General features: G+C 74.5%; 36 protein-coding genes (2 of these 36 cut by a window edge). 15 read left to right on the forward strand and 21 right to left on the reverse strand.

Annotation, left to right across the window (positions count from 1 at the left end):
- A protein-coding gene (locus ACIRRS_RS00520) for a response regulator (protein WP_402962646.1) crosses the window boundary here: on the reverse strand, positions 1 to 98 show its 5' end (the start). The gene continues 562 nt to the left of window position 1, outside the view; 98 of the gene's 660 nt are visible here — the first part of the coding sequence; it begins with the start codon at positions 96 to 98; its stop codon lies beyond the left edge, outside the window.
- A complete protein-coding gene (locus ACIRRS_RS00525) occupies positions 95 to 1,267 on the reverse strand; it encodes a sensor histidine kinase (protein ID WP_402962648.1) in 1,173 nt (390 codons plus the stop codon). Before ACIRRS_RS00525 ends, ACIRRS_RS00520 begins: the two co-directional genes overlap by 4 nt.
- Before the next feature lie 133 nt (positions 1,268 to 1,400).
- On the opposite strand from ACIRRS_RS00525, the gene ACIRRS_RS00530 reads away from it, so the two are divergent.
- The 3 genes from ACIRRS_RS00530 to ACIRRS_RS00540 all read left to right on the forward strand — a co-directional run bounded on the left by ACIRRS_RS00530 (position 1,401) and on the right by ACIRRS_RS00540 (position 3,987).
- Positions 1,401 to 2,333, forward strand: a complete 933-nt coding sequence (locus ACIRRS_RS00530) for an ATP-binding cassette domain-containing protein (RefSeq protein WP_402962651.1) — start codon at positions 1,401 to 1,403, stop codon at positions 2,331 to 2,333.
- Positions 2,330 to 3,196 (forward strand): hypothetical protein, encoded by an 867-nt coding sequence (locus tag ACIRRS_RS00535; RefSeq protein ID WP_402962652.1) that lies wholly within the window; start codon positions 2,330 to 2,332, stop codon positions 3,194 to 3,196. Before ACIRRS_RS00530 ends, ACIRRS_RS00535 begins: the two co-directional genes overlap by 4 nt.
- Positions 3,197 to 3,318: 122 nt before the next feature.
- Complete coding sequence (locus tag ACIRRS_RS00540; RefSeq protein WP_402962655.1) at positions 3,319 to 3,987, forward strand: LuxR C-terminal-related transcriptional regulator; 669 nt, start codon at positions 3,319 to 3,321, stop codon at positions 3,985 to 3,987.
- 12 nt (positions 3,988 to 3,999) lie between these two features.
- Here ACIRRS_RS00540 and ACIRRS_RS00545 read toward each other — a convergent pair whose 3' ends face one another.
- The 6 genes from ACIRRS_RS00545 to ACIRRS_RS00570 form a co-directional block, all read right to left on the reverse strand.
- Complete coding sequence (locus ACIRRS_RS00545; protein WP_402962657.1) at positions 4,000 to 5,235, reverse strand: sensor domain-containing protein; 1,236 nt, start codon at positions 5,233 to 5,235, stop codon at positions 4,000 to 4,002.
- A gap of 1 nt (position 5,236) precedes the next feature.
- Complete coding sequence (locus ACIRRS_RS00550; protein WP_402962659.1) at positions 5,237 to 6,637, reverse strand: FtsX-like permease family protein; 1,401 nt, start codon at positions 6,635 to 6,637, stop codon at positions 5,237 to 5,239.
- 5 nt (positions 6,638 to 6,642) lie between these two features.
- Positions 6,643 to 7,413 (reverse strand): ABC transporter ATP-binding protein, encoded by a 771-nt coding sequence (locus ACIRRS_RS00555; protein ID WP_402962662.1) that lies wholly within the window; start codon positions 7,411 to 7,413, stop codon positions 6,643 to 6,645.
- A gap of 163 nt (positions 7,414 to 7,576) precedes the next feature.
- On the reverse strand, positions 7,577 to 9,217 hold the full coding sequence (locus ACIRRS_RS00560; protein ID WP_402962665.1) for a carbohydrate binding domain-containing protein: 1,641 nt from the start codon (positions 9,215 to 9,217) through the stop codon (positions 7,577 to 7,579).
- Between the two features lie 229 nt (positions 9,218 to 9,446).
- Positions 9,447 to 10,154 carry a hypothetical protein gene (locus ACIRRS_RS00565; protein WP_402962667.1) on the reverse strand — a complete coding sequence of 236 codons (708 nt, stop codon included), beginning with the start codon at positions 10,152 to 10,154 and terminating at the stop codon, positions 9,447 to 9,449.
- An 11-nt stretch (positions 10,155 to 10,165) separates the two neighbouring features.
- Positions 10,166 to 10,705 carry a SigE family RNA polymerase sigma factor gene (locus tag ACIRRS_RS00570; RefSeq protein WP_402963536.1) on the reverse strand — a complete coding sequence of 180 codons (540 nt, stop codon included), beginning with the start codon at positions 10,703 to 10,705 and terminating at the stop codon, positions 10,166 to 10,168.
- A 352-nt stretch (positions 10,706 to 11,057) separates the two neighbouring features.
- On the opposite strand from ACIRRS_RS00570, the gene ACIRRS_RS00575 reads away from it, so the two are divergent.
- The 3 genes from ACIRRS_RS00575 (at position 11,058) to ACIRRS_RS00585 (ending at position 15,052) form a co-directional block, all read left to right on the forward strand.
- On the forward strand, positions 11,058 to 11,288 hold the full coding sequence (locus ACIRRS_RS00575; protein ID WP_402962670.1) for a hypothetical protein: 231 nt from the start codon (positions 11,058 to 11,060) through the stop codon (positions 11,286 to 11,288).
- 101 nt (positions 11,289 to 11,389) lie between these two features.
- Positions 11,390 to 11,854 carry a GNAT family N-acetyltransferase gene (locus ACIRRS_RS00580; RefSeq protein ID WP_402962672.1) on the forward strand — a complete coding sequence of 155 codons (465 nt, stop codon included), beginning with the start codon at positions 11,390 to 11,392 and terminating at the stop codon, positions 11,852 to 11,854.
- Between the two features lie 15 nt (positions 11,855 to 11,869).
- Positions 11,870 to 15,052: an AMP-binding protein gene (locus ACIRRS_RS00585; protein ID WP_402962675.1), complete on the forward strand. Its 3,183-nt coding sequence runs from the start codon at positions 11,870 to 11,872 to the stop codon at positions 15,050 to 15,052.
- 69 nt (positions 15,053 to 15,121) lie between these two features.
- Here ACIRRS_RS00585 and ACIRRS_RS00590 read toward each other — a convergent pair whose 3' ends face one another.
- From ACIRRS_RS00590 to ACIRRS_RS00605, 4 genes are all read right to left on the reverse strand, one after another.
- Positions 15,122 to 18,244 carry an amino acid adenylation domain-containing protein gene (locus ACIRRS_RS00590; RefSeq protein WP_402962678.1) on the reverse strand — a complete coding sequence of 1,041 codons (3,123 nt, stop codon included), beginning with the start codon at positions 18,242 to 18,244 and terminating at the stop codon, positions 15,122 to 15,124.
- On the reverse strand, positions 18,241 to 23,820 hold the full coding sequence (locus ACIRRS_RS00595; protein WP_402962681.1) for an amino acid adenylation domain-containing protein: 5,580 nt from the start codon (positions 23,818 to 23,820) through the stop codon (positions 18,241 to 18,243). The genes ACIRRS_RS00590 and ACIRRS_RS00595 overlap by 4 nt, the downstream gene beginning before the upstream one ends.
- Entirely contained in the window at positions 23,817 to 26,876 is a 3,060-nt protein-coding gene (locus ACIRRS_RS00600; protein WP_402962683.1) for an amino acid adenylation domain-containing protein, read from the reverse strand. Before ACIRRS_RS00600 ends, ACIRRS_RS00595 begins: the two co-directional genes overlap by 4 nt.
- Positions 26,877 to 27,325: 449 nt before the next feature.
- Entirely contained in the window at positions 27,326 to 28,084 is a 759-nt protein-coding gene (locus ACIRRS_RS00605) for an SDR family NAD(P)-dependent oxidoreductase (protein ID WP_402962686.1), read from the reverse strand.
- Between the two features lie 258 nt (positions 28,085 to 28,342).
- Here ACIRRS_RS00605 and ACIRRS_RS00610 point away from each other — a divergent pair, with 258 nt between their 5' ends.
- The 5 genes from ACIRRS_RS00610 to ACIRRS_RS00630 all read left to right on the forward strand — a co-directional run bounded on the left by ACIRRS_RS00610 (position 28,343) and on the right by ACIRRS_RS00630 (position 33,812).
- On the forward strand, positions 28,343 to 30,052 hold the full coding sequence (locus ACIRRS_RS00610; protein ID WP_402962689.1) for a putative Ig domain-containing protein: 1,710 nt from the start codon (positions 28,343 to 28,345) through the stop codon (positions 30,050 to 30,052).
- 191 nt (positions 30,053 to 30,243) lie between these two features.
- The gene (locus ACIRRS_RS00615; protein WP_402962691.1) at positions 30,244 to 31,167 is read left to right on the forward strand and encodes an alpha/beta fold hydrolase; all 924 of its coding nucleotides are present in this window, start codon (positions 30,244 to 30,246) and stop codon (positions 31,165 to 31,167) included.
- A 337-nt stretch (positions 31,168 to 31,504) separates the two neighbouring features.
- Positions 31,505 to 31,996 (forward strand): fascin domain-containing protein, encoded by a 492-nt coding sequence (locus ACIRRS_RS00620; RefSeq protein WP_402962694.1) that lies wholly within the window; start codon positions 31,505 to 31,507, stop codon positions 31,994 to 31,996.
- A gap of 199 nt (positions 31,997 to 32,195) precedes the next feature.
- Positions 32,196 to 32,831, forward strand: coding sequence for a DUF4232 domain-containing protein (locus tag ACIRRS_RS00625; protein WP_402962697.1), 636 nt, complete (start codon positions 32,196 to 32,198; stop codon positions 32,829 to 32,831).
- Positions 32,832 to 32,909: 78 nt separating this feature from the next.
- The gene (locus ACIRRS_RS00630; RefSeq protein WP_402962700.1) at positions 32,910 to 33,812 is read left to right on the forward strand and encodes a LysR substrate-binding domain-containing protein; all 903 of its coding nucleotides are present in this window, start codon (positions 32,910 to 32,912) and stop codon (positions 33,810 to 33,812) included.
- Here the strand turns inward: ACIRRS_RS00630 and ACIRRS_RS00635 are convergent.
- The 4 genes from ACIRRS_RS00635 to ACIRRS_RS00650 form a co-directional block, all read right to left on the reverse strand.
- Positions 33,803 to 34,339, reverse strand: a complete 537-nt coding sequence (locus tag ACIRRS_RS00635) for a helix-turn-helix domain-containing protein (protein ID WP_402962702.1) — start codon at positions 34,337 to 34,339, stop codon at positions 33,803 to 33,805. The two genes, ACIRRS_RS00630 and ACIRRS_RS00635, sit on opposite strands and share 10 nt — an antisense overlap.
- A 43-nt stretch (positions 34,340 to 34,382) precedes the next feature.
- Positions 34,383 to 35,444, reverse strand: coding sequence for a LacI family DNA-binding transcriptional regulator (locus ACIRRS_RS00640; protein WP_402962705.1), 1,062 nt, complete (start codon positions 35,442 to 35,444; stop codon positions 34,383 to 34,385).
- A 135-nt stretch (positions 35,445 to 35,579) separates the two neighbouring features.
- Positions 35,580 to 37,532 (reverse strand): PIG-L family deacetylase, encoded by a 1,953-nt coding sequence (locus tag ACIRRS_RS00645; RefSeq protein WP_402962707.1) that lies wholly within the window; start codon positions 37,530 to 37,532, stop codon positions 35,580 to 35,582.
- 377 nt (positions 37,533 to 37,909) lie between these two features.
- Positions 37,910 to 39,157: an MFS transporter gene (locus ACIRRS_RS00650; RefSeq protein WP_402962710.1), complete on the reverse strand. Its 1,248-nt coding sequence runs from the start codon at positions 39,155 to 39,157 to the stop codon at positions 37,910 to 37,912.
- Positions 39,158 to 39,506: 349 nt separating this feature from the next.
- On the opposite strand from ACIRRS_RS00650, the gene ACIRRS_RS00655 reads away from it, so the two are divergent.
- Together ACIRRS_RS00655 and ACIRRS_RS00660 are read left to right on the forward strand one after the other, a co-directional pair.
- Positions 39,507 to 46,892 (forward strand): LamG-like jellyroll fold domain-containing protein, encoded by a 7,386-nt coding sequence (locus ACIRRS_RS00655; RefSeq protein WP_402962712.1) that lies wholly within the window; start codon positions 39,507 to 39,509, stop codon positions 46,890 to 46,892.
- A gap of 87 nt (positions 46,893 to 46,979) precedes the next feature.
- The gene (locus tag ACIRRS_RS00660; protein ID WP_402962721.1) at positions 46,980 to 47,582 is read left to right on the forward strand and encodes an LURP-one-related/scramblase family protein; all 603 of its coding nucleotides are present in this window, start codon (positions 46,980 to 46,982) and stop codon (positions 47,580 to 47,582) included.
- A 7-nt stretch (positions 47,583 to 47,589) separates the two neighbouring features.
- On the opposite strand, the gene ACIRRS_RS00665 is transcribed toward ACIRRS_RS00660, so the two are convergent.
- The gene (locus ACIRRS_RS00665) at positions 47,590 to 49,245 is read right to left on the reverse strand and encodes a histidine decarboxylase (RefSeq protein ID WP_402962734.1); all 1,656 of its coding nucleotides are present in this window, start codon (positions 49,243 to 49,245) and stop codon (positions 47,590 to 47,592) included.
- Positions 49,246 to 49,391: 146 nt separating this feature from the next.
- Here ACIRRS_RS00665 and ACIRRS_RS00670 point away from each other — a divergent pair, with 146 nt between their 5' ends.
- Positions 49,392 to 49,883, forward strand: a complete 492-nt coding sequence (locus ACIRRS_RS00670) for an Lrp/AsnC family transcriptional regulator (protein ID WP_402962737.1) — start codon at positions 49,392 to 49,394, stop codon at positions 49,881 to 49,883.
- Between the two features lie 18 nt (positions 49,884 to 49,901).
- On the opposite strand, the gene ACIRRS_RS00675 is transcribed toward ACIRRS_RS00670, so the two are convergent.
- Genes ACIRRS_RS00675 through ACIRRS_RS00685 form a run of 3 tightly spaced genes read right to left on the reverse strand, consistent with a single transcriptional unit; the run spans position 49,902 to position 53,708 of the window.
- Entirely contained in the window at positions 49,902 to 51,614 is a 1,713-nt protein-coding gene (locus tag ACIRRS_RS00675) for a DUF885 domain-containing protein (protein ID WP_402962740.1), read from the reverse strand.
- 55 nt (positions 51,615 to 51,669) lie between these two features.
- Positions 51,670 to 53,265 (reverse strand): multicopper oxidase family protein, encoded by a 1,596-nt coding sequence (locus ACIRRS_RS00680; RefSeq protein WP_402962743.1) that lies wholly within the window; start codon positions 53,263 to 53,265, stop codon positions 51,670 to 51,672.
- Positions 53,262 to 53,708, reverse strand: a complete 447-nt coding sequence (locus ACIRRS_RS00685; RefSeq protein WP_402962746.1) for a hypothetical protein — start codon at positions 53,706 to 53,708, stop codon at positions 53,262 to 53,264. The genes ACIRRS_RS00680 and ACIRRS_RS00685 overlap by 4 nt, the downstream gene beginning before the upstream one ends.
- 167 nt (positions 53,709 to 53,875) lie before the next feature.
- Between ACIRRS_RS00685 and ACIRRS_RS00690 the strand changes: the two genes are divergently transcribed.
- The gene (locus ACIRRS_RS00690; protein WP_402962748.1) at positions 53,876 to 57,049 is read left to right on the forward strand and encodes a BTAD domain-containing putative transcriptional regulator; all 3,174 of its coding nucleotides are present in this window, start codon (positions 53,876 to 53,878) and stop codon (positions 57,047 to 57,049) included.
- Between the two features lie 284 nt (positions 57,050 to 57,333).
- On the opposite strand, the gene ACIRRS_RS00695 is transcribed toward ACIRRS_RS00690, so the two are convergent.
- Positions 57,334 to 57,671, reverse strand: the 3' portion of a protein-coding gene (locus ACIRRS_RS00695) for a methyltransferase (protein WP_402962751.1). The gene runs 1,354 nt beyond the window's last position; 338 of the gene's 1,692 nt are visible here — the last part of the coding sequence; the start codon falls outside the window, past its right edge — the gene reads right to left on this strand; the stop codon is at positions 57,334 to 57,336.

Here is a 57,671-nt window from a genome sequence, read left to right on the forward strand (position 1 = left end):
TCGCCGACGATCTCGATGTCCGGGGCGTCGGAGATGACCATGCGCAGGCCGGCGCGCACCAGCGGCTGGTCGTCGGCAAGTACGACACTGATCGTCATACCGGCAGCCTAGCCGCCACCCGGAAGCCGCCCTCCGGCCCCGGTCCGGCGCTGAACTGGCCGTGGAGCAGCCCGACGCGCTCGCGCATCCCGACGATCCCGTAGCCGCTCCCCGCGCCGGTGCCCGCGCCGCCGCGCCCGTCGTCGAGGACCTCGATGGCGAGCCCGTCCTCCACGTAGTCGACGTCGATGCGGCAGGTGGTGGCGCCCGCGTGCCGCAGCACGTTGGTCAGGGACTCCTGGATGATGCGGTACGCGGACAGGTCGATCTCGGCCGGCAGCGGGCGCTGCTCGCCGCGCCACCGGATGTCGACGTGGACCCCCGCGTCCCCCGCCACCGCGAGCAGCTTCTCGATGTCCGCCAGACCCGCCGCCGGAGCCGTCCGCCCCCCGTCCCCGTCCGCCTCGCGCAGCGCGACCAGCATGCGCCGCAGCCCGGCGAGGGTGTCGCGGCCGGTGAACTCGATGGCCTTCAACGCCTCGCGGGCGCCCGCCGGTTGGGTCTCGATGACCCGCGCCGCCGCACCGGCCTGGATCGCGATGACGCCGACGCTGTGCGCGACCATGTCGTGCAGCTCGCGGGCGATCCGCAGCCGCTCGGCCTGGACCGCCTGGATCACGACCTGGGCGCGCAGGGTCTCCGCGTGGTGCTGCCGCAGCCGGATCCAGCTGCCGAGGATCCAGGCGATGAAGGTGATCACCACCCAGTGGGCCGACGGGACCTTGAAGGCGTTCAGCAGATCCGCGCCGGGCGTGTCGGCCAGGTCCGTGACGCCCCAGGTGATCAGCACACTGCCCGCGGCGACGGCCCCGGTCCGCTGCGACCGGGTGACGGTGATGTAGAAGACCAGGACGACCGCCGCCAGCAGGGGCGGCCAGGTCCTCTCCCCGTAGGCCTGCAGGCCGACCGCCTCGGCGAGCAGCACGCCCAGCACCTGCACCGGTCGCCGGCCGGCCCAGCCGACCGGCAGGGCCAGGAGGACGGCCGCCGCCACCATGCCCAGGGGCGCGGCGAGGCCCTCGTCACGCCCCAGGTGGAGCGAGCGCCCGTCCCCGGCGATCGTGCCGAGCAGCACGATCGCCAACGCGGGGACGCCGCACCAGCTCAGGACCGTCAGGGCGTCGGGCAGCCGCCGGGGCGGTGCGGGGGACTTCGGGGCTCGGGTCACGCTGCGATGCTAACGACGCGACGGGCCGGGGGAATCGGCCCCGAGGATTCATCCCCGGGGCTGAGGACGCCGGGGCGCCGTACGGTCCCCGGACCGATGTGCGGCGGCCCCGGCCTGCGGCACCGTCCTCCCTGTGATCGAAATCCACGAACTGACCAAGCGCTACGGCGACGTCCTGGCGGTGGACGGCCTGAGCTTCACCGTGCCGCCCGGCCGGGTGACGGGGTTCCTCGGCCCCAACGGCTCGGGCAAGAGCACGACGCTGCGCATGCTGCTGGGGCTGAACACCCCCACCAGCGGCACCGCGACCATCGACGGCCGCCGGTACCGCGACTTCGGCACCGGCATGCGCCACGTCGGCGCGCTGCTGGACGCCAACGACCTCCACAAGGGGCGCACCGCCCGAGCCCATCTCGCGGCGCTGGCCCGCAGCAACGACCTGCCGGGGCGCCGGGTCCAGGAGGCCCTGGAGACGGTCGGCCTCGGTGGGGCGGGCCGACGGCGGATCGGCGGGTTCTCGCTCGGGATGCGCCAGCGCCTCGGCATCGCCTCCGCGCTGCTGGGCGACCCGCCGGTCCTCGTCTTCGACGAGCCGGTCAACGGCCTCGACCCGGAGGGCATCCGGTGGGCGCGCGAGCTGTTCCGGAGCCTGGCCGCCGAGGGGCGCACCGTCTTCGTGTCCAGTCACATGATGAGCGAGATGGCGAACACCGCCGACCACCTCGTCGTGATCGGCGGCGGCCGGCTGATCGCCGACGAGCCCGTCGCGGAGTTCGCCGCCCGCGCCACCACCGCCGGTGTCACCGTGCGCACGCCGGACCCGGCCGCCCTGACCGGGGTGCTGCAGCACGCGGGCGGCTCGGTGCTCCCCGAGGGCCCCGGAGTCCTGAGCGTCACCGGGCTCACCGCGGCCCGCGTCAACGAGCTCGCCTTCACCCACCACGTCATGGTCCACGAAGTCACCGCCCACGGCGGCACGTTGGAGGACGCGTTCATGCAGCTGACCTCCGACAGCGTCCAGTACCGCGCCACCGCCGTGTCCCCCGAGAGGAGTGAGGGCCGATGACCACCCTCGCGACGACGCCCGCCGCCAGGACCCGGCCTCCCGTCGGGTCGCCGCCCCGCTGGCGCGACCTGTGGGGCGCGGAGTGGATCAAGTTCTGGTCGTTGCGCTCGAACCTCGTCGTACTCACCGCCGTGCCCGTGCTGGTCTGCCTCATCGCCTACAAGACGGCCGGCCGCACGTACGAGGCCTGGCCGGGCTACCCCGACTCGTTCAGGCGGATCTACGAGGCCGGGCACGACGCCCTCTTCCCTCCCCTCTTCACCCTGCTCATGGCCCTCGCCGGCACGATCGGCGCCCAGACCGTGCTCGGCGAACTGACCAGCGGTCTGATCCGCACCACCTTCATCGCCGTACCGCACCGGAGCCGGGTCCTGATCGCCAAGGCCGGCGTCGTGACCGCCGTACTGACCGGTCTCGGTGTTCTCGTCGCCGTGCCGAGCTGGGCCGTCACCCTGGCCGCCTACTCCGGCCGGGTCACCGGGTTCTCCTGGACCAGCCCCGGCGTCGGCCGGTTCCTGTTGGCCTCCGTGGTCGTGTTCCCGGTGTCCGGCCTGATCGGCATGGCCGTCGCCGCGCTCGTGCGCCACACCGCGGCCACCGTGTTCGCCCTGTTCATCACCTTCGTGGGCCTCTCGCTGGCGCCGCTCTCCTCCTTCGACACGGCCCTCCACACCGGCCGGCTGTTCACCTTCGTGGGCAACAGCCTGCCCTTCGCCGGGTGGATCTTCCTGACCACGCTGGGGAACACCGGCAACATCGTCGGCCACCACCCGTCCGCCGTCCACGCGTGGATCGCGTACGGCGCGTGGGCGGTCGGCTCGGTCGCCGTGGTGGTGGCGGCCTTCCGCTCCCGCGACGTCTGACGGCGGGTCGGAGCGAACGGCGGCCCGGAGCGAACGGCGGCCCGGAGCGAACAGCGGTGTCTCAGGGTCGTCGGCATCGAGGGTCGACATCAAGGGCGGACGGCGGGCCGGATAATGGCCGCATGATCGACAAGCAGCTCCGCGTCGTCCTGGCCGAGGATTCGGTGATCCTCCGGGACGGCATGGTCGAACTCCTCACCGCGCGCGGGTGCCTGGTGGTCGCGACGGCCGGTACGGGGCCGGAGCTGGTCGCCGCCGTGACCGAGCACCGGCCGGACGTGGCCGTGGTGGACATCCGGATGCCGCCCACGCACACGGACGAGGGCATCCGGGCGGCCGTGCAGCTGCGGGGCAGCTTTCCGGAGGTGGGCATCCTGGTCTTCTCCCAGCACGTGGAACGGGCCTGGGCCGCACGCCTGTTGGCGGACGGCGCGGCCGGGATCGGGTACCTGCTCAAGGAGCGGGTGGCCCGGACCTCGGAGTTCGTGGAGGCGTTGCACCGGGTGGCCGAGGGCGGGACGGCGCTGGACCCGGAAATCGTCAACGGGCTGCTGCACGGCGGACGGCGCGGGCCGGTGGACACGCTCACGGCGCGCGAGCGGGAGGTGCTGGAGCTGATGGCGCAGGGCCGCTCCAACCGGTCGATCGCCGCCCAGCTGACGGTGTCGGAGCGGGCGGTGGAGAAGCACGTGGCCGCCGTGTTCACCAAGTTCGGCCTGCCCGCGACGGAGGCCGACAACCGGCGGGTGAAGGCCGTCCTCGCCTATCTCTCGGAGAGCACCGGGATCTGAGCCCGAAGAGCGTCAGAGCTGCTCGGGCAGGTCGGCGGTCACCGTCGTCGGGCCGCCCGGCGGGCTCTGCACCGACAGGGCCCCGTCGACCGCCGCCAGCCGCTCGGCCAGGCCCGCCAGGCCCGAGCCCGCACCCACGACCGCGCCGCCACACCCGTCGTCACGCACCGTCAGCCGGACGCGCCCGCCCGCCGAGAGCACACCGAGCTCGGCGGTGCGGGCGCCGCTGTGCTTGGCGACGTTGGTCAGCAGCTCGGCCGCGCAGAAGTACACCGCCCGTTCGATCGGCTCGGCCGGGCGCCTCGGCAGCTCCACCCGGACGGTGACGGGCACCGGCGCGGTGGCGGCCAGGCCGGGCAGGGCCTCGGCCAGCCCGGCGTCCAGGGCCACCGGGTTGATGCCCCGGGTGAGGCGGCGCAGCCCGGTGATGGTGTCGTCCGTCTGGCCGCGCGCCCGGTCGAGCAGGGTGCGCAGCCGGGCGGGGTCGGGGCCGGCGCCGGGGCCGGCCCCGAGCGCGTCGTCGGCCAGGGAGAGGGTGATGGCGAGGGCCACCAGCTGGGCCTGGGTGCCGTCGTGCAGGTCCCGTTCCAGGCCGCGCAGCCGCTCGGTGGACTCGGCGAGCAGGGTGGTGCGGGCGTTCTCCAGCTCGCGCACCCGCTGCTGCGAGCGGGCCGGGCCGAGCAGCGCCCGGGCGAGGGCCCGGTTGACGGCGCTCAGCGCGCGGACGGCGGCCGGGACGGCCAGCAGGACGGCGAGCCCGGCCGGGACGGCGCCCGCGTCCAGCCCGCCGACCGGGTGCGGGCCGGGCTCCATCAGCCGTACCCAGAGCGGGAAGCCGGTCAGCCACAGGCTCGCGGCCGGCAGGCCGACCGCCGCGAGGAAGCCGAGCGCGCCCAGCGGGAGGCGCAGCAGCAGGTAGAGCAGGGCCCGCCAGGCCACCGGGTCGGTGAGCACCGTCCGGCCCCGGGCGAGCGCCCCGGACGGGCGGGGCGGCGGCGGGGGCGCGGGCACCGGCGCGGCCAGCAGCCGGGCGACCAGCCGGCGGTGCAGCCCGCCGAGCGCCCGGGCCCCGGCCAGGGCGGCCACCACGAAGGGCAGGCCCAGGACGGTGAGCGACAGCAGCGCCCCCGCGTAGAGGACGGCGACGGCGTAGAGCCCGCCGAGCACCCCGAGCGGCAGCCCGAGCAGGGCGAAGGCCACCTCGCCTCCGGGCAGCGCCAGGTGCCGCCTCACCGCTGCACCGTTCACGTCACCGCTCCCCCGCCACGGCGGCGACCTCGCGCCCGCCGACCGCCCACAGCCCCGTCCCGACGATCCCCGGCATCGTCAGCGCCGCCGCGCCCGCCGCCAGCCAGGCCGTCGAGGCGCCCGGCACGGTGGGCAGCGCCGAGCCGGTGACGGCGAGGCTGAACGCGCCCGCCGCCCCGAGGGCCACCGCCGCGCCGAGCAGCACGCCGACCACGGTGGTGGCCGCCGCCTCGAGGGTGAGCATCCGCAGCAGCTGGCGCCGCGTCGCCCCGACCAGCCGCAGCAGGGCGAGTTCGCGCCGACGGTCGGCGGTGAGCGCCACCAGGGTGTTGACCGTGGAGACCGCCGCGAAGCAGACCAGCAGCCCGAGTTCGGCCTGGCGCAGCCACACGTCGCTCGCCTTGGTGACGCTGGTGGCCACGCCCGTGGCGCGGGCGGCCCGTTCGGCGGTGCTCGTCATGATCACCATGGTGCCCGACAGTCCGGTCAGCAGGGTGACCGGCACCACGGCCGAGGAGAGCCGGGCCGCGTACCCGCGCAGGTTGGCGTCCGCGAGCCAGCCCGCCCGGGGGGCGAGCACCCGCAGCGGCGCGCCGAGGACGGCGGCCAGGACCCGGACGGCGAGCGGGCCCAGCAGGGCGAGCGCCGCCAGCAGGACCACGGCCCCGAGCAGCGCGGCCTGCCCGGCCTTGTCCAGCTCCTCGGCCCGCCTGGTCGCGGCCAGCCGCAGCAGCAGCGCGCCGCCGGCGAGCACGGCCGCCCCGGCGAGCAGCCGCACCGCGCCCGCCCGCCGGTGGCCCGTCGATCCGTCGGTGAGGGCGGCCGCCGGGGCGGGCCGGGTGATGCGCCCGGCGGCGAGGCCTGCGGCGCCGAGGCCGACGAGCAGGGTGACGGCGAGCGCCAGTAGCCAGGGCACCGGCGTGCCGGGTATGCGCAGGCCGGGCGCCGCCATCGAGCGCCGCTGGAGCTCCCCGAGGAACCGGTGCGCCGCGAGGCGGCCCAGCAGCACGCCGGGCCCGGCGGCGATCAGCAGCGTCGCCGTGACCTGCGCGCGGATCAGCCGTCGTACCTGCCGGGGCGTGGCCGCGACCGTGCGGAGCAGGGCCAGCTCGCGGTGCTGCTGACGGAGGGTGAAGCCGAGGGCGTTCACCACGACGAACATCGCGACGAGGACGGCGATCTCGCCGAACGCGCCCGCGATCACCACCAGGCCGGGCCCGCCCACCCGCGCCCGGGCCACGGCTGCGGGCGCCGTCAGCTGCGCGGCGGCCAGGGAGCCGAACAGCGTCAGCGCGGCCACGGCCAGCAGCAGCGCCGCGGCGAGCCCGGCGAAGCTCGCCGGCCGGCGCCGGATCTGGGCGAGGGCCGTCGCCGCCACGGCGCTCGTCGAGCTCCTCCTCATCCCGCTCACCCGCCCAGGGCGCTCAGCCGCTCGGCGACCCGCGCCGCCGTCGGCCGGAGCAGTTCGTCGATCAGCAGGCCGTCGGCCAGCAGCAGCACCCGGTCCGCGAACTCGGCGGCGGCCGGGTCGTGCGTGACCATCACGCACGTCCGCCCGTCGACGTCCACGCCGGTGCGCAGCAGGCCGAGGATCTCGCGGCCGGTCGCGCGGTCGAGCGCGCCGGTCGGCTCGTCGGCGAAGAGGACCTCGGGTCGGGAGACCAGCGCCCGGGCGATCGCCACCCGTTGCTGCTGGCCGCCCGAGAGCTGCCCGGGCCGGTGGCGCTCGCGCCCGGCCAGGCCGACCCGGGCGAGCGCCTCGCGGACCTCGGTGCGCGCGGGCGGGCGCCCGGCCAGCCGTCCGGGCAGTTCGACGTTCTGCGCGGCCGTCATGGCGGGCATGAGGTTGAAGGACTGGAAGACGAAGCCCACCCGGGCCCGGCGCAGCTCGGCCAGGCGCCGCTCGGGCAGCCCCGCTATCTCCGTGTCGCCCCAGCGCACGCTGCCGCTGGTCGGCCTGTCCATCCCGGCGAGGCAGTGCAGCAGGGTCGTCTTGCCGGAGCCGGAGGGGCCCATCACGGCCGTGAACGTCCCCGGCGCGAAGGCCGCGGACACCCCGCGCAGCGCGGGCACGGCGCCCGCGCCCCGGCCGTACGCGCGGTGCAGCCCCTCGGCGCTGAGGACCGCGCCCGTCGTCGTGTCGCCTGCCGTGGCGGCGGTTGTCGTCGTCCCGTTCATGCTCTTCATCCTGGACACGGCGGGCCGGTTTTTCGATTGGGCTGGCACCCCGATTCGGGGTTCGGAAAACCGAACCCCGCAGGTGGTGCCGTGTACACACCCGTGCCCCCGGGGCGGCGGGTTCCCGCCGCGCCGGGGGCACGGGTGCTGCTTCAGCGGAGGATCAACGGCCTTGCAGGGAGCGGGCGTTGTCCCCGAAGGACCAGCCCTTCGAGCCGTCCCAGTTGATCGACCAGGTCATGAGGCCCTTGGGCGCCCCGCCGAGGGCGCTCCAGGCCTGGCCGACCGAGCCCGGGTCCATGTAGCCGCCGCCCGCGCCCGGCTGGGCGGGCAGGCCGGGGACCTGCTTGTCGTAGGGCACCTTGATGGTGGTGCCCTGGATGGTCAGGCCGTTGGCCAGGCAGGTGGTCTGCACGGTGAAGCCCTGGACGGTGCCGGCCTGGTACGAGTCGCCGGAGCAGCCGTACATGCTGCCGTTGTAGTACTGCATGTTCAGCCACCAGAGCTGGCCGTTGTCCACGTACTTCTTGATGATCGGCAGGTAGGCGCCCCAGATGGAGCCGTAGGTGACGCTGCCGCCGGTGACGTAGGCCGTCTCGGGGGCCATCGTCAGGCCGAAGCCGGCGGGCATCTGGGCGAGGACGCCGTCGATGATGCGCATCAGGTTGGCCTGGGAGGCGGAGGGCGTCTTGATGTCGCTCCCGGCGGAGAGGCCGGTCTCGATGTCGATGTCGATGCCGTCGAAGTTGTACTTCTTGAGGATCGGCACGATCGTCGAGACGAACTTGTCGGCGACGGTGCTGGAGCTGAGGTCGATGCCCGCGGCGGCGCCGCCGATCGACATCAGGATCGTCGCGCCGGCGGCCTTGGCCTGGCACATCTCGGCGGGGGTGGAGACCTTGACGTTGGTGTCCATGCCGTCCTGCCACTGGACGGTGCCGTCCGAGAGGATCACCGGGAAGGCGGCGTTGATGACGTTGTAGCCGTGCGCGGCCATCCGGCTGTCGGTGATCGGCACCCAGCCCATGCCCGGGTGGACGCCGTTGGAGGCGCCGTCCCAGTTCTCCCAGTAGCCCTGGAGGACCTTGCCCGCGGGCTTCGGCTTGGTCGGGCAGGTGTCGCCTGGCGACGGGGTCGTGGGCGGCGTGCTGGTGGGCGGCTGCGAGGTCGGGGGCTGAGACGTCGGAGGCTGGGAGGTCGGGGGCTGCGAGGTGGGCGGCTGGGTGGTCGGCGTGGTGGCGGTCGGCGAGGGGCTGCTGCCGCCCGGGCCGACCAGCGACACGTCGTCCGCGAAGTACGCGGGCTGCCCGTACCAGCCGTGCAGCCAGATCGTCACCGAGGTGGTGTTCGCCCCGGTGGTGAAGCCGACGCTGAGCTGGCCGTACGAGGCGTTGTTGGCCGTCCAGGTGGACGGGTCGCCGCCGGAGCCGGTGCCGGTGGCGCCCAGGTAGACGTAGCTGCCCTGGACGTACGCGCTCAGCGTGTACTGGGAGTTGGGCTGCACGCTGATCGTCTGGGAGCACTGCGCGGAGTCCTGGCCGGACGGCGTCGCCTGGAGGGCGCCGCTGCCGGAGTGGACCGGACTGCTCACGACGACACCGGAGTTGCCGGTGCAGGACCAGTTGGCGAGCCCGTTCTCGAAGCCCGGGTTGGCCACCAGGTTGACGGCCGCGGCCCCGGCCGTGGCGGTGCCCGAGACGGCGATGCCGGCCCCGATGACGGCGACGGCGCTCGCCATGGCGACGAGGCCCTTCAGTGCGCGGGGCTCGCGCCCGGACCGGTTCGGCTGCGGTGCTCGCTCCACGGCCGCCCTCTGCGGGCGTGGGCCGTGCGACCTCCGTTGGAACATGGTGGAGCTCCCTTCCCGCCGTGCGCCTGGGACGTGACGACGCGTGGGGGCGCGGCGCGCGGCTCGGGTGAGGTGGGGACATGTGGGGGGATGTACCGGTCCGGATCGTAGGAGGGGCGGCGAAGGCACGTCAATAGGTCTGGACCAATCGCAGGCCCGCGCCGCCCCGGGGGTTCCGCGACGATCAGGAGCCCACGGTGTTCCTCGCCAGCAGCTTCCCCTGCGCGTCGTACGCGGCCAGTTGGACGCCCTCGAACGGGAACGCGGCCGGGGAGCCGCCGGTGGACTTCGGGGCGGGCGGCCCCCAGAACCACCCGGTGGCGAAGCCCGGCTCGCCGGGGAGGGAGGCGACGGTGACCCAGGAGGCCTTGCCGTCCATCTCCACGGACATCCTCGCCACCTTGCCGGGCCCCTGGTAGACGAGGTTGTACAGGCCGTCCCGGTACTCCGGCGGGTTGCCGTAGTACCCCATGGTGATCTGCGTCGCACCGTCCGACCAGGAGTGGCCGCCGCAGTCGGACCTGTCCTTGTACGCGGGGGCGTCGTGGATGCAGACCTCCCGGTCGTTCAGCTTCATCCACCAGTCCGGGCGGCCCAGCGGCACCTGCTGGCCCGGCTGCACCGCCAGGGCCTCGGGGGCCTGCCCCTCCGGCACCAGGAGGGCCTTCGGGGCCGGCGCGGCGGCCTGGACGGCGCTCGGCGCGGACAGCAGCGCGCCCGTTCCGGCCACCACCACGAGCGCCGCCGCCACGGCCCCGGCGCCCAGCGCCGCCCGGCGGGCCCGCCGCTGGCGCCGTACGTGGGCCAGCGCCGGCCCGGCGGACCAGTCCGCCACCGCGACCTTGCCCGCCTCCTCCCGCAGGGCCCCGCGCACCATGTCCTCGGTGTCCATCGCCTGATCCGTCACCTGTCGCCCCCGTCCGTGCCTTCGATCGTCCAACCCGTCCCCGCCGCGTGCCCGGCCAGTGCCGGGTTGCCCCGCAGCTTCGCCAGGCCCCGGCTGGCCTGGCTCTTGACGTTGCCCACCGAGCAGCCGAGCACCTCGGCGACCCGGGCCTCGCTCATGTCCTCCCAGTACCGCAGGACGACCACCGCCCGCTGGCGCTGCGGCAGCTCCGCCAGCGCCTGGAGCAGCACCGAGCGCTCCTCCACCTCGCGGTGGCCACTGCCCGCCGCCTGCTCCCGGTCCGGGAGGACGGGCACCAGCAGCTGCCGGACCCGGCGCCGCCGGTGGCGGCTCAGGTTGTTGTTCACCAGGGCCCGGTGGATGTAGGCGTCCGGCTCGTCCAGGCGGCTGATCCGCGACCAGTTCCTGAAGGCCTTCGCGTACGTCGCCTGCACCAGGTCCTCGGCCTCGTGGTGGTCGCCCGTGAGCAGGTACGCCGTGCGCACCAGCCGCCGCCACCGCGTGGCGGCGAACTCCTCGAACCCGGGCCCCCGCACCCCGGCGGGACCACGGCCCGGGACGGGCCCCGGCCTGTCCCCCACCGGGGTCTCTACTGCACTCGCGGTCATCCGCTTCCTTTTCACGTCCTCGCGACGACCCGACCGGACCGCCACTCTGCCCTGTCTCACCGCAGCGCGGCCGCAAGGGTTGCACGGCCTCCTCCGCCGACCTGTCCACGGAAGCCGCCTCCGGCCCGCGGCCCGGAGGCGGCCGGGTGCCGGAGCACCCCGCGACCTGTAGTAGTTTGGGGCGTTCCGAATGATCGCCCGGGCCCTGCACCGCTCCACCCTCGCCAGACCGAAGGTCGCCGACGCGGGCCGCCTCGGATTGTGTGGGAGTGTGACCGCTGTGACCCGTCCGACCCCCTCCTCCCCCGGCATAGCCCCGCCCCCGGCGGCAGGCCCCCGGGCCCGGCGCGCCCCCGCGCCCCCTGCGCCCCCTGCCGACGACCGGCCCCTGGCCCTGCGCGCCGCCGCCCGGGTGGGGCAGCTCGTCACGCTCGTCCTGGTCCTCTTCCTCCCGTGCCTCGCGCTCGCCGGGGCCGCCACCGGCCTCGTCATGTGGCTCTTCCTGAACTGACGGGCCCCGGACCGGCGGCGCCCGGAGCGGCCGTCAGGGGCCGGCCCCCGCCCCGCCGCCGGTTCACCGGACGGAAACACGGCTCCGGCATCATCCGGCGCATGCGTATCGAACAGGTGTCGTGGGAGGCCCCCGACGCCGTCGCACTGCGGCGGCGCCAGCGGGCGGAGATCGCCGAGATGTACGGGACCGCCCACAGCGAACCGGGCACGGCGCCCTCGGCCGGGGACGTCGCGGTCTTCCTCCTGGCGTACGTGGACGGCGAACCGGCCGGATGCGGGGGCCTGCGGGACCTCGGCGAGGGGGTCGGCGAGGTCAAGCGGATGTACGTGGACGGGGCGCGGCGCGGCTCCGGCGTCGCCGAGGGAGTGCTGCGGGCGCTGGAGGCGTGGGCACGCGAGCGCGGCTGGCAGCGGCTGCGCCTGGAGACCGGCGAGCGCCAGACGGCCGCCGTGCGCTTCTACACCCGCTGCGGCTACGAGCGCATCCCCAACTTCGGCGCCTACGAGGGCGTCGCGAGCTCCCTCTGCTTCGAGCGCCGCCTCGACGGGGGCGACGGCACCTGAGGTGCGGGAGCGCCGGTGACGATCTGTCATCCGGGCCTGGTGCGGGGCTCGACCGTTCCGATACGGTCTGGACCAATCAGCGGCCACCCTCGCCCCCGCCGCGTCCCCCTGCTCGTCGTCAGCGCCCCGGGAGTCGTCATCAGCGCCCAGCCCGCCCCCGTTCCGCTCACCCTCCCGGCGCTCCTGGACCACCGGGCCGCGCTCCACCCCGACCGCCTCGCCCTGCTGGTGCCCGGTGGCGAGGCGCTCACGTACGGGCGGTGGCGCGAACGGGCGGTGCGGGCCGCGCACGGCCTGGCCGGGGCGGGGGTGCGGCCCGGGGACACGGTGGCGCTGATGTTCACCAACCGGGAGTGGCCCGCGTACGCGACGGCGTTCCTGGCCGCGCACTACGCGGGCGCGGCCGCCCTCGTGATCCGCGAGGACCTGGCCCGGGACGAGGTGGAGCGGCTGGTCGAGGCCGCCGGGGCGCGCTGGGCCGTCGCGGGCGGCGGGCCGCGCACCGGGCTGCCGACCTTCGCACTCGACGACGTGGAGGAGCGCGGCGCGCAGGCCGGGGACGAGCCGCCGCACCGGGCCGCCCCCGAGGACCCGGCCCAGGTCATCGGAACCTCCGGGACGACCGGCACCCCGAAGGGCGTCCGCGCCGCCCACGCGAGCCTGACCGCCGGGCTGCTGCTCGACCCCCGCCCCCGCCCGTACGCCCACTCGCGCCACGCCGTGCACGCCTTCCCGATCGGCACCAACGCCGCCCAGGCCGTCCTGGTGAACGCGCTGACCGCCCACCCCGCCACCGTCTGCCTGCCGCGCTTCGACGCGGAGGAGTTCGGCCGGGTGGTGGAGGAGCACGCCGCGGGCACCGTCTTCCTGGTGCCCTCCACGGCGGTGGAACTGCTCAACTCCGGTGTGGCGGAGCGCCGGGACCTCGGCAGCGTCCTGCTCGCCACCTCCACGGCCGCCGCGCTTCCCCCGGCCGTCGCCGCCGGGCTCGCCGCCGCCCTGCCGAAGGCGACCGTCGTCAACACCTACACCTCGGCGGAGGCCGCCCCCGCCCAGATATCCGCCGTCGTGGACCCGGGCCGCCCCGGCTCGGTGGGCCGCCCCACCGACCCCTCCGGGCTGCGCATCCTCGACGGGGACGGGGAGCCGGTGGCCCCCGGCGAGGCCGGCGAGATCTGGCTGCGCCAGCCCGGCCCGCCGCGCGAGTACGCCGGGGCCGCCTCCGACGGCGTGTTCCGCGACGGCTGGGTGCGCATGGGCGACCTCGGCCGGCTGGACGGGGACGGCTTCCTCCACCTCGTCGACCGCGAGAGCGACATCGTCAAGTCCGGTGCGCTGAAGGTCTCCACGCTGCGGATCGAGGCCGTGCTGCACGAGCACCCGCAGGTCGCCGACGCCTCCGCGCTCGGCCTGCCGCACCCGGTGATGGGCCAGGTGCCGGTGGCCGCCGTCGTCCCGCGGCCCGGCGGCATCGACCTCGACGCCCTGCGGCTCTTCCTCAGCGAGCGGCTCGCCAGGCCCGAACTCCCCGTCCGCGTCCTGGTGGTGGACGCCCTGCCGCGCAACCCGAGCGGCAAGGTGCTCAAGCACCGGCTGCGGGAGGCCTTCGACGAGCCCGCGCAGGTGAGCGGCAGGGCGCCGGGGACGGAGCGGGAGCTGGCCCTCGCGGACCTGTGGCGCGGGGTGCTCGGGCGGCCCGTCCGGTCGGTGGAGGAGGAGTTCTTCGCCCTCGGCGGGGACTCCTTCCGCGCCGTGCAGCTGGCCGCCGCGATCTCCGCCGAGTTCGGCGTCCCGGCCCGCACGGCGCTGGTCTTCGAGCGGCCCTCGCTGCGCGCCCAGGCCGCCTGGCTGGAGGGCGCGCGGCACGACGCCCCCGGGGCGTCCGAGCCGGAGGAGGCGGAGGTGTCCGCCTTCCTGCGCTCGCTGCGCGCGCAGCCGCACGACCTCCCGCTGACCTCCCAGCAGGAGAACTTCCTGCGCTGGATGGCCGAGGCCCCGGACCGCAACGTCGGCTCGGTGGCGGTGATGTTCCGGGTGGTCGAGCCGCTGCGCGCGGACGTCCTGGCCGAGGCCCTGCGCGAGGCCGTGAGCCGCCACCAGGCGCTGCGGACCAGGTTCGTGCCCGTGCCCGGGGCCGAGCCGGGGGTGCTGCGGGCCGTCCTGGACGAGGAGCCGCGTACGGACGTGGTGCTGGTGGACGCGCCCGGCGCCTCCGACGAGGAGGTGTCCCGGCGGCTGGTCGCGGTGCGCGACGGGCTGACGGACCTCGCCGAGACCCCGATGACCAGGCTGGCCGTGGTGAGCCGGGGGCCGGAGGACCACGTCGTCCTGCTGGCGGTGCACCACCTCGTCAGCGACGGCTGGTCGCTGGGCGTGCTCCTGCGCGACCTGGGGGTCTTCTACTCGGCGCTCCGCAACGGCCGCAAGGCCCCGGCGATGCGGCCGGGACCGTCCTACCGGGAGCTGGTGGAGTGGTCCAACTCCCGCTGGACGGCGTCGCGTTCGCACTTCACGGCCACGCTCGCGGGCGCTCCGGAGGCCGTCGAGCCGTTCCCCGGGCGGGCGCACACCGAGACGGTGCTGAGCGCCGCCCACGGGTTCACCGTGGCCCCCGAGCGGGCGGAGGCCCTGCGGGCGAGGGCGGCGGAGCTGGGCGCCACCCCGTTCCTCGCCGTGGCGGCCCTGTGGAGCGGCCTGCTGGCCTCCCGCAGCGGGCAGCCGGACCTCGTCCTGATGACGCCGGTGCCCGGGCGGACGAGGCCGGAGGCCGAGTCGGCGGTCGGCTGCTTCGTGCAGTCGCTGCTGGTGCGCGTGGACGCCTCCGGCGCGCCCGGGTTCGCCGAACTGCTCGACCGGGTCCGCTCCGCCGCCACCGCCGCGCTGGACCACCAGCTGTACCCGTTCGCCGAGTTCAGCCCGCTGGCGCCGTTCGCGGCCTGGCTGCGGTACGAGAGCTGGAGCGCGCCCGCCCAGCTGCCCGGGGTGGCCTGCACGGCCTGGGAGCTGCCGCGCGACGCCACCGTGCCCTACCCGCTACCCGGCGGCGACCGGCACGTGCCGGAGCTGGCGGTGGCCGAGCAGCCGGACGGCGGGCTGAAGTGCTGGCTGCGGTACAACCGGCACGCCTTCGAGGCGGAGGCGGTGGCGGCGCTGGCCGACGGCCTGGCCGCCGCCCTGGCGGAGGCCGCCGGGGTGTGACGGCGGGGTGTGACGGCGCGGGCCCCGGCTCCGCGAACGCGGAACCGGGGCCCTCCCTGCAAGGACTGCTCAGCCTGCCAGCCGCCCGGCCGCCTCGTCCTCGGTGAGCGCGTCGATCTCGGCGATCAGCAGCGCCTCGATCCTGGCCGCCAGCGCGGCCGGGGTGCTGCTCTCGAAGACGTCCCGGATGGGCACCTCCAGCCCGATCCCGGCGCGGATGCGCGCGGCGACCCGGGTGACGAGCAGTGAGTCCCCGCCCAGGGCGAGGAAGTCGTCGAACACCCCGACCTTCTCCACCCCGAGCACCTCCCGCCACAGCTCGACGACGAGTTGCTCGGCGTCGGTGCGCGGCGCGACGTACTCCGGCCCGCCGGCCGGGCCCGGGTCGGGCAGGGCCGCGAGGTCGGGCTTGCCGTTCGCCGTCAGCGGCAGCCGGGGCAGGACGAGCACGCTCTCGGGGACCATGTACGCGGGCAGCCGCAGCGCCAGGTGCTCGCGCAGCTCGGCCGCGAGGGGCTGCGGGGCGCCCGGGCCGGGGACGGCGTAGGCGAGCAGCCGCCGGCCGTCGCGCACCAGCACGGCGGCCTGCGCCACCGCCGGGTGCGCCGTCAGCGCGGACTCGATCTCGGCGGGCTCGATCCGGTGGCCGCGCAGCTTCACCTGGGCGTCGGCGCGCCCGAGGAACTCCAGGGCGCCGTCCGTGCGCCAGCGGGCGCGGTCCCCCGTTCGGTACATCGTGCCGCCCGCGTACGGGTCCGGGACGAAGGCGGCGGCGGTCAGGTCGGGCCGCCCCAGGTACCCCCGGGCCAGGCCGCTGCCGCCGATGTGCAGCTCGCCCTCCGAGCCCCGGGGCAGCAGGGCGCCCCGCTCGTCCAGGACGTGCAGCCGCACGCCGGGCAGCGGGCGGCCCAGCGAGGGGCGGCGGCCCGCGTCCCCGGAGGCCAGCTCGGCGGCGGTGACGATGACGGTGGCCTCGGTCGGGCCGTAGGTGTTGACCAGCCGGACGGCGTCGCCGTGCCGCGCGCGCCAGCGGGCGACGGTGTCGGCGCGGGCCTCGGAGCCGCCGATGACCACCAGGCGCAGCGCCTCGGGCCACCGGGTCTGCTCGCCGAGGCCGACCAGCTCCTCCCAGTAGGCCGTCGGCAGGTCGAGCACGGTGACGGAGCGTCCGGCGGGGCCGTCCAGCAGGTCCGGCAGGGTCCGGCCGCCGCCGGGCAGCAGCACCGCGCAGGCGCCGGAGGCCAGGGCGGGCCACAGCTCCTCGACGTGGGTGTCGAAGCCGAGGTTGGCGAACTGGACGATCCGGTCGCCGGGCCCCAGCGCGTACCCGTCCGGTCCGGCCATCCAGTCGACGCGGGCGGACACGGCCTCGTGGTCGACGGCGACGGCCTTCGGCGTGCCCGTGGAGCCGGAGGTGTAGAGGACGTACGCGAGGCCCTCGTGGCGGGGTGCCTCGGCGTCGGCGGGTTCGGGAGGGGCGTTGTCGGTGAGGGTCAGGGCGGCCCCGGCCTCGCGCACCATCAGGCGGCGGCGCTCCTCGGGGTGGGCCGGGTCGACCGGGAGGTAGGCGGCCCCGGCCTTCCAGATCGCCATCAGGGCCGCGACCTGCTCGACGGAGGGCGCCATCGACACGGCGACCACCCGGCCGGCCACCGGCCCGAGCCGCTCCGCCAACTCGGCGGAGAGCAGGTCGAGTTCGCCGTAGGAGATCATCTTCCCGTCGCACTCAAGTGCCGGCGCCCCGGGGCGGGCGGCGGCCTGCTCCGCGAAGCGCTCCAGCACCGTCCGTACGGCCGTCGGCGCGGCGGGGCCGGTGCCGAGGGCGAGCAGCGCCGCCCGCTCCTCGGGGCCGACGAACCAGTCCCCGTGCAGGGGCAGTTCGGGGTCCTCGACGATCCGCGCGTACAGCTCGCGGCAGCGGCCGCCGAGGGCCTCGACGGTCTCCGCGTCCAGCAGCTCGCGGTCGTAGCAGAAGGAGAGGGTGATCCCGCCCTCGGCGGTGCGCCAACTGTCCAGCAGCAGATCGGTCTTGGCCTGGGCGAAGCCGGAGTCCATGCCCGTGGTGCGCACCCCGGCCGGCAGGGCGGGGCCGCCGGAGCCGTCCGCGAGCTCGTACTGGCTCTGGTGGACGAAGACGGCCTGGTGGAGCGGCCCGGTGCCGGAGTCCGGGGGCATGCCGAGGTGGGCGGCGAGGCGTTCGAGCGGCGCGTCCGGGCGGCTCAGGGCGGCCAGGGCGGCGGACCGGGTGCGGCGCAGCACGGTGCGGAAGTCGGGCTCGCCGGTGAGGTCGGCCCGGATCACGGCGGTCTTGTTGAAGTAGCCGAGCAGTGCCTCGTGGGCGGCCTCGGTGCGGCCCGCCAGCGGGGTGCCGACGACGAAGTCCGGGCAGCCCGTCCAGCGGGCGAGGACGCACTGGTAGCCCGCGAGCAGCACCATGAACGGGGTGCAGCGCTCCTGGCGGGCCATCCGGTCGAGGGCGGTGGTGAGCGCGGGGCCGAGGTCGACGGTGACGAAGCCGGCCGGCCTGGTCGGCCGCTGCGGGCGCGGGCGGTCCAGCGGCAGGCGCAGCGCGCCCGTCCCCGCGAGCCGGTCCGCCCAGTGCCGGAAGGCCTCCTCGCCCGCAGCCCCGGCCGCTCCGGCCTGGTCGGCCCGGGCGAAGTCGCCGTACTGGAGGGCGAGTTCGGGCAGCTCGGCGGGGGCCTCGCCGATCGCCTCGCGGTAGAGGGCGAGCAGCTCGCGCCACATCGTCCGGAAGGACCAGCCGTCCGAGACGATGTGGTGCACGACGATGCTGAGGGCGTGCTCCCGCTCCCCCGCGCTGATCAGGGTGGCGCGCAGGGGCGGTGCGGCGGCGAGGTCGAAGGGGGCGTTGACGGACGGGCGGCAGGCGTCGGTGAACTCCGCCTCGCCCGCGCCCTCGGGGAGTTCGATCACGACCAAGCCGGTCGGGGCCGGGGGCTGGACGTGCATGACGGGCTCGCCGTCGCCGTCCGGGCTCCCGGGTGCGAAGCGGGTGCGCAGGATCTCGTGCCGGGCCGTCAGGGCGTCCAGGGCGGTGCGCAGGGCCCGCTGGTCGAGCGGGCCGCTCCAGCGCCGGTTGAGGTACATGTTGAAGCCGGCGTCCTCGGGGTGGAGCTGCTGGAGGAACCAGAGCCGGCGCTGGTCGGCGGTCAGCGGGTGGGTGGTGGTCACCGGTCGGTCACCTCGGTCTCGGAGGGGTGCGGGGCGGCGCGGCTCTGGAGGGTCTCCAGGCCGACCAGGTCGTCGGGCTGGGCGTCGGGGACGTCCCGGTCGAAGTGGCGCAGCACCGGGACGCTCAGGCAGACGAGTGCGAGAGCGGCCATGGCGAGGCCGAACAGCAGGTAGAGCAGGCCGATGCCCCGGCCGTCCCCGGTGCCGGTGATCCGGCCGACGGTGTCGGCGAGGGCGCCGCCCTCGTCCATGAGGGGCTGGAGGACCCGGGGGCCGAACGGGGCGATCAGCGCGAAGCCGACCGGCAGGGTGGACCAGGCGACCATGGTGTTCACGGCGATGACCCGGCCGTGGAAGCGCAGCGGGATCTTGGTCTGCACGATCGTGGCGTAGACGCCGTTGACCAGGGCCAGGCCGAAGGTCATGCCGAAGGCGCCGAGGGCGACCGTCCACAGGGAGGGGCGCAGCCCCGTGAGCAGGCAGGCGGCCGCGAGGCCGAGGGTGGCCAGCAGCACCCCGCGCAGCTTGTGGTGGCGGGGCCCGCCCCAGGCCAGCAGGGTGATGCCGCCGAGGACGGCGCCGAGCCCGGCGGCCGTCGAGACCCATCCGGCGGCGCTGAGCGGGGCGAAGGAGAGGACGAGCGGGGTGGTGAGCAGGAACAGCGGGGAGAGGAAGACGTTCAGGGCGGCGAAGTAGACCAGCATCGCCCGGAAGTGACGGCTGCCGAGCGCCCGCCGGAAGCCCTCGCGGATCTCGGCGGAGACGCTCTCGCGGCGGGTGGAGCCCATGACGTCCGGGAAGCGCACGGCCAGGGTGACGGCGGTGGCGAGCACGTAGCTGGCCACGTCCAGGGTGAGGATGCCGCCGAGGCCGATCGCGGCGAGCAGGCCGACGGCGAACAGCGGGACGAGGAACTGGGCGAGGCCGAAGAGCATCTGGACGACGCCGTTGGCGCGGCCGAGGTAGCGCTTGGGGACGAGCTGCGGCACCGCCGCGTTCCAGGCGAGGCGCTGGAAGGTGAGGGCGGCGGAGAGCACGGCGACGAGCGCGTAGGCGTGCCAGACCTCCAGGCTCCCGGTGGCGTACAGCAGGAGCAGCAGGGCCTGGACGCCTCCGGCGGCGACGTCGCCCGCGAGCATGATGCGACGGCGGTCGCCCCGGTCGACGAGCGCCCCGGCGAGGGGCGCGGCGAGGATGCCGGGCACCAGGCCGCAGGCGGCCAGCAGGCCGAACTGGGCCAGGGAGCCGGTGCGCAGGTAGATCCAGACGGGGAGGGCGAACTCGGTGAGCGCCGATCCGATCATCGACACCTGCTGCCCGGAGGCGACGGTGAGGAAGCGCCGCATGGTGGGGCGTACGGGCGCCTCCGCCGCGTCGGGCCGCTGCTTCGGGTCGCGGGAGACGCCGGCGAGCCACCAGGTGGCGCCGTCGGTGCGGCGGTGGCGGTCCTCCTCCCCCTCGGCGAGGGAGCGGTGGACGCCGGTGACGACGGCGGCGAGTTCGGCGGCCCGGTACTTGAGGTAGAAGTGCCCGGCCTCGTCGAGGACGACCACGGCGGCGGTGTCGGTGATCCGGTGCCACTCGCGGAAGCGTTCGGCGTAGAACTCGGTGGCCGGGTCGCGCTCGCCGCAGACGGCGATCACGGGGGCCTTGATCCGCCCGCCCTCCGTCCCGAACATCCGGGTGAAGTACCGCTCGACGTCCTTGGTGCCGGTGCGCCGGTTGCGCACGATCAGGCGCAGCTGCTCCTGGTCGACGTCGTCGGTGTCCAGCCCGGCCGCGGCGAGGGCGTTGATCATGCCCTGGTCGCTGCGCATCCGCTCGGCGATCTCGGCCCAGCGTTCGCCGATCGCGGCGCCGCGCCCCTTGGGGCGGGCGAAGGGGAAGATGCCGCCGAGGTGGACGGCGTCGATCTCGCGGCCGGCGGCCTCGACCCGGCGGGCGATCTCGACGGCGAGGCGCACGCCGACCCCGCAGTGCCCGTACAGGACGATGCGGCCCTCGACGTTCTCGAGGATCTCGCGGGCGCACCGGTCGGCGACCTCGCCGACCTCCATCGGCTCCTCGCCGAGCTCGTGGCCGGGGACGGCGATGGAGTGCAGCGCCCAGTCCTCGGGCATGGCGTCGGCGAGCGGCTTGTAGATCAGCGCGCTGCCGCCGCCGTACGGGGCGCAGACCACGCTGGCGGTGGTGCGGCGGCGCTCGGGGGTGAGGCGGTGGAGCAGGCCCTGGGGGCCCCGGTCGGCCTCCGGTTCGCTGACGAGGGCGGCGAGGCGGCGCACGGTCGGGAAGCGGAACAGGTCCATGACGCCGACGGGGGTCGGCAGGTCGGGGAAGGCGCGGCGCAGCCGGGCGACGACCTGGGTGGCGAGCAGGGAGTGCCCGCCGATCTCGAAGAAGTCGTCGAGGGCGCCGACCTGCGGGAGGCCGATGACCTCGGCCCAGATGGCGGCGATCAGGGTCTCGGTCTCGCCCTCGGGTTCGACCCGGCCGCCGGGCGGTGCGGCGTCCTCCGGTTCGGGCAGGGCCTTGCGGTCGACCTTGCCGTGGGCGAGCAGGGGCAGGCGGTCGAGGAGGACGAACCGGGCGGGGACCATGTGCTCGGGCAGGACGTCGGCGAGGGCGGTGCGCAGCTCGGCGGCCGTCGGGGCGCCGGCGGGGCCGGCGGGGTGTTCGAGGTAGGCGACGAGGTTCTGGCGCAGGCCCTCGCCGCGGGTGGTGACGTGGGCCTGGGTGATGCCGGGCAGGGCGGTGAGGGCGGCCTCGATCTCGCCGGGTTCGACGCGGTAGCCGCGGACCTTGATCTGGTCGTCGGCGCGGCCGAGGTATTCGAGGGTGCCGTCGCGGCGCCAGCGGGCGAGGTCGCCGGTGCGGTACATCCGGCCGCCGTCGCCCTCGCTGAAGGGGTCGTCGAGGAAACGTTCCTCCGTCAGGTCGGGGCGGCCCAGGTACCCCCGGGCGAGGCGCTCGCCGCCGAGGTGCAGCTCCCCCGTCACGCCCGGCGGCACGGGCCGGCCGTCCTGGTCCAGGACGTAGCAGCGGGCGCCCGCGAGCGGGGTGCCGATCGGCGTGCTGCCGGGGCCGCCGTCCCCGGGGAGGACCTCGTGGACGGTGACGCCGACGGTCGCCTCGGTGGGGCCGTAGTGGTTGAACACCGCGCACCGCCCGTGCTCGGCCAGTTCGGCGGCCCAGGCGCGGGCGGAGGCCTCCCCGCCGAGGACGAGGGCGCGGCGCGGCAGCAGGCGCTCGGCCGGGGCGTCGGCGGTGAGGGCGGCCAGGTGGGAGGGCGTCATCTTGAGGTAGTCGAGTTCCAGCTCCTCGACGGCCCGGGCGAGGTCGGCCCCGGCGATCCGGCGCGGCAGCAGGTGGACGCGGCCGCCGGTGGTGAGCGCCAGGTAGAGCATGGTGATGCTGAAGTCGAAGGACAGGGACTGCAGCAGGCCGTACCGCGCGCCGGGTTCGATCCGCAGCCGTTCCCGCACGCCGGCCAGGTAGTTGAGGATCTCCCGGTGCTGGACGGCGACACCCTTGGGCTGCCCGGTGGAGCCGGAGGTGTAGATGACGTAGGCGAGGTCACCGGGGCCGGACAGCTCCTCCAACGGGCTTGCGTCGGCTTCCGGTTCGAGGCCGTCGGCTTCGAGGTCGTCGGCTTCGAGGTCGTCGAGGAGCAGCTCGGCACCCGCGTACCCGGGGAAACGCTCGCGCAGGGCGGCGTCCGTCACCAGCACCCGTACCTCCGCGTCCGCGACCAGGTGGGCGAGCCGGGCGGGCGGCTGCTCCGGGTCCAGCGGGAGGTAGCAGCCGCCGGCCTTCAGCGCGGCGACCAGGGCGACGGCCAGCTCGGGCGACTGCTCCAGGCAGACGGCCACCCGGTCGTCGGGGCCGACGCCCAGCGCCCGCAGGCGGCGGGCCAACGCCGCTGCCCGGGCGTCGAGTTCGCGGTGGGTGACGACGCGGTCCTCGAAGACCAGGGCGGGGCTGTCACCGGCCGCCCGGGCCGCCGTGGAGAGCAGTTCGGTCAGCGTCCGCGCCCCGCCCTCGGGCAGGGCGGGCCCTGCGGCCCAGCGCTCCAGCACCTCGCCGCGCTCGGCCTCCGTCAGCAGCGGCAGCTCCGCGATCGGCCGGTCGGGCCGGGCGGCGGCGGCCGTCATCAGCGTCTCGAAGCGGTCGGCGAGCCCGCGCACGGTGGCGGCGTCGAAGAGGTCGGTGCGGTAGGTGATCAGGCCGAAGAGCCCGCCGTCCTTCTTCTCCCGCAGGTAGAAGGCGAGGTCGGCGTGGCTGGTGGCGGTCTCGTGCCCGAAGCCCTCCGCCGCAACAGGGGTTGCCGCGCGGTCTCCGTAGTTCTGGTAGGCGAAGGTCACCTGGAACACGGCGGCGCGGCTGACGTCCCGCTCGACGTCCAGGTCGGCGACCATCTGCTCGAAGGGCACCTCCTGGTGGGTGTACGCGTCGAGGGTGGTCTCCCGTACCCGGCCGAGCAGTTGCCCGAAGGTCGGGTCGCCGTCCAGCCGGGCCCGGATCGGCAGCATGTTGACGAACGCGCCGACCACGCCCTCCAGTTCGCGGTGGAGGCGCCCGGCCACGGCCGAGCCGATCGCGAAGTCCCGCTGCCCGGCGTGGCGGCCCAGCAGCACCTGGAGGCCGGCCATCAGCACCATGTACGGGGAGGCCCCGTGGGCGCGGGCGCACTCGGCGAGGGCGCGCATCGTCTCCGGACTCCAGTGCAGCTCCACGGCCGCGCCCTCGAAGCCGAGCAGCGGCGGCCGGGGGCGGTCGGCGGGCAGCTCCAGGGCGGGGACGTCGGCGAGCCGGGTGCGCCAGTACGCGCGGGAGGCGGCCAGGGCGCCACCGTCCAGCCGCTCGCGCTGCCAGTGCGCGTAGTCGCCGAACTGCACGGCGGGCGGCGGGAGTTCGGCGGTGTCGCCGTGGGCGTGGCGGGCGTAGAGGGCGTCCAGCTCCCGGTTGAGGAGGTCGATGGACCACCCGTCGCAGACGATGTGGTGGATGACCAGGGCGAGGACGTGGTCCTCGGCGGAGAGCCGGATCAGCAGCGCCCGCAGGAGCGGGCCGCGCGCGAGGTCGAAGGGCCGGGCGACGAGCGCGGCGATCTCCTCCCCCGCTCTTCGCTCCGGGTCGGGCGCGGCGGAGGCGTCCGTGAACTCGGCTTCCACGGGCCCGGGCCCAGCCACCCGGACCTCGGCCCGGCCGTCCTCGGTGGCCGGGAAGGCCATCCGCAGCGCCTCGTGCCGGGCCGTCAGGTCGGTGAGGGCGGCGTCCAGGGCCGTCCGGTCCAGCGGCCCGCGCAGTCGGCGGGCGGGGGCGAGGGTGTAGGCCGTCCCGCCCGGGGTGAACTGGTCCATGAACCAGAGGCGTTCCTGCCCGCTGGACAGCGGCGGCGCGCTGCCCTCCGGGCGGGGCCCGACCACGCGCACCGGGGCGGTGGCGCCCCGCAGGCGCTGGGCGAGCAGCGATCTCTTGGCGTCGGACCAGCCGGCGGGCGGGCCCTGCTGGGTGTCGGTCATCGGGAGTCCGTTCGGGCGGGGCGCGGAGGGGGAGGGGTGTTCGGCGGTGGTCATCGCCGCTCCCGGACGACCGCCGCCAGGGCGGCCGGGGTGGAGGCGTCGAAGTACAGGTCGAAGTCGAGTTCGACGCCGTACGCGGCGCGAATGCGGGCCGTGATCTGCATGATCGTCAGCGAGTGGCCGCCGAGGTCGAAGAGGTCGTCCTCGGGGCCGAGGCCGGTCAGACCCAGCACCTCCTCCCAGATCGCCAGGACGGCGGCGGTGACCTCGTCGACCGCCTCCTCCCCCGGTACGGCCGGTCCGGCGACCTCCACGGGCGGCGGCGCGGGCAGCGCGCGGCGGTCGAGCTTGCCGCTGGAGGTCAGGGGCAGGCGCTCCAGGGCGACGAAGCGGCGGGGCACCATGACGGCGGGGAGGGTGCGCAGCAGGTGGTCCCGCAGCTCGGCCTCCGTCAGCGGCGCGGCGCCGGGGGCGGGCACCCGGTAGCCGACGAGGGTGGGTTCGCCGTTCTGCTCGTGCACGGCGACGGCGGCCCCGGCGTTCGCGGAGTGGGCCAGCAGCGCGGCCTCGATCTCGCCGAGCTCGATCCGGTGGCCGCGGATCTTCACCTGGTCGTCGATGCGGCCGTGGAACTCCAGTTCGCCCACCGGGGTCCAGGCGGCGAGGTCGCCGGTGCGGTACATCCGGGCGCCGGGCCCGCCGAACGGGTCGTCGAGGAAGCGCTCCGCCGTCAGGTCGGGGCGGCCCCGGTAGCCGTCCGCGAGGCCGTCGCCCGCCAGGTGCAGTTCCCCGGGGACGCCGACGGGAAGCGGCCGGCCGGCCGGGTCCAGCACGTAGGCGCGGGTGTTGGCGACCGGTCGGCCGATCACCACGGCCTCCGGCTCCTCGGGGACGTCCGCGCAGGTGGCGTAGATGGTCGCCTCGGTCGGGCCGTAGCCGTTGACCAGCCGGCGCAGGGCGGCGCGCAGCTCGCGGGCCAGCGGCAGGGGCAGCGCCTCGCCGCCGACGATGCCGGTCAGCCCGGCGGGCAGCGGGCCGGCGCCGAGCAGGACGCGCCAGCCGGAGGGGGTGGCCTGGAGGTGGGTCACGCCCTCGCGGGCGATCAGCGCGACGGTTCCGGGCGCGTCCAAGGCGGCGCCGTCGGGGGCGAGGACGAGGCGGCCTCCGGTGGTCAGGGGCAGCAGGATCTCCACGCCGGAGATGTCGAAGGAGAGGGAGGTCAGGCCGAGCCAGACGTCGCCCGGGCCGGCGCCCAGCATCTCGGCGAACGTGGTCAGGAGGTTGACCAGGGCCCGTTGGCCGACCTCGACGCCCTTGGGGCGGCCGGTCGAGCCGGAGGTGTAGAGGACGTAGGCGGTGTCACCGGCCGGGTGCTCGCCTCCCGTCCGTCCGCTCCTCGGCTCGACCGTCGAGAGCCGGAGCACCGCCGGGGCCGCGGCCGACACCTCGGGGGCGGGCTCCGGCCCGGCGACCAGCAGGGCCGCGCCCGAGTCGGCGATCAGGTGGGCGAGCCGCTCGGCGGGGTGGGCGGGGTCGAGCGGCAGGTAGGCGGCCCCGGCGGCGTGCACGGCGAGGAGCACGGCCGGCAGGTCGAGCGTCCGCTCCAGGTGCAGGGCGACGAGGTCGCCGGGGCGGACCCCGGACTCCCGCAGCACGGCGGCCAGTTCGTCGATCCGCCGCACCAGCTCCCCGTACGTCAGCTGCCCGCCGCCCGCGCTCACGGCGAGGGCCTCGGGCGCGGCGGCGGCCTGCTCGCGGACGAGGTCCAGCGCCGTACGGTCGCGCGGGTAGGCGCGGGAGGTGTCGTTCCACTCCCGCGTCACCCGGCGGCGCTCGGCCTCACCGAGCAGCGCCAGGGCGCCCAGCGGCTCCTCGGGCGCGGCCGTCGCGGCGGCCAGCAGGGTCCGGTAGTGCCCGGCGACGCGCTCCGCCGCCCCGGGCGGGAGGACGGCCGGGGCGTACTGGAGCGAGAAGGCCGGACCGTCCGGGGTGTCGACCGCCTGGAGGTGCAGCGTGTTGCGGGCGGCGCCGCCGAAGACGGCCCGGTCGACGGCGACGGTGCTCCCCGGGAACACCGGGTCGGCCGCCCCGCCGCGCCGGTAGCCGAAGGAGACGGGCGCCAGCCCGGCGCGCGGGGTGAGCCCGCCGACCGCCGCGCCGAAGGGCACCGAGCGGTACGGGTACCCGGCGCGCGCCTCGGCGCGTACGGCCCGGGCGTACGCGGCGAAGGGGGTGTGCGGGCCGACCCCGGTGGGCGCGTGCACGGGCAGCTCGTTGACGAACAGCCCGATCTCCCCGGCCTGTTCGGGCGTGCGGACGGACAGCGGGGTGGAGACGGGGACGGCCTCGCCGCCGTAGCGCAGCAGCAGTCCGTGCAGGGCGGCGAGCAGGAACTCGAAGACGGTGACCCCGCAGCGATCGGCGGCGCCCTCCACCTCGGCCCGCTCTGCCGCGCCCAGCCTCCACTCGACGCAGGCTCCGGGCGCCGGGTCGGTGACGGCCTTCGGCAGCCCGGGCAGGACGGGCTCCGTGGCGGCGGCCCAGCGCGGGCCGTACCGGTCTGCGGCTCTTCGTACCAGGGCGTCCCCGGCCGGGGCGGCGGGCGCGGCGGGCAGGCGGGCGGGTCGGGGGGCTGCCTCGCCGAGGGCCTCGGCGTAGGCGGCGGCGAGCTCCGCGAGCAGGACGTCCTTCGACTCCCCGTCGAACACCGCGTGGTGGGCGACGACCAGCAGCTCCGCCGCCTCGCCGCTCCCCCGGACGAGGGTGAACCGCGCGGGCGGGCCCGTCTCCAGGTCGAAGGGCAGGGCCGTCTCCTCGGCGATCCGCTTCTCCAGGCCGCCCGCTCCGTCCCCGGAGGCGTCGACCAGGCCGAGCACGGGCGCGGGGCCGGGCTGGGGCACGAGCGCGCCGTCCCGCTCGACGAGCACCTGGCGCAGCGCGGGCTGACGCTCCGCCAGGGCCGACACCGCGCGCCCGAGGGCCTCGGCGTCGACCCGGTCGAAGGAGATCCGCAGGGGCATGTGGAACACCCCGTGCGCGCGGCCGAGGCGTTCGGTGAACCAGACGCCCCGCTGGAAGGGCGAAGCGGGCGAGGGGAGGCTCTGCGGCATGGGCGACTCGATTCGCAGTCGGTGGATGGTGCCTTCCGTGACCGGACGCCGTCATGACCGACGCCTCGGGATCACTGATGGCGCGGCCCCGTCAGATGGTGTCCGGCCGCCCCTGGCCGGCGGACGGGCCGCCCCGGCCTCGACCCGCCCGGGCCGCCGCAGATCCCCCCTGCGCGCATCCGGGTCGGAGCCGATCTTCTCCCCCGAGGAAAGATCTTGGTCTAGACCTGCCGAGAGGTTGGCAGAGATGCCCTGCGCCGTCAAGGGTCTTCCGGGCCCCCCGGGGCGGCTGTCCACCACCGTGACCAGCGGGGTGAAGTCCCGCCCTTCGGACACGGATTGACGCGGCGGCGCCCGAAGTGCACGCTCTGGTGCACCGGCCGCCCGCGTGCCGATCCGGCTGACGGCGCAGGAAGTCGGCCGGGCCGACTTCCTGCGCCGGGGCGGCGTCAGACGGCGAAGCCGCCGTCCACCGCGAGCTCCGCACCCGTGACGTAGCGGGCGCTCTCACCCGCCAGGTAGGACACGGCGTCGGCGATCTCCGCCGCCGTGCCGTAGCGACCGAGGGCGGTGAAGCCGCGCTGGAAGTCGGCGGAGTCGCCGTCGGCCGGGTTCATGTCGGTGTCGATCGGGCCCGGGTGGACGAGGTTGACGGTGATCCCGCGCGGGCCGAGTTCGCGGGCCAGGCCCTTGGTGAAGCCGATCAGCGCGGCCTTGCTGGTCGCGTAGAGCACGCCGCCGGCGAAGGCGGTGCGCTGGGCGATGCAGCTGCCGATGCTGACGATCCGCCCGCCGTCGGCCAGGTGCTCCAGGGCCGCCTGCGCATAGAGGTAGGGCGCGCGGACGTTGACCTCCAGCACCCGGTCGACCTGGTCGAGGGTCACCTCGCCGACCGGCCCCATGGCGCCGACGCCCGCGTTGTTGACCAGCACGTCAAGGCGTCCGAACCGCTCGGCCACCGCCGCCACCACGCCGCGCACGGCCTCCGGGTCGGCGCTGTCGGCCCGCACGGCCCAGCCGGTGCGGCCCATCGCCGTGATCTTGGCGGCCACCTCCTCGGCCGCCCCGGCCGAGCCCTGGTACGTCAGCGCGACGTCCGCGCCGTCCTCGGCCAGCCGCAGCGCGACCGCCGCCCCGATGCCCCGACTGCCGCCGGTCACCAGCGCCACCTTGTTGTCGAGGGTCCCCGCACCGTTCATCGTCGTCATCTCCGTGTCTCCTTGTTCCGGTCTTGAGCGGGTTCGATTCAAGACCGGAATGCGGCACGGGTCCGGCGCTATTCGGACGTCACGTTCAACATTCAACGACGCATGTCCGCTCCCGCCCGACCGGTCGGAAACGGACGCGGGATCACCCCGGTTCGACGTGTTCCGTTCAAGCGGCGATTACCGCACCATGGGACGGTGTCACCACGCCTACGCGCGTAGCACTTCCCCTGCACCCCCACGCGACAAGGGACTTGACTCATGCTCAGACGACTCGACGCCATCCGCCCGCTCGCCCTGGGAGCCGTCGCCCTGACGGTGCTCGCAGGCGTGGGAACCGCTCCCCACCGGGCGGAGGCCGCGCCCGCCGCCACCGTCACCAAGCACCGCGTGCTGTTCGACAACAGCAAGGCCGAGACCGCCGGAAACGCGGACTGGATCATCAGCACCAGCCAGCCGGACCCGCTCGCCCAGAACGCCAACCCCCAGTCCGAGAGCGACTGGACGGGCGCGATCTCCAGCTGGGGCGTCGCCCTGCAGAAGACGGGCCAGTACAGCCTCAAGACCCTCCCGAAGGGCTCCGCCATCACCTACGGGACGGGCGGCGCGCTGGACCTCGCCAACTTCGACGAGTTCGTCCTGCCGGAGCCCAACATCCGCCTCAGCGACGCCGAGAAGACGGCCGTCATGACGTTCGTCCAGAACGGCGGCGGACTGTTCCTGATCTCCGACCACACGGGCAGCGACCGCAACAACGACGGCTGGGACTCCCCCGCGATCATCAACGACCTGATGACCGCCAACTCCGTCAACAGCAACGACCCGTTCGGGCTCTCCGTCGACCTGCTCAACATCCAGACCGACAACCCGAGGGCCGTCAACGACGCCACCGACCCCGTACTGAACGGCCCGTTCGGCACCGTCACCGGCAGCATCATCCGCAACGGCACCACCTTCACCCTCAAGCCCGCCGACAACCCCTCCGTCAAGGGCATCGTCTACCGCACCGGCTACTCCGGCACCACCGGCGCCTTCTTCGCCACCGCGAGCTTCGGCAAGGGCCGTGTCGCCCTCTGGGGCGACAGCTCCGCCATCGACGACGGCACCGGCGAGTCGGGCAAGACCCTGTACGACGGCTGGAACGACCCGGCCGGCACCGACGCCGCCCTCGGCCTCAACGCCACCGCCTGGCTCGCCTCCGGCAGCGGGAGCGGCAGCACCGGCAGCGTCACCCTCACCAACCCGGGCGCCCGCACGGCCACCGCCGGAACGGCCACCAGCCTCCAGCTCTCCGCCGCCGACACCGCCGGCGGCACCCTGACGTACGGCGCCACCGGCCTGCCCGCCGGACTGAGCGTCAACACCGCGACCGGCCTGATCAGCGGCACCCCGACCACCGCCGGGACGTACTCCGTGACGGCCACCGCCACCGACTCCACCGGCCCGTCCGCCTCCGCCGCCTTCACCTGGACCGTCCAGCCCGCCGGCGGCGGCACCGGCTGCACCCCGGCGCAGCTGCTCGTCAACCCCGGCTTCGAGGCCGGCACCACCGCCGGCTGGACGGAGACCAACTCCAGCGGCGCCGGCAGCAACATCAACAGCGGCACCACCGAGCCGCCGCACTCCGGCACCTACGACGTCTGGCTGGACGGCTACGGCACCACCCACACCGACACCCTCGCCCAGACGGTGACCCTGCCGAGCGGCTGCAGCAGCTACACCTTCAGCTTCTGGCTGCACGTCGACACCGCCGAGCCCGCCACCAGCGCGTACGACAAGCTGACCGTCACGGCCAACGGCGCCACCATCGCGACGTACTCCAACGCCGATGCGGCCTCCGGCTACCAGCAGCACACCCTCAACCTGGCCGCGTACGCGGGCACGTCGGTGACCCTCAAGTTCACCGGCGCCGAGGACTACACCAAGCAGACCTCCTTCGTCCTGGACGACACCGCCGTCACCGTGGCGTGAGCCCGGAACGACCGGGGCCGGGGGGGCGCCCCCCCGCGGGGGGGCCCGCGCGCCCCCCCCCCCCCCCCCGGCCCCTTTTCGTCGGGAATTCCACCCCTCCCACATTCACCATTTTACCAGGGAATCGACGGAACGTCATATCCGTGAATTCCCTTGGAATTCCACCCGCGCATTCGCTAGATTGACCGTCCATGGCGACGCACACGGAATTATTCGTCGAATCCGGCGGCCTGCGGCTGTGGACCGAACGGTTCGATTCCCCCGGCGATCCGGCGGTTCTGCTGGTGATGGGCACGGCCGCCCCGGCCCCCGGCTGGCCGGAGGACCTGGTGGCCGCCCTGGTCGACGGCGGCCTCCAGGCCGTCCGCTACGACCACCGGGACACCGGCCGCTCCGACCACGTCGACTTCGCCGCGACCCCCTACTCCCTGGCCGGCCTCGCCGCCGACGCCGAGGCCGTCCTCGACGGCCACGGGCTGGCCGCCGCACACGTCGTCGGGGCCTCCCTGGGCGGCGCGATCGGCCAGTGGCTGGCCGTGCACCGGCCCCAGCGGGTCCTGACCCTGACCGCGATCATGACCGGCCCGATGGGCCACAGCCCCGGCCCCGCCTGGGCTCGCGCCCTGGCCGGCCAGGCCCCCGACCCGAGCGACCTGCCGCCGCCCTCCCCACGCTTCCTGGCGCACCTCACCCACCGCGCCACCCTGCCGCAGGGCACCCGCGAGGAGTACGTCGCGGCGAACCTGGAGACCTGGCGCATCCTCGGCGGCGAGGCGCTCCCCTTCGACGAGCCGGCCGCGCGCCGCTTCGTCGAGGCCTCCTACGACCTGACGGCCGACCACTCCTGCGCCCTCAACCACGACCTGGCCGGGCGCCGGCTCACCGATGACCGCCTCGCCCCACTCTCCGCCATCCAGGCCCCGACCCTCGTCCTCCACGGCACCGAGGACCCGCTGCGCCCGCTCCCGCACGGCCGCGCGCTCGCCGCGGAAATCCCCGAATCCCTGTTCCGGGAAATTCCGGGAATGGGCCACTCCTTCTTCTCCCCCGGAATTCCCCGACACATCGCCGCCCTCGTCCTGGAGCACCTGGGCCGCCACGCCCCACTGTCCTGACGCCCCATCCGTCACTGACGTCTCATCAACACCACTGCACACAAAGCCCCGAGGGAAGCGAGCCGGTCCAGCACGATCCGGACTGCGGGATTCAACTTGAGTCTGGACAGTGTGCGCCCACCCAAATACAGTGAGTCCCGAGCCTGCGGGGGCGGCACGGCGGGAGGGGCAGGGGGCCCCAGCAGTAGCGGCGGCATTCGCCGTGATCCGGGGTTTTCCAGCCATTCGAGGATTCATACCCTGAAGCGAGCCGTCCCACAGGGCCCGGAATTCAGCATCGGAAAACCGCCGAGAGCGGTTCCGACGTCAACTCGTTCACACCCACGGAGAATCCGGCATGCCACTCACGACTTCCGATCTCGCGAAGCTCAACGGAGCCACGATCGCCATCCAGTCGGCGTCCGCCCCGAACGTCTACCTGCGCATGGACGGAACGGGAGTCGTCACTCCCACCGCCTCCGGCGGGGGGACGGTCAACAGCCAGTCCGGCATCAACGTCTTCGCGGTGTTCCGGCTCCGGCCGCAGCCCGACGGCTCGTACGCCGTGGAGTCGGTCGCATACCCGAACGTGTTCCTGCGCATCGAGCCCGGTGCGATCTCCGCCGGCCAGCCCGTCGGCGGGAAGGTGAACTGCCAGGCCAGCATCGGGCCTTCCGAGAAGTTCTTCATCGTCGCCCAGCCCAACGGCACGCTCTCCTTCCTCTCCGCGGGCTTCCAGAACATCTACCTGCGCCTGGTGCCCGGCGCCGGCACCACCCCCGGGGGAACGGTGAACTGCCAGGTCGGGGTCGGCGCCCCGAACACCACGTTCATCCTCGACAAGGCCTGACAGGCCCGGGCCGACGAAACGCCCTCCCCTGCCGTCCACCGACCGATGGACGGCAGGGGAGGCCTCGCTGCCGCCGCACCTGGCCAGGACAAGATCCGCAGCGTGTAACAGCCGTGTATTAGCGGCCGGTTGGACGGAACGCATCAAGCGGGCGGGTGGTCCTGTTCAGCAGATTCGCCCGACAGTGAGGATAGAGACGATGCGCGTTCACCAGGTCACCTTCGCGGCCCTCGCCGTTGCCGCAGGGCTCGCGCTCACGGCCTGTCAGAACGACGACGCGGACCAGGCCAAGCCCGCCGCCCCCACCGCGACGGCCTCCACCCTGCCCACCGCCTCCACCCCCACCACGGCCGGGGCGACGCCCACGGGAACGAACAAGGTGTCCTCCTCCCCCGGCCCCACCCACACGAAGTCCGGCACCACCTGCGCGACCGGGGACCTGACGATCACCGCCACGGACCACACCATCGACGGGGACAAGGACCGCACCGTCGTGGTCGAGCTGAAGAACCACAGCGGCCACGACTGCGAGATCTCCGGTTACGCGGCCGTCACCCTGGACACCACCGCGGGGCCGCTGAACGCGGGCCAGTCCGGCGAGCCCGTCGTCCCGGGCGTCGTCAAGAACGGGAAGTCCACGTTCTTCGGCATCACCTACCCGAACAACAACTCCGGCGGCACCGGCGTCCGCATCACCAAGCTCGTCGTCTCCCCGCCCGGCGATCCCAAGTCCGTCACTCTCCCCTGGCCGGGCGCCGCCAGCCTGCCCGTCACCGACAAGGCCGGCTCCCCGGTGAAGATCGGCCCGATGGGCAGCGCCGGCCAGGGCGGCTGAGCCTCCGACGAGGAATGAACCCCCGGCCCCACGGTGTTGCCACGCGGGACATCCACGAGGGAGGGGGGCCGGCTTCCGGTGCTGGAACTGCGCGAGGTGCGGACGCTGTTGGCACTCGGGGAGGAACTGCACTTCGGGCGGGCCGCCGCCCGGCTGGGGGTGTCGCAGTCCCGGGTCAGCGAGACGCTGCGGGGCGTGGAACGGCGCATCGGGGGCCGGCTGTTCGAACGCACCAGCCGTCAGGTCGGCCTCACCGCCCTGGGCGCGGGCCTGCTCGAACGGCTGCGGCCCGTCCACGAGGAGCTGGCCGCCGCGTACGCCGAGGCCGTGGCCCTGGCCCGCGGCGCGGGCGGGACCGTCCGGCTGGGCTTCACCGGCGCGGCCGGCGGGGCGTACGCGGCGGGGCTGATCCGCGCCGGACGGGAGCACGCACCGGACTGCGAGCTGGTGCTGCACGAGGTGGCCTGCGGCGACCTGCTCGGCCCGCTGCGCCGGGGCGAGGTCGACGCCCTGGTGGTGCGGCTGCCGATCGAGGAGCCGGACCTCACGGTCGGGCCGCTGATCGGGCGGGAGTCCCGCCTGCTGGCCGTCGCCCTGGACCATCCGCTCGCGGGCCGCGCCTCGGTCTCCATCGAGGAGGCCGCCCTGGAGACGGTCTTCGCCCTGGCCAACACCGCGCCCGCCTACTGGCGGGACTTCCACCTCCCGCTGTCGACCCCCGCCGGGCACGCCCTGCGCCGGGGCCCGGAGGTGCGGACCTGTCAGGAGATCCTCACCCTCGTCGCCGCCGGAGTGGGCGTGGCACCACTGGCGGAGTCGGTCGCCCGCCACTACGCGCAACCCGACGTCGCCTTCGTCCCCGTCCACGACCTGCCCGCCGCCCCCGTCGCACTGATCTGGCGCACGGCGCAGGAGACGGCCGCCATCCGCGCACTGGCCCGCAGCGCGGAGCTGCTGGCGCAGGAGACGCGTCAGGCGTGACGGACCCTCGACCGGCCCGGTGTGCGGGCCGGGCGGGGTTGCGGGCAGGGGCGTCGGCGGCGGCAGCACGGGGCGGCCTCGCCGACCGCGTTCAGCGGCAGGAGCATCACGACCACCGGGGGCGGCTGCTCCCCGGTCTCCCCGGTCTCCCCGGTCTCCCCGGTCTCCCCGGTCTCCCCGGGGCGGCTCCCGTCCGGCTGATCGGCTCCGCCGCCGGGGACGGCACGCGCGGCGCGGAGGAACCGCTCCAGCTTCGGGGTCCCCAGGCCGAGCGCCTCCGCGAGCTGCTGGACGGAGCGGCGCTGCGGCCGGCGCACCCGGCCCCGCTCGATGTCGCTGATCGTCCTCACACTGACCCGGGACCGCCGGGAGAGCTCCTCGTGCGTGAGTCCCGCTTCACGGCGGAGCGTCCTCAGCATCCCCCCGAACGCCGAATCCCCTTGCTGTGCCTTCGACATGTCACCCCCCAAGAATCCTGGCCCCGTGTGAGCGCTCCCACGGGCATGCGGAGCGTAGCAGCGCCTCATGTCCAGGTCAGCCGCGACACGCGCGACCGGACGTGACGGCGCCTCAGGACGAGGCGCGGACCGTCAGTTCGGTGGGAAGGGTCACCTGGCGGCGCGGGCGGCCGGGTTCGGCGATCTCCTCGATCAGGATGCGGGCCATCAACCGGCCCATGGACTGGGTGGGTTGGCGAACGCTGGTGAGGGGCGGCTCGGTGCTCCGGGCGATGACGGAGTCGTCGAAGCCGACGACCGCCACGTCCTCCGGCACGCGCCGCCCCGCCTCCCGCAGTGCCAGGAGCGCGCCCACGGCCGTCAGGTCGGAGGCGCAGAACACGGCGTCGAGGGCGGGCGTTTCGGCCAGGAGCCGGCGCATCGCCGCGTAGCCGCCCGCCTCGGTGAAGTCCCCGTGGGCGACGAGCGCCTCCTCCGGGGTGAGGCCGGCCTCCGCGAGCGCCTCGCGGTAGCCCGCCAGGCGTGCGACGGCCGCCTCCATGTCGAGGGGGCCCGTGATGGTGGCGACGGCCGTCCTGCCTCGGGCCGCCAGGTGGCGGGCGGCCGACCGGGCCCCGCCCGCGTTGTCGCCGTGGACGTAGCTCAGCGTCTCCCGTTCGCTGCGGCGGCCGCCCAGGACGGTCGGCAGCCCGAGCCGTTCGAGCTGGTCGGGCAGCGGGTCGCCCTGGCGCACCGAGGCCAGGATCAGGCCGTCGACCCGGCGCGCGGTGAGGTAGCGCGCCAGGCGCTCGCGCTCGCGCTCGGTGCGGACCAGGGTCAGCAGCAACTGCAGGTCAGTGGAGGCGAGTTCGTCGGAGATCCCCGCGATGACATCCGCGAAGTACGGTTCCGACCTCAGCCGTTCGAAGCCCTCCGGGACGACCAGGGCGATGACGTCGCTGCGCGAGGTCACCAGGGACCGGGCCGCCTGGTTGGGGGTGTAGCCGAGATCGGCGACGGCACTCTCCACAGCCTCCCTGGCCTTGGCGCTGACCTTGGGCGAGCCGTTGACGACCCGGGACACCGTCCCCCGGCTCACTCCGGCGCGGGCGGCCACGTCCTCCACCGTCGGTCGCGCGGACGGCCGGGTGGACGGCCCGGCGCTTCCGGCGCCCGGCCGCTCGGTTCGGGACATGATCACACTCCGTGCGGCTCACTCTCGGGAGCGGCCATCGTACACGGCGTGAGAGCGCTCCCACCGGACCGCGCCCGTCCGCCCGTCCGCCCGGTCGTCCGGCCGGACGACCGGGCGCGGCCGTCGGAGCGGCCGTCAGAGGGGCATGCCCTGCCAGGGGCCGAAGGAGGTGGGCGCCGTGCCCGTGCGGTAGTAGACGCGGCCGTCCGTGCCGATGGCGAACACGTACAGGGCGCCGCCGCCGTCGACGAGCGCGCTCGGGTAGTCGAGGACGGTGCCGCCGAGGTCCTGCCAGGGGCCGTAGCCGGAGTTGGGGGCGTTCTGGGCGGTGGTGCTCACGCCGCCGCCCGCGTTGCGCTCGAACAGGACGACCTGCCCGCCGAGGGTGGCCGTCGCCGGCTCGCCCACGCCCTTGTGGCCGCCGAGGTTGACCGGGGACGGGCTCCACGCCCCGCCGAGCTGGGTCTGGTAGCTGACCAGCATCGCGCCGGTGCCGGCCTCCCGGTAGGCGAGTTCGATGCGGCCGTCCTGGTCGAGCGCCGCCCTGGGCGGGCTGGCCGGGTGGGCGTTCGGGACGGCGACCGGGCCGTTGAAGGCGTCGTTGGGCCTGGTCTGCCACCAGTTGAGGATCTCGCCGCGGGTGCTGGCGAAGACCTCGATCCTCCCGGTGCCGTTGAGGATCGCGGTGACCGGGTCCTGGATGTCGGTGCCCTTCAGGTCCTCCCAGGTGGTCGTCCAGGCGCCGTTCGGGCTGGTCTGCCGGATGGTGCTGAGGCCGCCGCCGCCGTTCTTGACGAAGAGTTCCAGCCGGCCGTCCTGGGAGGCGACCACCGCGGGCACGCCGACCTGGTCCGCGTTGGTGAGCCCGGCGTTCGGGTTGCCGAGGTCGGCCCAGCTGTTGCGCCACACGCCGTTGGGCGCGACCTGCGGGACGGAGACGATGCGGTGGTCGTCCAGGCGGCGGGCGAAGACCTCCAGCCGGCCGTCCGCGTTGGTGCCGACGGCGATGCCCGGCGCCAGGCGGCCGCCCGGGTCGGCGAACGTCGCCGGCCCGGCCCAACTGCCGTCCCCCTGGCGCCAGTACGTGTAGAGAGCGCCCGCCCGGACGACGAAGACCTGCGGGCGGCCGTCCCGGTTCAGCGCGGCCCAGGAGGTGCCCCGCGACCAGCGGTAGTACATCCGGGAGAACCAGGAGGTCTCGTAGTTCCCCGAGTGGTCGTGGCTGGCGTACTCGGAGACGATCACGCCCTTGGTGCCGACCGTCGCCGGGTCCAGGTTCTCCGGGGCGTCGCCGATGTTGTAGTCCCGGTAGTTCACCTGGATCAGCGAGCCGCCGTACTGACGCGCCGCCACGCCCGCGAACTTCGCGGCCGAGATGTGGTCCGCGTGGTCGCTCTTGTAGCGGGTGTCCGGGAGTTCGTCCTGGGCCCGGAGCACGGTGGGCCGGTACGTCCCCATGATCTGCCTCAGCACCTCGACGACGTCCGCGCCCGTGTACGTCGACGGCCCGGACAGCGGGCTGCCCTTCGGGACGACCGTCGTGTCGGTGCCGCCGTTCAGCACGTTGGCGAGCCCGGCGTCGTGCAGGTTGAGGAAGATCAGGTGCACCGACCGGTCCTTGAGCATGTACCGCTCGACCTGCTTGCCCGCGACCGTCCACGCCTCGACGATCCAGTGCCCGATCTCGTCGGTGGCCGGGTCGTTGTCGCCGACCCCGGCCATCCGGGAGTAGGCGTTGACGGCGCCCATCTGGCGGTTCCAGGTCCGCAGCGGGTCGCCTTCGGGGTCGTAACAGCCGCCCACGCACGGGTCGCCGGTGATGTTCCCGGCGGTGACGAACACCGTGACGGACGGGGTGCCGTTGCCGATCGCGTTGGACAGGTCCGGGTTCATGAACAGGATGTCGTCGTCCTCGTGGGCGACGACCTGCATGAACAGCGGCCCCGAGTCGGCGGCCAGGCCCCTGGCCGGGTCCGCCGCCGGGCCCGTGGCCGCGACGGCGCGCGGCGCGGCGCCCTTGGCGAGGACGGGTACGGCGAGGGCGGTGAGTGCGAAGGAGGTCAGCAGTTGCCGTCGTCCGATGGCCATGTGGGTACCCCTGATCCGAGATCGGCATGCGGTCACGCCGGGCGGGAATTGACGTAATTACGGGCAGGAAATGCCCGAGAAGGTATATCGCAATTCCGTCGGGCGCGACAGACGATGGGAGTACGATCAAGCCACCCTGTCCTTTTCCCGCCGATCGGGCCCGGATCAGGGCGAGGATTTTTCCGCTCCACGGGCCACATCATCCCTGGTCACGCTGTTTCTGCGGGAACTTCCCCATGGTTTCCGCCTGGTCTTCCTCCTGGCGGAACCCGGGTCGGCGGTGATTTCATCGTGACCGGCGGACGGGCTCCGGAATTCCTCGACGATCTCCGGGATACCCGTTCTCCGGGGAACGGATTTCCCGTATTCGGCGGAACTCACCGACGCTCCCGGCGCCCCTGAACCCTCAGCCCGGCCAGGGCGAGGAGGGCGAGGGCCATGACCGCGAGGCCGTACACGGTGGCGGTGGTCCTCAGTCCGACGCGGCCCACCGCCACCCCGGCGGCGACGGCCGGGAGGCTGAAGCCCAGGTAGCAGACCACGTACATCCCGGCCATCAACCGGGCGCGCTCCCCGGGCGCGGCCAGCGGGCCGACGGTCTGGAAGGCGCCGAGGAAGCCCGTCCCGAAGCCGTACCCGGCGATCACCGTGCCGAGGAAGAACAGCGGGGCCGAGGCCGCGGCCAGGGCGCCGAGGGTGGTGCCGACGCCGAGGAGGAAGGCCAGGAAGCCGAGGGTCGTCGTCCGTCGGGGCGGCCGGTCGCGGCGCAACAGGGAGCCGACCGCGCCGGTGCCGGTGAGGGCGAAGACGACCAGGCCGCCGGCCACGTGGTTCGTCAGGTGCAGGACGCCGGCCGCGATCGAGGGGCCGAGCGACATGTAGAGCCCGCCGAGCGCCCAGACGGCGAACAGGCAGGGCACCACGGCGAGGAACAGCGGCCCGGCCTGCGGGGGCACGCCCAGACGCGGCGCCAGGGAGGCCAGGGCGCCCGGGCGGCGCGGCGAGGTCTCGGCGATCGCGGGGACGCACAGCGCGCAGAGGGCGAACGCGCCGAGCAGCAGCGCGTACACGAGGGTGCGCGGGTGGGGCGCGTACTGGACGAGCAGTCCGGCGCCGAGCGCGCCCAGGGCGAGGCCGGTGATCGGCGCGGTGCTGTTGACCAACGGGCCCAGCCGGGGCTGCCGTTGGGGCTGGAGGTCGAGCAGCGCGGCGCTGGTCGCCCCGGTGGCGGCGCCGGTGGCGAGGCCCTGCACGACGCGGGCGGCGAGCAGCCAGGCGACGCCGTCGGCACGGATGAACAGCGCCATGGAGGCGATCTCGGCGACGAGCGCGGCGAGCAGCACGGGCCGCCGCCCGACGTGGTCGGAGAGCCCTCCGACCACGAGCAGGGCGGCCAGCAGCGCCAGGGCGTAGGCCGCGAAGACCCCGGTCAGGGCGAGCGGGGAGAAGTGCCAGCGGGCCTGGTAGACGACGTACAGCGGGGAGGGCGCGCTGGAGGCGAACATCAGCAGGCCCTGGGTGGCGGCGACGAGCCAGAAGGCCGCCGGCCCGCGCAGCCCGCGGGGCGCCTCCCCCGCGTACGGGCCGCTCCCCCGGGCCCCCGCTGCCGTGATCTGATCCTCCATCACACATCTCCCCTTTCCGACCTGCGACGATCCTGCGGCTCGCGGCGGGAGGTGATCAAGCACGACCTGCGGATCGACCGATCCGCCCGCCGGATCGCCGCGGGCCGCGGAGGCCTCAGCGGGGTCCGGGCCGCCCCGCTGTCCGGAAGGAGAGATTCCAGCCACCTGACGCTGCGTTCAAGTCGCTTGTACGGCCGGTCATTTCATAACCCTCTCTCCATCAAAACCGCACATGCCAGACTGACCGACGCCCTGAGAGGGGTGCGAGGAAGTACGAGAAAAGTACAACGCCGCCCCGGGCCGTCAGAGGCCCCGGAAGCGCGGCGTCCACGCACGTGAGAGGGGAACAGTGGCACCGCAGGAATCCCTGCTCAAGACGTATGGGGACCGCTCCTACCGGCACGTGACCATGGCCCGGCACCAGGGCACGACCATCGCCTTCGCGATGGACTCCGCCCGTCGAATCGTCTACTCGGTGCTGGACCTGTCCGGCCAGCAGACCAAGGGCGAGATCGACTCGGCGTACTGGAGCGAGAACCCGGCCGAGCTGGCCTTCCCCCGGGAGATCGCCGAGGTCGGGTTCGCCGTCGTCGGGGCGACGTCGATGCCGACGGTCAAGCGCGGCGGGGCGGAGGCGGGCCCCGACGAGCGGCCGCTGCCCGCCGAGACCGACCCGTTCCTGTCCACGACGGCGCGGCTGACGGCCGACGCCCCGTTCCACGTGGTCTCGGACGGCACGTACGTGGTGGTCCTGCGCCAGTCCATCGGCGCGACGGACCCCGGCGCGGTGTACAAGCTGACCGGCCGCGGCTCCTCGGGCGACGCGGGCCGCACCGACTACGAGCTCGACGGCACCAAGAAGATCCCTCTGGTGGACAACACCCTGCTGTGCGACCGGTTCCTGCTGGTCGACGGCAAGCTCAAGCCCGTCCTGGAAGTGCGCTTCAAGCGCAGCAGGCACGCCACCAACCCCGACTCGGCCAAGGACAGCCTCGGCACCGAGGACATGGAGGGCCGCCCCTTCCACGAGCCCACCCAGGAGCTGTCCTTCGTCCGGAACCTGACCCGGGGCCGCTTCGCCGCCGTGCTCGTGCCGACCGCGATCGGCAACGTGCAGCGCTGGCAGCTGTTCACCCACAACGACGCCACCGGGCGGGTCGACTGCTTCAACATCGAGCAGAGCGCCCAGGGCCTGTTCAACACCCTCGGCACCCGCTTCTACACCAGCCCGGACGCGGCCTACCGCGACTCGGTGTTCGAGCGCAGCCCGGGCACCTGTCCGTTCACCGGGCGTGAGCTGGTCCCGGTGACGGGCACCGAGGGGTACGCGGAGACGGCGCTGCGGCTCACCGGCACCGACCCGTGCGTCGACCTCGGCGATCCGGCGGCGCTGCGCTTCGGGGGCAAGGCGTACTCGATCGAGGCCTGGATCAAGCCGAGTTCCCTCAACGGCCCGGTGCTCGGCCGCGCCGGCGAGTACCAGCTGTCCGTGGACGCCACCGGCGCGGTGACCCTCACCCACACCGGGGCGCCCACCCCGCTGACCTCCACCGAGACCGTCCCCACCGACGTCTACACCCACATCGCCGCCACCTTCGACGGCAAGACGGCGAAGCTGTACGTCAACGGCAGGCCGACGGGCAGCGGCCCGCTGCCGTTCACCCCGGTCACCGGCGTGAAGACCCTGATCGGCCAGGACGGTTCGGGCGGCCGCTTCGACGGCGACCTCGACGAGCTCCGGGCCTGGAACCGGGTGCGCACCGAGGCCGAGCTCGTCGAGTCCATGAACTACCGGCTGATCGGCAACGATCCGGGCCTGGTGGCCTACTACCGCTTCGACGAGGGCTCGGGCACCACCGCCTACGACCAGACGGACAACGCCGTGCACGGCACGCTCAAGGGCGGCGCGACGTGGACGGGCTCGGACGCCCCGGTCGGCGACCACCCCGGGGTGCGGCGCGACAGCTTCACCCTCGACGGGCGCACGGTGGAGTCCGGCCTGTCGGCCGTGCTCTACCACCAGCAGGAGAACGTCGTCGCCGGGTACCGCCCCGACCCCAAGCCGGCCAAGCGGCAGGCCCGCGTGATGCTGGCTTTCGTCGCCAAGGACGCCAAGAACGCCCAAGGCACCCAGGGCGCCCAGGGCCCGTCCATGGCCGCCCTGGACTTCGCCGTCGGCCGCGACGGCCGGCTCGCCCAGGCCCCGGACGTCCTGACCCCGGCGGCGCTGACGCGGCCGGTCAAGGGGCAGGACTCGGAGCAGATCAGCGCCCTGCAGCAGCAGATCAAGCGGCTGGAGCCGGAGATCGCCGACCTGCAGCGCCAGATCGCCGCGCTGGCCGGGTTGGCCGGCAAGGCGGCCGACTACCAGGCGGAAATCGACCGGACGAAGCCGGGGTTCGAAGACCTGGAGCGGCGGTACCTCGCCGAGAAGGACCTGGTGGAGAGCTACCGCTTCCAGTTGCGCCTCAAGACCGAGCGCGTGCTGCCGAACGGCTACCCGTGCAAGTGGCTGGACGGCGGCCGCACCGGCCCGACCGAAGGCATCGTGGTCTTCAGGGAAGACCAGCTGATGGCCGGGCACAGCAGGACGACGTGGACGCTGGAGCCCGTCGGCGAGAGCCAGGACGGCAGGCCCTGCTACCGGTTCGTCGCCGACGGCTCGGCGGGGCTGTACATGCGCGTCGTCGGCGACTCGACGGCCGAGAACGCCAAGGTGATACTGGCCTGCAACCACGGGTTCAACCCTTCCGCGCAGTTCGTGCTGATCACCGACAACCCGGACGTCACCGCCACGCGCGAGGTCCGCATCGTCAACCGGAAGAGCCGGCTCGCGATCAGTTCGCCCTCCACCATCCCGGACGGCCTCGTCTACCAGTCGAGCGAAGGCCTCAAGGCGGCAACGGGCCTGTTCCTCCTGGTCAACCTCGGACTGCGGTCGGGGCTGGACAAGCAGTACGCCGCGGCCAAGCCAGCGATGGACGAGCTGCGCCGCAACCTCCAGGCCGCACTCACGGCCAAGCAGCGCACCGCCGAACTGCAGCTCGCGCTCACCGCCCGGCAGGTCGAACTCCAGGACGCCCAGGCCAAGTTGGCCGCCCTGTCGAACGTCGCGCAGGGCGACGACGACCTGACGCTCGCCATGCCGCTGCTCTCGGTGGACGCCACCGGCCTGAGCCTGTCCGGCTGTCTGCTCGACTTCGCCCGGGGCACCGACCGGCCCACCCTGCTGGACAGTGGCACCGGAAACCTCGTGCTGTACTTCCGCGGGGTCAACGGCCAGTTCTTCGCGGTGTACTACGACACCGCCGTCGTCCGGGGCACCCGGACGCTGGTCGCGGACAGCGGCACGCTCGCCTTCTTCGCCCGCGACCCGGCCGTCGCCCTGGACCCGGCCACCGTCCGGATCGACGACGGCGACGCCCCCGACCGCTGCGACCTGACCGTCACCGTCGGCACGGTCACCGAGACCTGGAAGTCCCTGCCGCGCAAGGCCGACCAGCTGGCCGCCGCGCTGGCCGGGAACCCCGGCCGTCCGACCACGCTCGGCGCGGTCGCCAAGGTCACGGGCACCACGGTGGAGTTCACCTCCGCCACCACCGTCCGCGTCCCGGCCAAGGCCCACCTGCTCATCGGCAGCCTCAACTACGCGGCCTCCGCCGATGCCCCGGTCGGTGCCAAGACCCTCACCCTCACCTCGGCGGGCACCGCGATCAAGCCCGGCGACAAGGTCAGCCTCGTCTCCTACGACTCGGGCCGGGCGGAGTCCACCCGCCCCGGGGTCCTGCTCTCCGCCGGCTCCCGGCTGATCGGGCTGACCACCAACGGGGTCGACTCCGTGCCCAACGGCACGGCCAAGGCCTCCGTCACCGGTCGCGGCTGCCGCTGGCGGGCCGAAATGCCCGGCCGCGCCTTCCAGTTCGACGGCAAGGACCAGTACCTGACGCTGCCCGCCGCCAAGCAGCAGGCCGTCACCCCGACCGGCGACCTGAGCCTGGAGGCCTGGGTCAACCCCGAGAACGGGCAGGGCCGCCTCGTCCACGGCCGGACGGACGGGGCGAACTACTCCCTGGCGCTCGCCGCCGCCGGTCTCCCGGTGTGGCAGTTCCTCGGCAACTCCAGGGTGGAGCTGGCCGGTTCGCTCGACCTGTCGAACCGCGACTTCACCGTCGAACTGTGGGCCAAGCGCGACAGCGTCCGCGGCGTCCGGGAACCGCTGCTGACCCACGGCCTCCTGGCGGGCGGCCAGGTGGACCGGACGCTGCACCTGCACTTCGAGCCCAACGGCACCTTCGGCTTCGGGCTGTACGGTGACGACCTGACCACCACCGAGGCCTACACCGACCTGGAGTGGCACCACTGGGCGGTGGTGTACCGCAACGCCACCCGCGAGCGGTTCGTCTACCGGGACGGCGTCCAGGTCGCCAAGGACGTCGCCAAGGGGGCGTACCTCGGCAACGGGCCGCTGATCCTGGGCCAGCAGCCGTTCAGCAGCGCCTCCCTCTACGGCCAGATCGACGAGGTCCGCGTCTTCGACCGCGTCCGCACCCCGCAGGAGATCCTCGCCCAGCGGTTCCAGCGGCTGTCCGGCCTGGAGCCCGGGCTGCTGGGCCACTGGAACTTCGAGGGGACGAACGACACCTCCTCGCCGATCAAGGGCTACCAGGTGGTCGCCCGGGTCGGCGGCCAGGCGATGCGGTCCGCCGAACGCTTCCCGTGCAACGAGTGGGGCCACGTCGCCGCGACCTTCACCCAGTCCTGGGCCGTGCGCCTGGACGGCGGCGAGGGCCTGCTGGTGGCCCACCAGGACTCGCTGAACATCCTGGAGGACCTCACCATCGAGGCGTTCGTCCAGGTCGAGCAGCTGGGCAGGCCCGCCGTCCTGGTCGGCAAGGGATCGGTGGTCGACGGCGGCCGGGACGGCGTCCCGTACCAGCTGAGCATCCTGGCCGACGGCCGGCTGCAGTTCGCCTTCGCCGACGCCGACGGCAAGGCCACGCGGTTCACCTCCGGCCAGACCGTGACGCCCGGTGCCTTCCACCGGGTGACCGTGGTGAAGCAGCGCCAGCCCGACACCCTCGACACCGTCAAGTCGGCCGAGAGCAACCCGGCCACACCGACCGTCCGCGTCTACCTGTACCTCGACGGCAAGCTGGCCCTCACCACCCTGTGGGGCGGCGCGAGTTCCCAGGCCAACACCAGCCCGCTGGAACTGGGCCGGGGGCTGAAGGGCGTCCTGGGCGAGGTGCGGCTGTGGAACACCGCACGCACCGCCCCCCAGCTCGGTCTGCCGGTCGGCCCGCGCGACAAGGGGCTCGTGGCCTGCTGGCCGTTCAACGAGAACGCCGGCAACGTCAGCTCCGACCTCGGCGGCTCCTTCCCCGCGAAGCTGCGGGGCGCCCGCTGGACCCGCGACCCCGACCCGAAGGCGAGCATCCTGCGGCTGTACCGCAACGGCGAGCCGCTGACCGAGGGCACCACGACCGCCCAGGACCGCGACACCTCCGGCGACACCCAACTCACGCTGGGCGCCCGCCTGGTGGGCGGCAAGCCCACCGAGGTGCTGACCGGCACCCTGGAGGAGGTGCGGGTCTGGCGCACCGTCCGCACCCGGGAGCAGGTCTCCGACAACCTCTTCACCCGCCTGCGCGGGGACAAGCAGGACCTGCTCGGCTACTGGCCCTTCGACAAGGATTCCACCGCCCCCGGCACCACCTCGGTGCGTGACGAGGGCCTGCGCGGCAACGACCTGGGCTTCTCCGCGAGCCGGCCGAAGATCCTGCTCTCCACCGCGCCCATCTCCGCCGACACCGCCCAGGTGCGCTCGGCCCTCGCCGACGTGCGCACGCCCTTCCACAGCACCATCGCGGGCGCGCCCGGCGCCACCGAGTACGCCGACCTCCAGTACGACGCCCGGGGTCAGGCGATCGGCGTGCTCAAGCGCTGCTACGGCTTCGTCCGCGACGGCCGCTGGCACCTGATCACCGGCTACAAGGTGGGCGACCTGATCACCGAATGGGTCGGCCAGGCCCAGTTCGACCCGCAGCTCATGGGCTACATCGAGGGGGCGCCGCCCGTCCCGTCCGAGAACCTCACCGACAAGTCCGACGGCTACGGCGGCGCCTCCTCGGTGGAGTTCACCGAGGCCGACCAGGTAGTGCGCAGCCTGTCCTCCAGCAAGACCGAGAGCTTCAACACCGCCTTCAACCTCGCGGTCGGCGCCGAGACCGACGCCGGCGTCATGACGGTCTCCGCGCCGCTCGGTTTCGGCACCGCGACCCCGGCAGCCAGCTTCCAGCTGAAGCTCGCCACGACGGGCAGCCTGGAGCAGTCCAACTCCTGGAGCGAGGACACCAGGATCAGTCAGGGCACGAACACCGCCCGCAAGACCAAGCTGGCGCTGTCCGGGTACGTCGAGGACCCGGCCAGGGTGCTGAACTCCGCCGTCGGCCGCCGGTACGTGCCCGCCAACACCGGCATGGCGCTGGTCCAGTCGCAGACCGCCGACATCTTCGCGATGCGTCTGGCGCACACCGGCGCCCTGGTCGCCTACCGGATGCTGCCCAACCCGGACATCCCGCTGGACTGGAACATCATCCACTTCCCGATCAACCCCCGCTACACGAAGCAGGGCACCCTGGACGGCTCGGTCGGCTCCGACGACCGCGGCAAGGTCACCGATCCCGACTACCCCACCGCCACCGGCTACGGCGAGTACAGCTACTTCAAGCCGAGGGACGCCTACGCGCTCAAGCGCCGGATCACCCGTGAGCAGCAGCGGCTGCAGGCCTACTACGAGTCGATCTCGACCGAGATCGACCAGCGCACGGGCGTCGAGGCGGCCAAGGCGCAGGCCATGAAGGCCCTGCGCGAGATGAGCGTGATCCCCGAGCAGGTCAGCCGGCCCACCACCGCCGGCAGCAAGGCCTCGGGCGGCTTCTCGCGCCGGGACCTGGTCAACACCTACGTCTGGACGGCCCAGGGCGGCTTCTTCGCCGAGACCACCGAGGCCACCGACGCCATCAGCGAGACCACCTCCGGCTCCTACGACCTCAACGCCAAGGTCGGCCAGTCCTTCGACCTCAGTTTCGGCGTGGGCGTCTTCGGCTTCGGCATCCACCTCGACGCCTCCCGGGGCGGCAGTCTCAGCCTCACCCGGGCCAAGAGCAAGGACTCCACCCGCACCTTCGGCCTCGACGTCCAGTGCGCGCCGAACGGGGACCTCCAGCGGCGGGACAAGGACGGCAAACCCGTCTACGACGCGGCGGGCAAGCCGGTGCTGGTGCCGGGTAAGGTGGACGCGTACCGCTTCCTCACCTTCTACCTGGGCGAGAACAGCGCCAACTTCGACGACTTCTACAACAAGGTCGTCGACCCGCAGTGGCTGTCCAACAGCGACGCCCCCGACGCCGCCGCCCTGCGGCAGACCCGCCAGACCTCCGCCAAGCCCCCGTGCTGGCGCGTCCTGCACCGGGTCACCTACATCAGCCGGGTGCTCGCGCCCGTCCCGCCGCCCGGGGCGCCGCCGCTGGAGAAGGCGATGCGGGCCGAGAACATCGACAGCAACTACGAACTGATCCGGCGCCTCGAACCGTACGTCCGCCCCGCCGCCACCGACAGCCGCGCGCTGGCCACCGCCACCCGCGCCGCCCTCGCGGCCCAGCTGCCCGAACTCCTGCCCCACGCCCCGGAGATCATCGACTACCTGACCCGCTACTTCGGATTGGAGAACTGACCTCCGCTCCCCCGCCCCGCCCGCCCGCCGCACGAACGGCGGGCGGGCGCTCCGGCGCACGGGTCTCCGTTCCGTCACAGGTCTGTCATGGACCCCACCCCCTCGCCCACCCCGCTCCACCCGGCCGCTACGCTCTGGCCCGCGCCGTGCCACGGGGGCGGGCGCACCGAGCACGGGGGAACCACCATGCGCTACCTGGTCCGCGACCGCATGTTCGCCTTCCACGAGGAGGCCTGGATCGAGACCGAGCAGCGGGAGAAGCTCTACCGCGTCAGCCGGAGGTTCCTGCGGCTGCGCCGCACCTTCGCCCTGGTCGACACCGAGGGCGAGCACGTCGCGACCATCGTCCGCAAGGCCTTCACCTTCCACCACACCCTGCTGATCAAGCAGGAGGGGCAGCCGACGGCGAAGGTCAGCAAGAAGCTGTTCAAGCTCTTCGGGGACCGCTTCAAGGCCCGCCTCGGCGACGGCCGCAAGCTGCGGATCAACGGCAACCTGTGGGACCGCGAGTTCGACATCCGCCACGAGGACACGACGCTGGCGCACGTGTCCCGCCGCTGGTTCACGATCCGCGACGCCTACGCCGTCGACGTGATGAGCGAGCGGGACGCGCTGATCCTCGTCATCCTCGCGGTGTGCGTGGACCACGTGATCGAGGACGCCAAGGGCGACGAACTCACCAATCTGTAACAGGAGTTCACGCCCCCGCCCGGATGACCGGGTCCTCGGCGAGGTCGGCCAGCAGGGCGTCCAGCTTGGCCCGGTCCACCGAGGGCATCACGAACACGTGCACGTAGGTGCGCCGGGTCGACCCGTCCCCCGGGACCATCAGCACGTCCTGGGAGGACAGCGACCACTTGGCCACCAGCTCCGGGCTCGGCTTGCGGAACCGCACGGTGACGGCGCCCGGGGTGCGGGCCGGCCAGAGCTCGACGCCGAGTTCCCGCTCCAGCTCCGTCAGCCGCCGCTCCAGGTGGGCGGCGAGCTCCTGGGCCTCGCGGATCCGCCCGACCTGGTCGCGGTAGGAGTAGCGGGACAGGTGGTCCCAGAGGACCAGCGGGGAGAAGCCGTTGCGGGAGCCGGCGAAGGTGGTGTCCGGCGCGCCGATGTAGTCGGGCTGGGAGGGCGGCGAGATCTGGTACTTGACCTTGGTCATGTAGATGCCGCACGGCCAGGGCGCGCCGGCCCACTTGTGGCCGCTCATCGCGATCGAGGAGACCATGTCGACCTCGCCGTGCGCGGCGGTGGGCAGCCGCAGGCCGAAGTCGAACTCGGGCACCGCCGCCTCCGGCGCCCAGCCGTACGCCTGCGGGTCCTCGGCGGCCAGCCGCAGGAAGGGCGCGTACCCGGCGCCGAGCGCCCCGTCCACGTGGATCCAGAAACCGCGGCGCAGGTCGACCAGCGGGCTCCCGGTGTTCGGGCAGCTGCCGTAGACCACCTCGCGCTCGACCAGGCCGTGCCGCTCGAAGATCGGCAGCAGGCGCTCGCAGACCGCGCGGACGTCGTCGAGCGCGCCCTTGAAGGTGCTGCCGAGGTTGAGGTTGACGAACACCGGGTGGCCCTTGGCGGCGAAGAACTCGACGAGCGCGGCGAGGGCGTCGACGTCGATCTCGCCGGGGCCGTCCCAGGGCAGGCCGGACGGGCCGGGGCGGGAGGGCACCTCGGTGGGCCAGGTGCGCAGGCCCGTCACCGGGTCGGTCAGCGGGCACTCGTCCGGGTACAGCTCCGTACCGACGGCGTGGAAGGTCTCCACGCCGAGGACGGCGACGGCCTTGGCGAAGGAGTAGTGGGTGTCCTCGGAGTAGAAGGCCACCGGGTGGTGGGCGTGGGGGTTGTGGCGGTCCGGGTCGGCCTTGACGTAGCGCACGGCGTCGAAGGGCGCGGACGGCGGCTGGATCAGCGCCTTGCCGCTCAGGTAGTCGCGGGCGTTCCACAGGGCGTACATGTTGCCCTCGGTGGAGCCCATGGACAGCATGTAGCCCCAGTACGACTCCGGGTCCGCCGGGTCGTGCGGGCGCTCGGCGCGCCAGAGGCGGGCGTAGTAGTCGAGCACGGCCCGCTCGACGACCTTGGTGTTGGGCTTGTAGCCACCGCTCTGGAAGGGGTCGCCGAGGTTGTTGATGTTGTTGGGCAGGAAGCGGGCGAGGTCCAGCGCGGTGCCCTGCATGTCCTGGGTGGCCTGGTAGCCGACCAGGTGCCGGCGCTTGCGGGTCAGGTACTCGTCCACGGCGTCGAGCGCGCGCATCCGCCCGCCCTCGTCGAGGCCGCCCTCGGGGAGGGCGAAGTCGCCGCCGTCCAGCTCCGGGCCCGGGTCGACGGCGGTCGCGGCGGCGGGGAAGGCGGTCATGCTCATGGACGGGACGCTCCGGGAGGCGGGGGTGGGGGGCCGCCCGCAAGAATGGAACTTTCCGTCCTCCTCCGGAACCCTCTTCGAACAGGATTCGGTCCGATCTCGATCACATTTGCGAATCTTCGGAACCGGCTGGGATCCTGGCGGGTGTGCCGAACAATCCACAGGCCCGCCGGGCGCCCCTCGACGCGGTCGACCGGGCCATCGTCCGCGCCCTGGCCGACAACGCCCGCCTGCCCAACAACGCCCTCGCGGCCGCCGTCGGCATCGCCCCGTCCACCTGCCTGGCCCGGGTCCGCGGCCTCCACGAGCGCGGGATCATCCGCGGATTCCGCGCCGAGCTGGACCCGGCGGCGATCGGCCTCCCGCTCCAGGCGATGATCTCCGTCCGCCTCCGGGCCCACACCCGCGAGCAGAACGAGAGCTTCCGCGGCACCGCCCCCGACCTGCCCGGCGTCCTCGCCGTCTTCCACATGGCCGGCTCGGACGACTACCTGCTCCACGTCGGCGTGGCCGGCCCCGAGGCGCTGCGCGACTTCGTCGTCGACCACCTCACCACCCACCCGGCGGTGGCCCAGACGCGCACCAACCTGATCTTCGAGCAGATACCGGGCCGCCACTACCTCGCCCCGGGGAACTGACGGGCCCCGCACGGGCTTTCAGGCCCGGGCCAGGCGGGCGGTGAGGTCGTCCAGGCCGAGGGAGCCCTGGGAGAGGGCGGCCGTGTGCCAGGTGCGGAGGTCGAAGGCGGGGCCGAGGCGGTGGCGGGCGGCCTCGCGGCCCCGGAGCCAGGCGCGTTCGCCGAGCTTGTAGCCGATGGCCTGGCCCGGCCAGCCGAGGTAGCGGTCGATCTCGCCGGCGCGGCGGGCGGGGCCGCTGCCGTGGTGGGCGGCCATGAAGGCGGTGGCGAGGTCCGGGGTCCAGCGCTCGCCGGGGTGGAAGCCGGAGTCGGCCGGGATCGCGAGTTCCAGGTGCATGCCGAGGTCGACGATCACGCGGATGACGCGCAGCATCTGCTTGTCCAGGTACCCGAGGCGCCGGGCCGGGTCGGTCAGGAAGCCCAGCTCGTCCATGAGGCGCTCCGCGTACAGCGCCCAGCCCTCCTTGTCGGCGCTCACCGCGCCGAGGGTGATCTGGTAGCTGCTGAGCCGGTCGGAGCAGGCCGTCCAGCGGGCCGTCTGGAGGTGGTGGCCGGGGACGGCCTCGTGGTACCAGGTGCTGACGAGCTGCCAGGTCGGGAAGGTCGTCCGGCCGAGGGTGGGCAGGTAGGTGCGGCCGGGGCGGCTGAAGTCGAGGCTGGGGCCGTTGTAGTACGGCGCGCCCGAGCTGCCCGGGGGCGCGATCCTCGTCTCGACCTGGCGCAGCGGGCCGGAGAGGTCGAAGTGGGTGCCGTGGAGGACGTCGATCGCCTCCTCCGTGATGCCCTGCAGCCAGGCGCGGACGTTCTCCTCGCCCTCGACGGCGTGGCCGTCCCGGTTGAGGTGGTCCATGGTGGCCCGGGCTCCGGCGCCGGGGAGGACGTGCTCGGAGGCGGCCCGCATCTCGGCGGCCGTCCGGTGGAACTCCTCCCAGGCCCAGGCGTAGGCCTCCGCCGGGTCGACCTCGGCGCCGGTGGCCCAGCGGGCGGAGCGCAGGTAGCGCTCGCGGCCGACGGCGTCCGGGGTGCCGTCGGCGGCGGGCAGGTAGGTGGTGAGGAGCCAGGCGCGGAAGGCCGCGACGGCGGCGGTGGCGCGCTCGGCGGCGGCGTCCAGTTCGGGGCGCAGCCGGGCGGGGCCGACGGCCGTGAAGCCGGCGAACCAGCCGGGGCCGCCGTCGTCCTCGCCCGTCCAGGCGGCGAGTTGGGCGGCGACGGCCCGTACCTGGCGCGGCGCGGACGGGAGCCCTTGGGCGAGGCCCCGCGTCAGGGTCGCCCGGTAGCCGTCGAGGGCGCCGGGCACGTGGCGCAGGCGTCCGGCGATCGTGGCCCACTGCTCCTCGGTGTCGGTGGGCATCATGGTGAAGACGCCGCGCACCGTGTGCAGGGGCGAGTTGACGGTGCGCAGCGAGCGCAGGTGGTCCCCGGCGTCGTGGACGGCGAGTTCGGCGGTCAGCCGCTCCCGCAGGAGGCGGGCGCAGTCCTGCTCGGTGGCGCCCTCCGGCTCCCCGGCGGCGTCGAGTGCGGCCAGCGTCGTGCGGGCGAGGTCGGCGTGCGCCGCGAAGCCGTCCGGGGAGAGGTCCGGCTGCCGGTCGTCCTCGGGGTGCAGGCCCAGCCGGGTGGCGGTGGCCGGGTCGAGGGCCGCGGCCCGGGCCACGTGCCGGTCGGCGATCGTACGGATCGTACGGGTCGGGCGGGTCGGGCGGGTCGGGTCGGCTGGCGTCGGCGTCTGCGGCATGTCCGCCATCCTGGCCCGTCCGGCGGCCCGCTGTCAGGGCTTCGCCCGGGCCCGGCTACCCGGTGACGAAGTCGGCCATCATCGCCATGTCCTCGTGCTCCAGGTTGTGGCAGTGCAGCATGAACGTCCCCGCGTGGTCGGTGAAGCGGACGGCGAGTTCGACCGCCTCGGCCGGGCGGAGGTCGACGGTGTCCTTCCACCCCGCGTCGTACGGGCCGGGGGTGCGGCCGTTGCGGGAGAGCACCTGGAAGGGGTTGAGGTGGATGTGGAGGGGGTGGTGGAAGTCGGTGACGAAGCGCCAGACCTCGGTGGTGCCGAGGCGGGGGCGGGCGAGGGCGCGGCCGGGGGTGTAGGGGGTGCCGTTGATCGTCCAGCCGTCGTCGGGGGTCTGCTGGAGGAGGAAGGTGCGGGTGGCGACGGCGGCGGTGCGGTCGAGCCGTTCGACGGGGGCGAGGCGGTCGGGGACGGCGGTGTCGTCGGTGGCGGGGCCGGAGCCGACGTCGAAGCGCATCACCTCGGCGGTGCCGCCGCTGCCGAGGCGGTTGACGAGGCGGACCCGGGTGCCGGGAGCGTAGCGGGAGAAGTCGACGACCACGTCGAAGCGTTCGGCCGGGGCGATCTCCAACGCGTCGTGCTTCATGGGCCGTTCGAGCAGGCCGCCGTCCGAGCCGATCTGGACGAGGGCGCCGCCGCCGGGGGGCTGCGGGTCGAGTTCGAGGCGGTAGCGGCGGGCGTTGGAGGCGTTGAGCAGGCGCAGCCGGTGGCGCAGGGGCCGGACCTCCAGGACGGGCCAGGGGGCGCCGTTGACCAGGACGACGTCGCCGAGGACGCCGTTCATGTACGGGTCGGTGACGCCGGGGGTGCGCAGGGCGGGGTCGACGGCCGGGTAGCGGAACGAGCCGTCCTCGTCGAAGGAGCGGTCGGCGATCATCAGCGGGATGTCGCGGTCCCCGCGCGGAAGGGGCAGGGCGTCCTCCTCCTCGTCGTGGACGAGGTGGAAGCCGGCCAGGCCGCGCCAGACGCCGGGGCCGGTGAAGCCCATGCGGTGGTCGTGGTACCAGAGCGTCGCGGCGCGCTGGCCACCTGGGTAGGTGTGGGTGCGCTCCCCGAGGTCGGTGCGTCCCGCTGTGTGGGCCATGCCCGGCATGGACGGCATCGCGTGGTCGGCCGCCGTGACGCCGACGGGCAGCAGCTGGTCCGTCGGGTAGCCGTCGCTGTCGGCCGGGGTGTGGCCGCCGTGCAGGTGGACGACGGAGGGGACGGGCAGCTCGTTGCGGTGCCTGACGACGGCCGTGCGCCCCGGGCGGGAGACGATCGTCGGGCCGGGGAAGCTGCCGCCGTACGTCCACGCCTCGGTGCGCAGCCCGGGCAGGATCTCCAGGCGGGCGACCTTCTGGGTGATCTCGTAGAAGTCCGAGCCGCCGTCGCTGCGCACCGGGGCGAGGACGGGCGGCAGCGGCAGCGGGACCTGGTACGGGCGGGGCCTGGGCGCCCGGCTCGCCAGGACGCGGCCGGGCTGCCCCTCCCCCAGCAGGCGCGCGCCGAGCGGCACGCCGACCGCGGCGAGGGCGCCCACGCCCAGGGCGGAGGCGCCGGCCCGCAGGAAGGTGCGCCGGTTCGGTCGCGGGCGGTTCGTCTCCGGGCCGTTCACGAGGCGGCTCCGGCGGGCTCGACGTTCCGCGCGCGGTCCGCGCGCGGGGGCAGCGGGGTCTGCCAGACGGCCGTGGACAGGAAGGCGACGCTGATCGAGATCGCCACGCCGAGCGTCACGTGCACCCCCAGGACCCGCGAGAAACCCAGGGCGATCTGGGCGCCTATCGCCACCGCGACCAGCAGCGGGCGCACGACCAGCCAGAGCGGGCCGTACCCGAGCAGCCGCAGCGCGGCGCCGAACAGGAACTGGCCGAGGGCGAGGGCGGCGAGCACCATCGCGTTGGTGCTGTGGACCATCAGCATCTCGTAGCGGCCGGTCAGGAAGCTGCCCGCGAAGGTCGCCTGGGCGAGGGTGAGCACGGCCAGGAGCGTGGAGGTCGCGCGGAGGGCGAGCAGCGCCCCGCGCGGGACGGGCCGCTGCGGGGCCCCGGGTGGTGTCATCGGCCTCGTCGACCTCTTCGACCTCATCGACCTCATCGTTCGCGTCCTTCCGGCGTGCGTGGTGCCTTCGATGCGCCGATGATCATCGACCCCCCTCACAGCCGGCTCACGGATCGCTCACACGTACGCTGGAGCCGGAAGGCGCAGCTCGGAACCGGGGGAACGTGGTGCACGTCGGGATACTCGGCCCGCTCGAAGTGACCGTCGAGGGGCGGGCCGTCGGCATTGGCGGCGCCCGGCTGCGCACCCTGCTGATCCGGCTCGCGCTGGACGCCGGGCGGGTCGTCGGCACGGACGCCCTGGCGGACGCGCTGTGGCCCGAGGGCGGCCCGGCCGCGCCGGGGCACGCGCTGCACTCCCTGGTCTCCCGGCTACGCACCGCACTCGGCGGGCACCCGGCGCTGCGCTCCGCCGCCGGCGGGTACCTGCTCGACCTTCCGCCCGGGGCGGTGGACGCGCTGCGGTTCACCCGACTCGCGGGCGAGGGGCGGCAGTTGCTGCGGCAGGGCCGCCCGGAGCAGGCGGCGCGGCGGCTGCGCGAGGCGCTCGGGCTGTGGCGGGGCGAGGCGCTGGCCGAGGTCGCGGGGGCGGCCTTCGCCTCGGCCGCCGCCACGGGCTTCGCCGAGCTGCGGATCTCGGCCACCGAGGACGCGCTGGAGGCCGAGCTCGCGTCCGCCGCCGACCGGCCGTACCTGATCGCGGAGTTGAGCGGGCTGGTCGCGGAGCACCCGTTCCGGGAGCGGCTGCGGGTGCTGCTGGTGCGGGCGCTGGGCGCGGACGGCCGGCAGGCGGAGGCCCTGGCCGCGTACGAGGAGTACCGCGCGCTGCTGGCCGAGGAGTTGGGCGCCGACCCGGGCCCGGAGCTGCGCGCGGCGCACCTCGCGGCGCTGCGCGCCGACGGGCCGGCCGTGGCGGCGCCCGGGAACCTGCCCGCACCGATCAGCAGTTTCGTGGGCCGCGCCGAGGAGTTGGGCCTGATCGCCGCCCGGCTACGGGAGGGGCGGCTGGTCACCCTGGTCGGGCCCGGCGGGGTCGGAAAGACCCGGCTGGCCGTCGAGGCGGCCTCCGAACTCCCGGGCGGGGCCTGGCTGGTGGAGCTGGCCGCCGTCACCGAGCCGCGCGAGCTGGCGCGGTTCACGGCCGAGACGCTCGGGCTCCGCGCGGGCGGCCCGCTGGACGGCCGTCCGCCCGCCCGTGATCCGCTCGGCCTCCTGGTCGAGGCGCTCGGCGGCGCCGAGGCCGTCCTCGTCCTCGACAACTGCGAGCACCTGCTGGACGCCGCCGCCCACTTCGCCGCCCAACTCCTGGGCCGCTGCCCGGGGTTGCGCATCCTCGCGACCAGCCGCGAGCCGCTCGGCCTGCCCGGCGAGGCGCTCTGCCGGGTGCCCCCGCTCGGGCTGCCCGGGCCCGGCGCCCCGGCCGCCGAGGCCGTCGGCTTCCCGGCGGTGCGGCTGTTCGCCGACCGCGCGGCCGCCGTCCGGCCCGGGTTCACGCTCTCCCCGGTCGAGGCGGACGCCGTCGTGGAGACCGTCGTGGAGATCTGCCGCCGCCTGGACGGGCTGCCGCTGGCCATCGAGCTGACCGCCGCCCGGCTGCGCTCCGTCCCCGTCGCGGAGATCGCCGCCCGCCTCGACGACCGCTTCCGCCTCGTCGTCGGCGGCAGCCGCATCGCCCTGCCCCGGCAGCGCACGCTGCGCGGCGTCGTCGCCTGGAGCTGGGAGCTGCTCGACGGGGCCGAGCGCGAACTCACCGAACTGCTGGCCGTGTTCCACGGCGGCATCGACCTGCGCGACGCCGAGGGCGTCCACGCCCGGACGGGCTCCGCCCCCGAGCCGCTGCTCGACCGGCTGTCCGCCCTCGTCGACAAGTCGCTCCTGCACCTGGTCGAGGGGCCGCGCGCCCGCTACCGGATGCTGGAGACCATCCGGGAGTACGGCCTGGAGCGGCTCGCCGAGTCCGGCCGCCTCGACGCCGCCCGCCGCCACCACGCCGCGCACTTCCTCGACCTGGCCGAACGCTCCGCACCCCGCGTCCTCGGGCCCGAGCAGCCGGGCCGCCTCGCCCGCCTCGTCGCCGAGCGCGGCAACCTGCGCGCCGCCCTGCACCACGCCCTCGACACCGGCGACGCGGAGGCCGCCGCCCGGCTCGGCGCGGCGCTCGCCCCGGTCTGGACGGTCCTCGGCGACCACGCGGAGGCCGCCGCCCGGCTCGACCGCGCGCTCGCCGTCCCCGGCGGGCGGCCCACCCCCGCCCGTACCACGGCGACCGCCTTCCGCCTCCTCAACCGGATCCTCTCCGGCGACCTCGCCCGGCCCGACGCGATCGCCGCCGAGGCCCTGGAACTCGCCCGCGCCACCGACCCGGCGGTGACGGGCCCGGCCGCCGCCCTGATCGAGGCCTCGCTCTCCCTCGCCCACGACCCCGCCCGGGGCCTCGCCGCGATCGACCGCGACCTGCCCCACTGCGACCCCTGGGGCCGGGGCCTGCTGCTCCTGCTGCGCGCCTTCCTGCAGAGCAACCACAGCGACCTGCCCGGCACCCGCGCCTCCCTGCGCGCCGCCGCCGAGGCCTTCCGCGCCTCCGGCGAGCGCTGGGGCCTCGCCCTCACCCTGACGGCCTCGGCCCACGCCCACTCCACGGTCGGCGAGTTCGACCGCGCCATCGTCGAACTCGAGGAGGCGGTACGGCTGTTGCGCGAGATCGACCCCGCCGACGACGCCGTCGCGCAGCGCTCGGCCCTCGCCGTGGCCCGCGCCAGGACGGGCGACACCGCCCGCGCCCGCGCCGAACTGCTCGCCCTGCTGCGCCCCGGGCCGGGCCTCGCCCCGCCCCGCCGGCCGCTCGCGGCCAGGATCGCCCTCGGCGACCTCGCCCGGCAGGAGGGCGACCACCCGGAGGCCGCGCGCCACTACGCGGAGGCGGCCGAGGACCTGGCCCGCCTCCCCGCCGGCCGGCCCCTGCTGGACGTGCTGCTGCGCACCTCCCTCGGCCATCTCGCCCTGGCCGGCGGCGACACCGCCTCGGCGGCCCGGCACCTGCGCGAGGCCCTGCGCCTGGCCGCCGGCGTCCCCGACATGGCGGCGGTGGCCACCGTCGCGATCGGCGCCGCCCGTCTACTCGTCGCCCGGGGCGAGGCCCCGGCCGCCGCCGAACTCCTGGGCACCGCCCACACCCTGCGCGGCGCGGCCGACCGGCACGACCCCGACGCGGCCCGTCTCGCCGAGGCCCTGGAGCCCGCCCTCGGCCCGGCGCCGTACGCGCAGGCGTACGGAAGGGGCCGCAGCCACCCGCCCGCCGAGGCCCTCGCCGCCGTCCGCGCCGCGCTGTCGGAACCCGGCTGAGGCGGCCGCCCCCGGCGGGTCTCCGCCGTCAGGGCGAGCGCCAGGGCCCCGGCGCAGAGGCCGAGCATCAGGGATCCGAGCGTGGTGCGACATGCGTGCACGAGCTGATCTCCTCTGACTTGCAGGGAAGTTGAGGGTGACGAGCCGCCGTCCACGAGGGCCGTCGGCCCGCCCCGGTCGGATGCCCGTGCCCGCTGATTCCATGCCGTGACGGCGCGAACCCGCACAGCACGGGCCCGATGCGCGCCGCCCGCGCACAAGCCGCGGCCCTGTTCGACCCTCCGTCATTCGGCCCCGCTCCTGCGGACGTGCAGGACGGCGGCCTCCAGGGGCAGCGGGGTGTGGCCGATCAGGCGCAGCCCGGCGGCGTCGAGGAGGCGGGCGTAGTGGCTCGCGCGGCGCTCGCGGCCGCCGGTGTTGCAGAGCATGTGGAGGTCCCAGGCGGTGGCGAGGGAGGGCGCGCCGTCCTCGGGCAGGAGGCGCTCGACGACGAGCAGGTCGGCGTGGGCGGGCATGGCGAGGGCGAGGTGGCGCAGGATCTCGACGCAGCGCTCGTCCTCCCAGTCGTGCAGCACCCGGGAGAGGAGGTAGAGGTCCGCGCCCTCGGGGACGTCGGCGAAGT

Origin of the sequence: Kitasatospora sp. NPDC101183, assembly GCF_044767945.1 — a bacterium.
Taxonomy (GTDB): domain Bacteria; phylum Actinomycetota; class Actinomycetes; order Streptomycetales; family Streptomycetaceae; genus Kitasatospora.

Bases quoted from the DNA above. Each gene is read 5' to 3' on its own strand.
- ACIRRS_RS00535 (WP_402962652.1), top strand. From the start codon at position 2,330: ATGACCACCCTCGCGACGACGCCCGCCGCCAGGACCCGGCCTCCCGTC.
- ACIRRS_RS00540 (WP_402962655.1), top strand. From the start codon at position 3,319: ATGATCGACAAGCAGCTCCGCGTCGTCCTGGCCGAGGATTCGGTGATC.
- ACIRRS_RS00550 (WP_402962659.1), bottom strand. From the start codon at position 6,637: ATGAGGAGGAGCTCGACGAGCGCCGTGGCGGCGACGGCCCTCGCCCAG.
- ACIRRS_RS00555 (WP_402962662.1), bottom strand. From the start codon at position 7,413: ATGAACGGGACGACGACAACCGCCGCCACGGCAGGCGACACGACGACG.
- ACIRRS_RS00565 (WP_402962667.1), bottom strand. From the start codon at position 10,154: ATGGACACCGAGGACATGGTGCGCGGGGCCCTGCGGGAGGAGGCGGGC.
- ACIRRS_RS00580 (WP_402962672.1), top strand. From the start codon at position 11,390: ATGCGTATCGAACAGGTGTCGTGGGAGGCCCCCGACGCCGTCGCACTG.
- ACIRRS_RS00595 (WP_402962681.1), bottom strand. From the start codon at position 23,820: ATGACCACCGCCGAACACCCCTCCCCCTCCGCGCCCCGCCCGAACGGA.
- ACIRRS_RS00600 (WP_402962683.1), bottom strand. From the start codon at position 26,876: ATGCCGCAGAGCCTCCCCTCGCCCGCTTCGCCCTTCCAGCGGGGCGTC.
- ACIRRS_RS00605 (WP_402962686.1), bottom strand. From the start codon at position 28,084: ATGACGACGATGAACGGTGCGGGGACCCTCGACAACAAGGTGGCGCTG.
- ACIRRS_RS00610 (WP_402962689.1), top strand. From the start codon at position 28,343: ATGCTCAGACGACTCGACGCCATCCGCCCGCTCGCCCTGGGAGCCGTC.
- ACIRRS_RS00615 (WP_402962691.1), top strand. From the start codon at position 30,244: ATGGCGACGCACACGGAATTATTCGTCGAATCCGGCGGCCTGCGGCTG.
- ACIRRS_RS00620 (WP_402962694.1), top strand. From the start codon at position 31,505: ATGCCACTCACGACTTCCGATCTCGCGAAGCTCAACGGAGCCACGATC.
- ACIRRS_RS00625 (WP_402962697.1), top strand. From the start codon at position 32,196: ATGCGCGTTCACCAGGTCACCTTCGCGGCCCTCGCCGTTGCCGCAGGG.
- ACIRRS_RS00635 (WP_402962702.1), bottom strand. From the start codon at position 34,339: ATGAGGCGCTGCTACGCTCCGCATGCCCGTGGGAGCGCTCACACGGGG.
- ACIRRS_RS00640 (WP_402962705.1), bottom strand. From the start codon at position 35,444: ATGTCCCGAACCGAGCGGCCGGGCGCCGGAAGCGCCGGGCCGTCCACC.
- ACIRRS_RS00645 (WP_402962707.1), bottom strand. From the start codon at position 37,532: ATGGCCATCGGACGACGGCAACTGCTGACCTCCTTCGCACTCACCGCC.
- ACIRRS_RS00650 (WP_402962710.1), bottom strand. From the start codon at position 39,157: ATGGAGGATCAGATCACGGCAGCGGGGGCCCGGGGGAGCGGCCCGTAC.
- ACIRRS_RS00660 (WP_402962721.1), top strand. From the start codon at position 46,980: ATGGACCCCACCCCCTCGCCCACCCCGCTCCACCCGGCCGCTACGCTC.
- ACIRRS_RS00665 (WP_402962734.1), bottom strand. From the start codon at position 49,245: ATGAGCATGACCGCCTTCCCCGCCGCCGCGACCGCCGTCGACCCGGGC.
- ACIRRS_RS00675 (WP_402962740.1), bottom strand. From the start codon at position 51,614: ATGCCGCAGACGCCGACGCCAGCCGACCCGACCCGCCCGACCCGCCCG.
- ACIRRS_RS00685 (WP_402962746.1), bottom strand. From the start codon at position 53,708: ATGACACCACCCGGGGCCCCGCAGCGGCCCGTCCCGCGCGGGGCGCTG.